Source organism: Citrobacter sp. Cb031 (assembly GCF_030336725.1).
GTDB classification, from domain to species: domain Bacteria; phylum Pseudomonadota; class Gammaproteobacteria; order Enterobacterales; family Enterobacteriaceae; genus Citrobacter; species Citrobacter braakii.
In genome coordinates this window covers 444,017-501,687 of record NZ_JAOWDA010000033.1, presented here as the reverse complement: position 1 = coordinate 501,687, position 57,671 = coordinate 444,017, and the positions used below count along the sequence as shown (strand labels likewise).

General features: G+C 54.1%; 51 protein-coding genes (1 of these 51 cut by a window edge). 28 read left to right on the top strand and 23 right to left on the bottom strand.

The genetic code is table 11. The annotated features are described in order from the left end of the window. On the top strand, positions 1-265 hold the 3' portion of the coding sequence (locus tag OGV93_RS16035; protein WP_200084364.1) for a 6-phosphogluconolactonase. 425 nt of this gene lie to the left of the window's left edge; the window shows 265 of its 690 coding nt (coding positions 426-690); its start codon lies off the left edge, out of view; the stop codon is at positions 263-265. A 6-nt stretch (positions 266-271) separates the two neighbouring features. Then, positions 272-1,588: a PTS sugar transporter subunit IIC gene (locus OGV93_RS16030; RefSeq protein ID WP_200084366.1), complete on the top strand. Its 1,317-nt coding sequence runs from the start codon at positions 272-274 to the stop codon at positions 1,586-1,588. Between the two features lie 63 nt (positions 1,589-1,651). Here OGV93_RS16030 and yjgA read toward each other — a convergent pair whose 3' ends face one another. Then, positions 1,652-2,203: a ribosome biogenesis factor YjgA gene (gene yjgA / locus OGV93_RS16025; RefSeq protein ID WP_016151465.1), complete on the bottom strand. Its 552-nt coding sequence runs from the start codon at positions 2,201-2,203 to the stop codon at positions 1,652-1,654. Positions 2,204-2,298: 95 nt separating this feature from the next. On the opposite strand from yjgA, the gene pmbA reads away from it, so the two are divergent. The 11 genes from pmbA (at position 2,299) to OGV93_RS15970 (ending at position 11,820) form a co-directional block, all read left to right on the top strand. Continuing rightward, a complete protein-coding gene (pmbA, locus tag OGV93_RS16020; protein WP_047358563.1) occupies positions 2,299-3,651 on the top strand; it encodes a metalloprotease PmbA in 1,353 nt (450 codons plus the stop codon). 47 nt (positions 3,652-3,698) lie between these two features. Continuing rightward, positions 3,699-4,085: a cytochrome b562 gene (cybC, locus tag OGV93_RS16015; RefSeq protein ID WP_047358562.1), complete on the top strand. Its 387-nt coding sequence runs from the start codon at positions 3,699-3,701 to the stop codon at positions 4,083-4,085. 330 nt (positions 4,086-4,415) lie between these two features. Continuing rightward, positions 4,416-4,724 (top strand): PRD domain-containing protein, encoded by a 309-nt coding sequence (locus OGV93_RS16010; protein WP_016151467.1) that lies wholly within the window; start codon positions 4,416-4,418, stop codon positions 4,722-4,724. Positions 4,725-4,734: 10 nt separating this feature from the next. Then, positions 4,735-5,097: an SFCGS family glycine-rich protein gene (locus OGV93_RS16005; RefSeq protein WP_003830384.1), complete on the top strand. Its 363-nt coding sequence runs from the start codon at positions 4,735-4,737 to the stop codon at positions 5,095-5,097. A 2-nt stretch (positions 5,098-5,099) separates the two neighbouring features. Beyond that, on the top strand, positions 5,100-5,399 hold the full coding sequence (locus OGV93_RS16000; protein WP_016151468.1) for a DUF4312 family protein: 300 nt from the start codon (positions 5,100-5,102) through the stop codon (positions 5,397-5,399). A gap of 22 nt (positions 5,400-5,421) precedes the next feature. Continuing rightward, positions 5,422-6,198 carry a DUF4311 domain-containing protein gene (locus tag OGV93_RS15995; protein ID WP_005134210.1) on the top strand — a complete coding sequence of 259 codons (777 nt, stop codon included), beginning with the start codon at positions 5,422-5,424 and terminating at the stop codon, positions 6,196-6,198. A gap of 11 nt (positions 6,199-6,209) precedes the next feature. Continuing rightward, positions 6,210-6,854, top strand: coding sequence for a DUF4310 family protein (locus tag OGV93_RS15990; protein ID WP_003830379.1), 645 nt, complete (start codon positions 6,210-6,212; stop codon positions 6,852-6,854). A 58-nt stretch (positions 6,855-6,912) separates the two neighbouring features. Further along, positions 6,913-8,046: an amidohydrolase/deacetylase family metallohydrolase gene (locus OGV93_RS15985; RefSeq protein WP_200010215.1), complete on the top strand. Its 1,134-nt coding sequence runs from the start codon at positions 6,913-6,915 to the stop codon at positions 8,044-8,046. Next, positions 8,030-9,148: a DgaE family pyridoxal phosphate-dependent ammonia lyase gene (locus OGV93_RS15980; RefSeq protein ID WP_016155541.1), complete on the top strand. Its 1,119-nt coding sequence runs from the start codon at positions 8,030-8,032 to the stop codon at positions 9,146-9,148. Before OGV93_RS15985 ends, OGV93_RS15980 begins: the two co-directional genes overlap by 17 nt. Beyond that, positions 9,145-9,885: a 2-dehydro-3-deoxy-phosphogluconate aldolase gene (dagF, locus tag OGV93_RS15975; RefSeq protein ID WP_287109761.1), complete on the top strand. Its 741-nt coding sequence runs from the start codon at positions 9,145-9,147 to the stop codon at positions 9,883-9,885. Before OGV93_RS15980 ends, dagF begins: the two co-directional genes overlap by 4 nt. 21 nt (positions 9,886-9,906) lie before the next feature. Further along, entirely contained in the window at positions 9,907-11,820 is a 1,914-nt protein-coding gene (locus OGV93_RS15970; protein WP_200010217.1) for a BglG family transcription antiterminator, read from the top strand. 66 nt (positions 11,821-11,886) lie between these two features. On the opposite strand, the gene OGV93_RS15965 is transcribed toward OGV93_RS15970, so the two are convergent. Genes OGV93_RS15965 through OGV93_RS15940 form a run of 6 tightly spaced genes read right to left on the bottom strand, consistent with a single transcriptional unit; the run spans position 11,887 to position 19,182 of the window. Then, entirely contained in the window at positions 11,887-12,279 is a 393-nt protein-coding gene (locus OGV93_RS15965) for a DUF4280 domain-containing protein (RefSeq protein ID WP_016155543.1), read from the bottom strand. After that, on the bottom strand, positions 12,276-13,199 hold the full coding sequence (locus OGV93_RS15960; protein ID WP_233628849.1) for a type VI secretion system protein TssA: 924 nt from the start codon (positions 13,197-13,199) through the stop codon (positions 12,276-12,278). Before OGV93_RS15960 ends, OGV93_RS15965 begins: the two co-directional genes overlap by 4 nt. Beyond that, positions 13,196-16,735 carry a type VI secretion system protein gene (locus OGV93_RS15955; protein ID WP_287109759.1) on the bottom strand — a complete coding sequence of 1,180 codons (3,540 nt, stop codon included), beginning with the start codon at positions 16,733-16,735 and terminating at the stop codon, positions 13,196-13,198. The genes OGV93_RS15960 and OGV93_RS15955 overlap by 4 nt, the downstream gene beginning before the upstream one ends. After that, positions 16,732-17,481, bottom strand: coding sequence for a DotU family type IV/VI secretion system protein (locus OGV93_RS15950; RefSeq protein WP_019078236.1), 750 nt, complete (start codon positions 17,479-17,481; stop codon positions 16,732-16,734). Before OGV93_RS15950 ends, OGV93_RS15955 begins: the two co-directional genes overlap by 4 nt. After that, on the bottom strand, positions 17,462-18,799 hold the full coding sequence (tssK, locus tag OGV93_RS15945) for a type VI secretion system baseplate subunit TssK (RefSeq protein WP_200084368.1): 1,338 nt from the start codon (positions 18,797-18,799) through the stop codon (positions 17,462-17,464). Before tssK ends, OGV93_RS15950 begins: the two co-directional genes overlap by 20 nt. 14 nt (positions 18,800-18,813) lie before the next feature. Further along, a complete protein-coding gene (locus OGV93_RS15940; protein ID WP_287109757.1) occupies positions 18,814-19,182 on the bottom strand; it encodes a T6SS protein Cts2N in 369 nt (122 codons plus the stop codon). Between the two features lie 466 nt (positions 19,183-19,648). On the opposite strand from OGV93_RS15940, the gene tssB reads away from it, so the two are divergent. The 10 genes from tssB to OGV93_RS15890 all read left to right on the top strand — a co-directional run bounded on the left by tssB (position 19,649) and on the right by OGV93_RS15890 (position 30,914). Beyond that, positions 19,649-20,161, top strand: coding sequence for a type VI secretion system contractile sheath small subunit (gene tssB / locus OGV93_RS15935; protein ID WP_016155549.1), 513 nt, complete (start codon positions 19,649-19,651; stop codon positions 20,159-20,161). Between the two features lie 19 nt (positions 20,162-20,180). Continuing rightward, entirely contained in the window at positions 20,181-21,662 is a 1,482-nt protein-coding gene (gene tssC, locus OGV93_RS15930) for a type VI secretion system contractile sheath large subunit (protein ID WP_016155550.1), read from the top strand. 18 nt (positions 21,663-21,680) lie between these two features. Further along, positions 21,681-22,166 carry an Hcp family type VI secretion system effector gene (locus OGV93_RS15925; protein WP_016155551.1) on the top strand — a complete coding sequence of 162 codons (486 nt, stop codon included), beginning with the start codon at positions 21,681-21,683 and terminating at the stop codon, positions 22,164-22,166. Next, complete coding sequence (locus OGV93_RS15920) at positions 22,166-22,546, top strand: GPW/gp25 family protein (protein ID WP_019078239.1); 381 nt, start codon at positions 22,166-22,168, stop codon at positions 22,544-22,546. The genes OGV93_RS15925 and OGV93_RS15920 overlap by 1 nt, the downstream gene beginning before the upstream one ends. Before the next feature lie 19 nt (positions 22,547-22,565). Continuing rightward, the gene (gene tssF / locus OGV93_RS15915) at positions 22,566-24,287 is read left to right on the top strand and encodes a type VI secretion system baseplate subunit TssF (RefSeq protein WP_287109755.1); all 1,722 of its coding nucleotides are present in this window, start codon (positions 22,566-22,568) and stop codon (positions 24,285-24,287) included. Then, positions 24,251-25,198 carry a type VI secretion system baseplate subunit TssG gene (gene tssG / locus OGV93_RS15910; protein WP_200084370.1) on the top strand — a complete coding sequence of 316 codons (948 nt, stop codon included), beginning with the start codon at positions 24,251-24,253 and terminating at the stop codon, positions 25,196-25,198. The genes tssF and tssG overlap by 37 nt, the downstream gene beginning before the upstream one ends. Next, positions 25,189-27,696 carry a type VI secretion system ATPase TssH gene (gene tssH, locus OGV93_RS15905; protein WP_287109754.1) on the top strand — a complete coding sequence of 836 codons (2,508 nt, stop codon included), beginning with the start codon at positions 25,189-25,191 and terminating at the stop codon, positions 27,694-27,696. The genes tssG and tssH overlap by 10 nt, the downstream gene beginning before the upstream one ends. A gap of 16 nt (positions 27,697-27,712) precedes the next feature. Further along, positions 27,713-28,348 (top strand): hypothetical protein, encoded by a 636-nt coding sequence (locus tag OGV93_RS15900; RefSeq protein WP_153646587.1) that lies wholly within the window; start codon positions 27,713-27,715, stop codon positions 28,346-28,348. 80 nt (positions 28,349-28,428) lie between these two features. Beyond that, the gene (locus tag OGV93_RS15895) at positions 28,429-30,393 is read left to right on the top strand and encodes a type VI secretion system Vgr family protein (RefSeq protein ID WP_287109752.1); all 1,965 of its coding nucleotides are present in this window, start codon (positions 28,429-28,431) and stop codon (positions 30,391-30,393) included. After that, positions 30,393-30,914, top strand: coding sequence for a toxin-antitoxin system YwqK family antitoxin (locus OGV93_RS15890; protein WP_200084374.1), 522 nt, complete (start codon positions 30,393-30,395; stop codon positions 30,912-30,914). The genes OGV93_RS15895 and OGV93_RS15890 overlap by 1 nt, the downstream gene beginning before the upstream one ends. 21 nt (positions 30,915-30,935) lie before the next feature. On the opposite strand, the gene nrdG is transcribed toward OGV93_RS15890, so the two are convergent. The 5 genes from nrdG to treR form a co-directional block, all read right to left on the bottom strand. After that, entirely contained in the window at positions 30,936-31,400 is a 465-nt protein-coding gene (nrdG, locus tag OGV93_RS15885) for an anaerobic ribonucleoside-triphosphate reductase-activating protein (protein WP_016151476.1), read from the bottom strand. 175 nt (positions 31,401-31,575) lie between these two features. Beyond that, a complete protein-coding gene (gene nrdD, locus OGV93_RS15880) occupies positions 31,576-33,714 on the bottom strand; it encodes an anaerobic ribonucleoside-triphosphate reductase (RefSeq protein ID WP_016151477.1) in 2,139 nt (712 codons plus the stop codon). 409 nt (positions 33,715-34,123) lie between these two features. Then, the gene (gene treC, locus OGV93_RS15875; protein ID WP_287109750.1) at positions 34,124-35,776 is read right to left on the bottom strand and encodes an alpha,alpha-phosphotrehalase; all 1,653 of its coding nucleotides are present in this window, start codon (positions 35,774-35,776) and stop codon (positions 34,124-34,126) included. A 49-nt stretch (positions 35,777-35,825) separates the two neighbouring features. Further along, complete coding sequence (gene treB / locus OGV93_RS15870; RefSeq protein ID WP_016155564.1) at positions 35,826-37,244, bottom strand: PTS trehalose transporter subunit IIBC; 1,419 nt, start codon at positions 37,242-37,244, stop codon at positions 35,826-35,828. Positions 37,245-37,401: 157 nt separating this feature from the next. Then, complete coding sequence (gene treR / locus OGV93_RS15865) at positions 37,402-38,349, bottom strand: trehalose operon repressor TreR (protein ID WP_016155565.1); 948 nt, start codon at positions 38,347-38,349, stop codon at positions 37,402-37,404. 191 nt (positions 38,350-38,540) lie between these two features. Here treR and mgtL point away from each other — a divergent pair, with 191 nt between their 5' ends. The 3 genes from mgtL (at position 38,541) to OGV93_RS15855 (ending at position 47,891) form a co-directional block, all read left to right on the top strand. Beyond that, positions 38,541-38,594, top strand: coding sequence for a mgtA regulatory leader peptide MgtL (mgtL, locus tag OGV93_RS23860; RefSeq protein WP_223870169.1), 54 nt, complete (start codon positions 38,541-38,543; stop codon positions 38,592-38,594). Positions 38,595-38,738: 144 nt separating this feature from the next. Beyond that, the gene (mgtA, locus tag OGV93_RS15860; protein WP_019078248.1) at positions 38,739-41,447 is read left to right on the top strand and encodes a magnesium-translocating P-type ATPase; all 2,709 of its coding nucleotides are present in this window, start codon (positions 38,739-38,741) and stop codon (positions 41,445-41,447) included. Positions 41,448-42,005: 558 nt separating this feature from the next. Further along, on the top strand, positions 42,006-47,891 hold the full coding sequence (locus tag OGV93_RS15855) for a pectate lyase-fold domain-containing protein (RefSeq protein ID WP_287109748.1): 5,886 nt from the start codon (positions 42,006-42,008) through the stop codon (positions 47,889-47,891). 60 nt (positions 47,892-47,951) lie between these two features. Here OGV93_RS15855 and ridA read toward each other — a convergent pair whose 3' ends face one another. From ridA to pyrL, 4 genes are all read right to left on the bottom strand, one after another. Beyond that, on the bottom strand, positions 47,952-48,338 hold the full coding sequence (ridA, locus tag OGV93_RS15850; RefSeq protein ID WP_016151491.1) for a 2-iminobutanoate/2-iminopropanoate deaminase: 387 nt from the start codon (positions 48,336-48,338) through the stop codon (positions 47,952-47,954). Between the two features lie 76 nt (positions 48,339-48,414). After that, positions 48,415-48,876: an aspartate carbamoyltransferase regulatory subunit gene (gene pyrI / locus OGV93_RS15845; RefSeq protein WP_016151492.1), complete on the bottom strand. Its 462-nt coding sequence runs from the start codon at positions 48,874-48,876 to the stop codon at positions 48,415-48,417. Positions 48,877-48,889: 13 nt separating this feature from the next. Further along, positions 48,890-49,825 carry an aspartate carbamoyltransferase gene (gene pyrB, locus OGV93_RS15840; RefSeq protein ID WP_016151493.1) on the bottom strand — a complete coding sequence of 312 codons (936 nt, stop codon included), beginning with the start codon at positions 49,823-49,825 and terminating at the stop codon, positions 48,890-48,892. Positions 49,826-49,861: 36 nt separating this feature from the next. Beyond that, a complete protein-coding gene (gene pyrL / locus OGV93_RS15835; protein WP_003025819.1) occupies positions 49,862-49,963 on the bottom strand; it encodes a pyr operon leader peptide in 102 nt (33 codons plus the stop codon). Here pyrL and OGV93_RS15830 point away from each other — a divergent pair. After that, positions 49,943-50,065 (top strand): hypothetical protein, encoded by a 123-nt coding sequence (locus tag OGV93_RS15830; protein ID WP_085951096.1) that lies wholly within the window; start codon positions 49,943-49,945, stop codon positions 50,063-50,065. The two genes, pyrL and OGV93_RS15830, sit on opposite strands and share 21 nt — an antisense overlap. On the opposite strand, the gene OGV93_RS15825 is transcribed toward OGV93_RS15830, so the two are convergent. From OGV93_RS15825 to arcA, 5 genes are all read right to left on the bottom strand, one after another. After that, positions 50,062-50,541, bottom strand: a complete 480-nt coding sequence (locus OGV93_RS15825; protein ID WP_047499901.1) for an arginine repressor — start codon at positions 50,539-50,541, stop codon at positions 50,062-50,064. The two genes, OGV93_RS15830 and OGV93_RS15825, sit on opposite strands and share 4 nt — an antisense overlap. 144 nt (positions 50,542-50,685) lie before the next feature. Continuing rightward, the gene (locus OGV93_RS15820; RefSeq protein ID WP_047499900.1) at positions 50,686-52,089 is read right to left on the bottom strand and encodes a YfcC family protein; all 1,404 of its coding nucleotides are present in this window, start codon (positions 52,087-52,089) and stop codon (positions 50,686-50,688) included. A gap of 55 nt (positions 52,090-52,144) precedes the next feature. Next, the gene (gene argF, locus OGV93_RS15815; protein WP_053388739.1) at positions 52,145-53,149 is read right to left on the bottom strand and encodes an ornithine carbamoyltransferase; all 1,005 of its coding nucleotides are present in this window, start codon (positions 53,147-53,149) and stop codon (positions 52,145-52,147) included. Between the two features lie 55 nt (positions 53,150-53,204). Then, the gene (gene arcC, locus OGV93_RS15810) at positions 53,205-54,137 is read right to left on the bottom strand and encodes a carbamate kinase (RefSeq protein WP_016151496.1); all 933 of its coding nucleotides are present in this window, start codon (positions 54,135-54,137) and stop codon (positions 53,205-53,207) included. Positions 54,138-54,146: 9 nt separating this feature from the next. Continuing rightward, complete coding sequence (gene arcA / locus OGV93_RS15805) at positions 54,147-55,367, bottom strand: arginine deiminase (RefSeq protein WP_016151497.1); 1,221 nt, start codon at positions 55,365-55,367, stop codon at positions 54,147-54,149. Positions 55,368-56,040: 673 nt separating this feature from the next. Between arcA and OGV93_RS15800 the strand changes: the two genes are divergently transcribed. Further along, positions 56,041-56,493 (top strand): YhcH/YjgK/YiaL family protein, encoded by a 453-nt coding sequence (locus OGV93_RS15800; RefSeq protein WP_016151499.1) that lies wholly within the window; start codon positions 56,041-56,043, stop codon positions 56,491-56,493. Between the two features lie 99 nt (positions 56,494-56,592). Here the strand turns inward: OGV93_RS15800 and argF (OGV93_RS15795) are convergent, their stop codons facing one another. Both argF (OGV93_RS15795) and argL read right to left on the bottom strand, forming a co-directional pair. Continuing rightward, positions 56,593-57,600, bottom strand: coding sequence for an ornithine carbamoyltransferase (argF, locus tag OGV93_RS15795; RefSeq protein ID WP_016155574.1), 1,008 nt, complete (start codon positions 57,598-57,600; stop codon positions 56,593-56,595). Further along, positions 57,570-57,665: a putative translational regulatory protein ArgL gene (argL, locus tag OGV93_RS23930; RefSeq protein ID WP_370916541.1), complete on the bottom strand. Its 96-nt coding sequence runs from the start codon at positions 57,663-57,665 to the stop codon at positions 57,570-57,572. The genes argF (OGV93_RS15795) and argL overlap by 31 nt, the downstream gene beginning before the upstream one ends. Positions 57,666-57,671 lie beyond the last annotated feature (6 nt).

The following is a 57,671-nucleotide window of genomic DNA, read 5'->3' as shown; positions in this document are numbered from 1 at the left end:
ACAAACTGAACTGGATGACGTAACAATTAACGTCGCCAGCCATAAATACTTCTCCGGAGATGTCACCCTCACCGAGGGTATTACCGTTGGGCTGAATAAAATCATCAAGGCTGGAAAGGTGATTGTCATCATCAACCACGATGCGAAAAAAGATATTTATCAGGAGATTGTTAACGGCGATGCGCACCACACTCAGGTTCCTGCCATCTATATCAAGCAGTTCCCGCAGGTTAATTATTACGTGACAAAAAACCTTATAGGGTAAGCGGGCATGAGCATAACCTCTTTACTCGAACAAAAGATGTTGCCACTGGCCGAGAAAATCTCGTCAAACATCTACCTGACCGCACTAAAAAATGCGTTTATTGCCCTGATTCCCTTTTTGATTGTCGGTTCATTTTTCGTATTGTTAACCAACTTTCCAGTTAACGGCTATCACGAGTTTATGAGTTCGCTGTTAGGGGAAGGCGTGCTGGATAAGCTCAATTACGGGATTAACGCCAGCTACGGATTAATGACGCTGCTGGTGATTATCACCTTCTCAAAGGAGTTAGTTGAAAAGCTTAATCTCAGCCAAAGTTCCGCTATTTTACCGGTGGCGATCTTCTTCTTAATGTCGCCTGGTCATATTACGACAGGATCGGGAGAAATCGTCGCCGATGCTTACGCGCTGATCGACTTTAGCTCTGAATCGATGTTCTTAGGGATTATCGTCACTGTGGTCACCATCAAGGTGGTTCAGTTTCTGGAAAACAGGGCTTTCACCATCAAGATGCCTGCGAGTGTCCCGCCAGAGATTGCCAGGTCGTTTAAATCGCTGGTACCTATCTTCTTAGTGCTACTGTTCTGGATTATCGTCAAGGTGCTGTTTGAGAACACGCCTTTTGGTACGCCGGGGAAATTTATCAGCGTCATGTTGCAACAGCCGTTGCTGTATCTGGGGAATTCCCTCTTATCGCAACTGATTGCTGAGATGATGATCAGTTTCTTCTGGTTCTTTGGGATCCATGGCGACTCTATCATGACATCCGTAATGGGGCCTATCTGGCAAACGCTCAGTGCGCAGAACCTGGCGCAAACTCAGGCCGGGCTGGTAGCGACCAACATCATTACTCAGCAGTTCAGGGATGTCTATTTGATTGCCGGCGGTACGGGTTTTACCGGGGCACTGTTGATTAGCATCTTTATGGTTGCCAAAAGTACGCGATTAAAGCAGCTCTCACGGCTGGCGGCACCGGCGGCAATTTTTAACATTAATGAGCCGGTTATTTTTGGTTTGCCAATCGTGCTTAATCCGCTGATGCTTATCCCGTTTATCATTACCCCAATGGTGCTGTGTACGGTTACTTATGTGGTTATCGCATTCGGCTGGGTTCCCCCCACCTCTGGTATCTCCATTCCCTGGACAACGCCGATCTTTATTTCTGGTTTCCTCACCACCGGGATTTCAGGCATTGTTTTACAGGCCGTGAATCTGGTTATCGCCACCACGATTTATACACCGTTCGTGAAGATTTTAGATAAGCAGTATCTGCATGAAGAGAGCCTGTCAGAGAACGCTATGGGCGAAATGCAGCCCCAGCAGTAAGAGCACAGAATCCAGGCCGGATGAAGTATTTACATCATCCGGCACTTTCTGCAGACGAAGAGATTAGATTTCGTTTTCCGCCAGTTCACGCAGATACTGGAAAATCTGACGTGCTGATTTCGGCGGCTTGTTGCCTTCTTGCTCTTTCTTCGCATTGCGAACCAGAGAACGAAGCTGCTGGCGATCGGCGTTTGGCCACAGATTCAGCACTTCCGCTACCGCATCATCACCTTCGGCGATCAGGCGATCGCGCAGTTGCTCAAGCTTGTGAAACAGTACAACCTGTTGGTTGTGACGGTTTTTCAGCTTGTCCAGCGCCTGACGGATAGGATCAACATCGCGCTGGCGCAACATTTTGCCAATCAGCTGCAGCTGGCGGCGGCGACCTTCCATCTTAATACGCTGGGCCAACTCAATCGCGGCACGTAAATCCGCGTCGAGCGGGATTTTATCCAGCGCGTTTTTCCCCAGTTTTACCAGTTCCACACCCAGGTGTTTTAACTCCTCGGCGTCACGTTTTATTTCACTTTTACTGACCCAGATAATTTCATCGTCTTCGTCTTCGATGTCATCACCGGGAACGTCGTCGAGCCAGTCTTCGGGCTGCTTAGTCATGTCAGGCTCCTTAAAAAAAGAGGCTAATGTTACCAGTTAAGATGCGCACTGAAAAACGGTTCTCTGTTAGACTTCAGAGAAACTCTCTCTACATTATGGCATTTGCGATGAAAGTAATCTCACAAGTTGAAGCGCAGCGTAAGATTCTGGAAGAAGCGGTCTCGACGGCACTGGAATTAGCGTCAGGTAAGTCGGATGGCGCGGAAGTCGCTGTGAGCAAGACCACGGGTATTAGCGTCAGCACCCGTTATGGTGAAGTGGAGAACGTAGAATTCAATAGCGATGGCGCGCTGGGGATTACGGTTTATCACCAAAACCGTAAGGGCAGCGCATCGTCCACTGATTTAAGCCCGCAGGCGATTGCACGTACCGTGCAGGCCGCGCTGGATATTGCACGTTACACCTCACCGGACCCGTGCGCGGGCGTGGCAGATAAAGAACTGCTGGCCTTTGATGCGCCCGATTTGGATCTGTTCCACCCGGCGGAAGTTTCCCCTGACGAAGCTATCGAACTGGCAGCCCGCGCTGAACAGGCGGCGCTACAGGCCGATAAGCGTATCACCAATACCGAAGGCGGCAGTTTTAACAGCCACTACGGCATCAAAGTGTTTGGTAACAGTCACGGGATGCTGCAGGGCTACTGCTCCACGCGTCATTCTCTTTCCAGCTGCGTCATCGCGGAAGAAAATGGCGATATGGAGCGTGATTACGCCTACACCATTGGCCGGGCGATGGGCGATCTGCAAACGCCGGAATGGGTGGGGGCAGACTGTGCTCGCCGCACCTTATCTCGCCTCTCTCCGCGTAAACTTTCCACCATGAAAGCGCCGGTGATTTTTGCCAACGAAGTGGCGACTGGGCTGTTCGGACATCTGGTCGGCGCGATTGCCGGTGGTTCGGTGTACCGTAAATCCACCTTCCTGCTCGACTCGCTGGGCAAACAAATTCTGCCGGAATGGCTGACTATTGAAGAACATCCGCACCTGCTGAAAGGGCTGGCATCGTCGCCGTTCGACAGCGAAGGCGTACGGACCGAACGCCGTGACATTGTTAAAGACGGTGTGCTGACCCAATGGCTGCTGACCAACTATTCCGCACGTAAGCTGGGACTGAAGAGCACCGGTCATGCGGGTGGGATCCACAACTGGCGAATTCCAGGACAGGGTCTAAGCTTCGAGCAGTTGCTCAAAGAGATGGGCACAGGTCTTGTGGTTACCGAGCTGATGGGGCAGGGCGTTAGCGGCATTACCGGCGATTACTCTCGCGGCGCGGCGGGTTTTTGGGTCGAAAACGGCGAAATTCAGTATCCGGTGAGTGAAATTACCATCGCCGGGAACTTAAAAGAGATGTGGCGCAATATTGTGACCGTAGGCAACGATATTGAAACGCGCAGTAATATTCAGTGTGGTTCGGTATTGTTACCGGAGATGAAAATCGCCGGGCAATGATACTCGTTAAGGCGTTAATTTTTTAATAATAAAAAAGGAAGTGAGCAATGCGTAAACACCTGTTAGCGATCGTCGCGGCTTCAACGCTGGTTCTTGGTTCTTCTGCGTTTGCAGCCGATCTCGAAGATGACATGGGGATCCTCAACGACAACCTGAAGGTCGTCGAAAAAACGGACAATGCGACTGAACTGAAAGACGCGTTGACCAAAATGCGTGCAGCCGCGCTGGATGCTCAAAAGGGAACGCCGCCGAAGCTGGAGAGCAAATCCCCGGACAGTGCGGAGATGAAAGATTTCCGCCACGGCTTTGACACGCTGATCGGTCAGATTGACGGCGCGCTTAAACTGGCGAACGAAGGTAAAGTCAAAGAGGCGAAAGCCGTTGCGGAAGACCTGAAAAAAACGCGCAACGAAAACCACAAGAAGTTCCGCTAATCTACTCTATCCGGCCTGCATAACCGTAGGCCGGATAAGACGCTGCGCCCCTGCATCCCATAAGTAAACGCTATCCCCATCACATTTTTTCATTTTTATCGTCCATTCATTGTTCGCATTTCCTTCCATTTTGCTGCTCACTCTTGCGATCTCAATCACATTCTTCCAGTGATTAATCGTGGTCCCGGCCCTTTTTGCGGCACAGATCACTATCGCTGCGCCCCTTTCCACTTCGAAGTGGAAAACAACTCGCTACAAACTTTTAACCCCCACCGCTAAGTTAACCTCAGAGCCACTAGTGGGGTAAGACGAGTGAATAACGGAGCTGTAATGAATGACATGGGGGAATCGGTGGAACTGGCCGACCGCATGCTGGCGCAGGTGTATGCCTTGCTGCGTGAACGCCACATTATTCCCAACGCTGTACAGGAACAGATGCTGACGTCGCATGTTCGCGCCATGGCGCACCGCTCGGTAACGGGTGAACCCTTACCAGAAGTCGATGCCAGCTTGTTTGATGAAATTTCTGCCGAATCAATGGCGCTTGCCCGTGACGTGGTCGCTGAGTTTGGCAATCTTCCTGAGGAAGAGGCCTGGCTGCTGTCGGTGCACTTCGAAGTCGCGAAAGACAACCTTTAAGGAGCAAAAGATGGAACAGATTACCGTAGTGATTGGCGATCGTCTGGGTAAAGGCCAGAAAGTGGCGGCAGGCGTTGAGAAAGCGGGCGGCCGTGCGGTTGTGGTGCCGGGCGTTGCGGCAGATATGAAGCTGGGTGACGTGATGAAAGCGGAAAACGCCACCTTTGGCATCTCGTTTTGCGGCAGTGGCGGCGCGGGTGCGATTACCGCGCAGACCAAATACGGCTACAAGGCGAAATACGGCATGCGCTCGGTTGATGAAGGGGTCACGGCCATCAACGAAGGTTGCAACGTGCTGGGGTTCGGTTTTATGGACAAAGAAGAACTCGGTGAGCGCCTGGTACAGGCGTGGCAAAAGAAACACGGCGCTTAAGCATGAAAGAACAATTCACCACCACGGTGAGAGTCACTGGCAAGGGCGAGGCCAAAGCGCGCGCCTTTGCCGATGCCCTGAACCACGTTCAGGCAGCGGTGATGAAAGCGTCGCCGCATATCTTACTGCGTATTGAGCCACAGGATGTGCAGGTTGTTCAAGCGCGTGAATCGGTGCGCAAAGAGGCATTTTTATTCCTCTTTTTGCGCCGGGAAAGACGCACCTTCAGCGTGGAGCTGGACGTGACCGTCAACGTGACTGCCATCAATCTCGACAAGGTGGATTTCGTTACGCAACGCTGATTCTTTATTAAAAGGCATAATTATGTTCCTGATAATATTAATAAAATCGCTCATCATCGGCGGCCTGGTTGGCGTCGGTGTCGGCGCTGGGGCTGCACGCATGTTTCATGCGCCTACCACTCAAGGGATGGGCGCGTTTCGTACTCTGGGAGAACTGAATTCCTGCGAAGGGGATCCGGCTTCTCACTTCTCGTTCGGCCTGGGCTTCTTCTTTAACGCCTGGGCTTCCTCTGTTGCGGCGGGGGCGTTCACTCAGGACGTCGACCATCGCATCATCCCCAACTGGGGCGCTGCTGCGCTGATGGTTAAAAACCGCAACGTCGGTGAAACGCTGCACGATCCCAAGCGCATGGCGATTGCCTGCGGCGTTATCGGGATGATCGTCGTGACCTTCCTGAATCTTACGGCGTCATCCGTACCGGAAGCGTTGCAGGTGACTGCCGTCAAGGTGCTGGTTCCTGCGGCTAACCTGCTGGTTAACACCGTGATGCCAGTAATCTTCTGGCTGGCGGCGATCGATGCCGGTAAAAAATCAGGCTTCTGGGCCACCGTCTTTGGCGGTGCGGCGCAGCTGATTATGGGCAACGCCGTTCCGGGTCTGGTCCTTGGCATTCTGATCGGTAAAGGCGTGGAAGAGAGCGGCTGGAACCACGTCACTAAAGTGATGATGGTGGCTATCGTCGCGCTGTTTGTCCTGAGCGGCTTCTTCCGCGGCTTCGACATGAAGATGATCGAATCCTTCCATCTGACCGTGCCTAACTGGCTCGAACTTATCCACAACTCGCTCAGCGGCAAATAACGGAGGCCATCATGGAACAGAATAAAGGTTTTTGGTTCGCTGACTGGTCGTTCCCGATCTTCGTTGGCCTGCTCTCCTCTGGCGTATTTGCCGGAACGCACATGTACTACCTGTACGGTATTGGCGCATTTAACGAAGTCGCTTTTGTGGCGATGCTGAAGGCGGGAATGGACACCGGCTCCTACGGGGCGGTGGCGGCATTTGGTGCAAGCTTCCTGTTTGCCCGCATCATTGAAGGTTCGCTGGTGGGGATTCTGGATATTGGCGGGGCGATTCAGACCGGGGTCGGGTTAGGTGTTCCGGCGCTGCTGTTGGGCGCAGGTATTATCTTCCCGGTTGCCAACTTCGCAGCGTCGCTGGTCACCGGTCTGGTGATTGGTCTGGCGATTGGCTACATCATTATTCTGGCGCGTAAGTTCACCATCAATCAGAGCGACTCGACCTACGGTGCGGATGTCATGATGGGGGCCGGTAACGCCTCCGGCCGCTTCCTCGGACCATTGATTATCCTCAGCGCGATGACGGCGTCTATCCCTATCGGCATCGGTTCACTGGCGGGCGCACTGCTGTTTTACCTGTGGCAGAAACCGATCACCGGCGGGGCGATCCTTGGGGCGATGATCCTCGGGTCCATCTTCCCGATTGCCATTAGCTAACTGTTGATTTGTAAGCCGGATGAGGCGATTGCGCCGCCATCCGGCAAAGGAGAGAGCGATGTTTGATTTACTCCTGCGCCGTGCGCGCCTCGTTGACGATACGGTGAGCGATATTGCGCTCAAAGACGGCAAAATTGCGGCGTTGGGCGACGTTGATGGCCCGGCGCTGAAAACCATCGAACTGGGCGGCGAGTACTACATCAGCGCAGGTTGGATTGATTCCCACGTTCACTGCTACCCGAAATCCCCGATTTATCACGACCAGCCGGACAGCGTCGGTATAGCTACCGGCGTTACCACGGTGGTGGATGCGGGCAGTACCGGGGCGGATGATATCGATGATTTTTATACCCTGACCCGGGAAGCGGCCACCGAAGTGTATGCGCTGCTGAATATCTCCCGCGTTGGGCTTATCGCCCAGAACGAGCTGGCTAATATGGCCAACATTGACGCCGATGCGGTGCGACAGGCGGTGAAGCGCCATCCTGATTTTATCGTCGGCCTGAAGGCGCGCATGAGCAGCAGCGTGGTCGGTGAAAACGGCATTACGCCGCTGGAGCGCGCCAAAGCGATGCAAGCGCAGAACGGCGACCTGCCGCTGATGGTGCACATCGGCAACAATCCGCCGGATCTGGATGAGATCGCCGAACGCCTGACCGCGGGCGACATCATTACCCACTGCTACAACGGTAAGCCGAATCGCATTCTGACGCCGCAAGGCGAGCTGCGGGCGTCAGTGACGCGGGCGATTTCACGCGGTGTGCGTCTGGACGTTGGGCATGGCACCGCCAGCCTGAGCTTTGCGGTGGCAAAACGCGCTATCGGTCTGGGCATTTTGCCGCACACCATCAGCTCCGATATTTATTGTCGCAACCGTATCAGCGGCCCGGTGTATTCCCTGGCGAATGTGATGTCGAAATTTCTCGCCATTGGGATGTCGCTCCCGCAGGTCATTGAGTGCGTTACTGCCAATGCCGCCGATGGTCTGCGCCTGAAACAGAAAGGGCGGCTGCAGGTTGGTCTGGATGCCGATTTAACCCTCTTTACGCTTAAGCGCCAGCCAACTGTGCTGGTAGATGCAGAAAACGACAGCCTGCAGGCTGAACAACTGCTGGTGCCGCTTGCCGCAATACGTGCGGGCAAGGGCTATATGACCGAACAAGGGAGCGCGGAACATGCCTTCGATTTTTGAGAAATACAATTTAAAACAGGTGATTAACACCTCAGGCCGCATGACGGCGCTCGGCGTTTCTACGCCACGACCAGAAGTGGTTGAGGCCGCAATGGCGGGGATGAATCAATATTTTGAGATGAAAGACCTGGTCAATAAGACCGGTGACTACATTGCGAAATTGCTGGAGGTGGAAGGGGCAACCGTCGTCTCCTGCGCTTCGGCCGGAATCGCCCTGTCAGTGGCTGGAGTGCTGGTTAAGGACAGCGACTGGCTGCTGGAGAACCTGCACGTCGCGCCGATCGAGAACAACGAAATCGTGCTGCCCAAAGGCCACAACGTCAACTTTGGCGCTCCGGTTGGCACCATGGTGGCGCTCGGCGGCGGCAAGCTAGTGGAAGCGGGTTATGCCAACGAATGTTCCGCCGCTCAGCTGGCGGCGGCCATTACGCCACGCACGGCGGCCATTCTGTATATCAAATCTCACCACTGCGTCCAGAAAAGTATGCTCAGCGTGGAACAGGCTGCGGTGGTGGCGCGTACGCATAATCTGCCGCTAATCGTGGATGCGGCAGCGGAAGAGGATTTGCAGTGCTACTACCGGGTTGGTGCGGATCTGGTGATTTATAGCGGTGCGAAGGCGATTGAAGGGCCAACCAGCGGCCTGGTGATTGGCAAAACCCAATACGTTGAGTGGGTGAAGCGCCAGACCGCGGGGATTGGCCGGGCGATGAAGGTGGGTAAAGAGGGAATTCTTGGCCTGACCTGCGCCATCGAACTGTATCTGAACGCGCAGAAAGAGAGCGGCGCGGAGATGGTCGAGAAAATGACGCCGTTCATTAATGCGTTAAACCAGCTTCACGGCGTAAGCGCCCGCGTGGTGTGGGACAGCGCAGGGCGCGACATCGCGCGCACGGAAATTAAGTTTGACGAAGCGGCAACTGGCATCGCCACAGGTGAACTGGTCGACGCGCTCAAGCAGGGAGAGTACGCGATTTACTTCCGTGGTTACAAAGCTAACGAAGGCATTATCGAAGCCGATGTGCGCAGCGTGGATCGCGCGCAACTGGAGATTGTGGCCCGTCGAATTGGTGAAGTGATTTCGCAGGAGAAAAAAGCATGAAACTGACCCCTAACTTTTATCGCGACCGCGTCTGCCTGAACGTGCTGGCGGGCTCCAAAGAAAATGCCCGGGATATTTACACGGCGGCGGAAGGACACGTGCTGGTCGGTGTGTTGTCAAAAAATTACCCGGATGTCGCAAGCGCGGTCGCGGATATGCGTGAATACGCAGCGCTTATCGACAATGCCCTCTCCGTGGGGCTGGGGGCGGGCGATCCAAACCAGTCGGCGATGGTCAGTGAAATCTCCCGTCAGGTGCAGCCACAGCATGTTAATCAGGTCTTTACCGGCGTGGCGACCAGCCGCGCGCTGCTGGGTCAGCAGGAGACGGTGGTCAACGGTCTGGTCTCGCCAACTGGCACACCGGGCAGGGTGAAAATCTCCACCGGTCCGCTGAGCAGCCAGACGCCGGACGGCATTGTGCCGGTAGAAACCGCGATTGCGTTGCTCAAAGACATGGGGGGGAGCTCGATTAAATACTTCCCAATGGGTGGCCTGAAGTGCCGTGAGGAATACATTGCAGTTGCCCAGGCCTGCGCCCGCCATGACTTCTGGCTGGAGCCAACTGGCGGTATCGATCTGGATAATTTCACTGAAATTTTGCAGATCGCCCTGGATGCCGGAGTGAGCAAAATCATTCCTCACATCTATAGTTCGATTATTGATAAGGTGAGTGGTAACACCCGCCCGGACGACGTGCGCCAGCTGATGGCGATGACCCGGGCCTGCGTAGGCTAACTGACTGATGAGGAAACTGACGTGCGATTCCCCAACCAACGTTTAGCGCAGCTGTTTGGCATGCTGCAAAACGAAGCGCTTCCACAGGACGAGCTGGCGCAGCGGTTGTCGGTTTCCACACGCACCGTACGGGCGGATATCACTGCGCTAAACGCGCTGCTCACCCAGTACGGCGCGCAGTTTGTCCTCAGCCGGGGTAACGGTTATCAACTCAAAATTGACGACCCGGCACGTTATCATGCCCTGCAAACGCAGCGGCCCGACGCGTTGCTACGCATCCCTCGCACCAGCCAGGAGCGGGTGCACTGGCTGGTGGTTCGTTTTCTGACGTCGGCCTTTTCGCTGAAGCTGGAGGATTTGGCTGATGAATGGTTTATCAGCCGCGCGACGCTGCAAAACGATATGGCTGAGGTGCGCGAGCATCTGCAACGTTATCATCTGACGCTGGAAACGCGCCCCCGTCACGGTATGAAGCTGTTTGGCAGCGAGATGGCGATCCGCGCCTGTTTGACCGATCTGCTATGGACGCTGGCACAGCAGGATCCACAGCACCCGCTAGTGACGCAAGAGGCACTAAATGCCGGGATCCCTGAACAGCTACAACCTGTTTTGCAGGATATTTTTGCCCGTTTTCACATTCGCCTGACCGATGAGGGTGAGCTGTTTTTGCGGTTGTACTGCGCGGTGGCGGTACGGCGGATTAGCGAAGGGTATCCCCTCCCGGAGTTTGCCGCAGAAGAAGCCGAGCAATCGGTGTGCCTGGCCACGCGGGAAATCGCAGCGGTATTACACCGACTGGCGGATAAACCGCTTACCGTTTCCGAAGAGAACTGGCTGCAGGTGCATATCGCCGCCCGCCAGGTACAAGAGATCGCCCCCAGCGCCATCAATGCGGATGATGACGAAGCGCTGGTCAATTACATCCTGCGGTTTATCAACAGCCAGTACAACTACAACCTGTTGAATGACAAACAGTTACATGCTGACCTTCTGACGCATATTAAGACGATGATCACCCGGGTGCGTTACCAGATAATGATCCCCAATCCGCTACTGGAAAATATTAAACAGCACTACCCGATGGCGTGGGACATGACGCTGGCCGCCGTCTCGGGATGGGGAAAATATACGCCGTACACCATCAGTGAAAATGAGATTGGCTTCCTTGTGCTGCATATTGGCGTCGGGCTGGAGCGTAGTTACAACATCGGTTACCAGAGGCAGCCGAAAGTTCTGCTGGTATGCGATGCTGGAAATGCGATGGCGCGGATGATTGAAGCGGTGCTGGCGCGTAAGTATCCGCAGATAGAAATCGTCGATACTGTGACGCTACGCGACTACGAACAGCGGGAAAGCATCAGCGAAGATTTCGTAATCTCTACCGCGCGGATTGGTGAAAAAGATAAGCCTGTGGTGATGATTGCACCGTTCCCTACCGATTATCAACTGGAGCAAATTGGCAAACTGGTGCTGGTCGACAGAACCCGTCCGTGGATGTTGAACAAATTCTTCGATGCCGCCCATTTTCGTGTGATCGACGAGCCAATGGATCAACAAACGTTGTTCAACGTTTTATGTCGCCAGTTGCAGGATGAAGGCTTTGTCGATGCGGAGTTTCTTGATTCGGTGGTTGAACGTGAGGCCATCGTCAGCACCATGCTGGGTGACAGCATTGCCCTGCCGCACGCCCTCGGTCTGCTGGCAAAGAAAACGGTGGTCTACACCATCCTCGCCCCGCGGGGTATCGCCTGGGGGGATGAAACGGCGCATGTGATCTTCCTGCTCGCCATCAGCAAAAGCGAATACGAAGAAGCGATGGCGATCTACGATATTTTCGTCACCTTCCTGCGCGAGCGCGCGATGACGCGACTCTGCGCATGCCGAAATTTCAGCGAGTTCAAAACGGTTGCAATGGAGTGTGTGAGCCGTTTTTAACGACGCTGCAACTATCTTGCTGCGTCGTCTCCTGCAACTGTTACCCTTAATTTCAAGAGGATAACATCACGCGACGACGGTCGTTAACTGCCCGGGAAAGCTAATTTGAATCAACCCACCCCAGGCGCACATTAACTGCGATTGCGCAGTAAGAGCCGGCGCATTGCCGACTATTATCGTCGGTGAACCGGGCATCCATGGCGCAATGGTGGCAGGAATGCACGGCATTGGCGTCAGCACGCCGAGCGCCGCGGCGGTTGCGGCAGCAACGGTCGGGTTGGCGATGCTGTTGCACATCCCGAACGGCAGAATGTTTACAAATGGTTTGTTATCCATAATATTCGCCATCGGCAGGCTGTTGACGATAGTTCGGCTGGTGGGCAACACGTTCAGTGTGGCGGGCGCTATGCCAAACGAGCAGTGCAGCATTGCGCCTGTACATACGGCAGGACAACTCATGGCAGTACCCCCAATTGTCTCCACAGTCGGCGAGCGGACTCATCACCAGTAATCAGTTCATTGAGCAGTTCTGGTAGTGGCGTATGTCCCCAGATATAGGCCCGCTGCAGTAGATACGGTACCGGACTGTGGGGCTCGGTACGCGCCAGATAGTCTGCCACCTGTTTAATCATCTGATACGCCTCTTCGCGGTGAAGAAACGTGGCGCCGTTGCTGACCGTTGATGCGGCTTCTTGCCCGACAGGTGGCGACTGTTCCGGCAAGGTGTTGCCCAACGCCTGCAGACAGGTCTTGATTTTTTGCTCAAGTGCCTTAAATGAAGGTGCCGATTCGGTAGGCCAACTCTGACAGACGTTGTTGAGCCGTTGGAGCCACTCCATGCTGGATGTCAGGGATAATATGGTGGCCTCGTCCGCGCCAGGCAGCGGAACGTCAGCTAATTTTCCCTGCTGCCACTGGATCAGGGAGATGTTTTCCCCATGAGCTATAAACAGCGGGGCTTCAGCGACCAGCGTGGCGTAATGTTGCGCTATCCAGCATAGTGGCGCGGCGCGATAGTCATAGTCACCTTCTTTAATTTTAGGATGTAATTGCTCCGGGTATTGCTCCAGCGCCAGGGTCACTAATTCCAGCGCATTGGGCAGGGCTGCTAAGCCGTGAACTCTAATCCATGCCTCACCCAACCAGCTCATAATGACCAGATCCTTACTGAGCGTTTTCGTCAGCACAGTGGCGATTTTGGCGACTTCATCCCAGTCGGCGCGGCGCGGCGTACTTTGCCAGACGCCGGTGGGCAGCGTTTCGTCATCCTGCTGGCGGGCGGTGACCAACTGGTCGAACTCTGGTGAATAACGGATAGAGTCCCCGCACGGATTATCCGCCTGAATGGGGGCCAGTAATGCCTCAATATGTTCCATCATTTTCCTCCTGATAATCCCTGCTCGGTAAGCGGTATCCATGGTAGCGGCGCTTTGCTTTGTGCATCTAACAACGTGACCTGCCAAAATACGGTTGACTGCAATTGCTTCTGACCATCGCCCACGGGGAGCGAAAAACGCAGCGGCAGCGGTTGCGTCGGCGCGCCACCGACGCGCTGTTGTTCAATCATCCTGAGCAGTGCCCACGCTCCCTGCCAGCGCCAACGACCAGTATCACCGCTTACCGTTACGCCTGTCTGTGACAGGCCTGGCATTGGACGCCATGCGGAATTGGCTGCCCAACGCAGACTAAAGTTCAGACTATCGCTGCTGCGCCAGTGCAGGTCAGTTGTGCCGCCGGGGTAGCTAATCGATTGTTGATTACCGACAAGCCGCCAGTCGGCAATCTGATCCGCGCCAGCCTCATGGTTGCGTGAGGTCCGCCAGATAACCCGTAACGTCACGCCTTCAGGGCTGACCAACGCCGACAGTAACGGCTGTGCCGCTGCCAGTTGTTGAATGAGTGGCGGCTGTTCGGATAGCGTTTCGGCGGGGAGTTGCGCCAGCAAAAGAGTCAGTTCACGTACCCGATCGACATCAGCATCCGGTGCGTGTGCCGCGGCGGTAAACGGGAAGCGCCCTGCAAGCCAGGTGTTGTACAGATTGAAGATCTTCTGTACCGCACCAATGCTGGCCTGTTGGCGTAACTGCTGACATTTTTGCAATGATGCGTCTGCCAGCGCGTTCAGCGACTGACCGTAAAAATCGTTACTGCTGGCGGTGCGAAACTGCGTCAGTTCACTCTGGCAGTTCTGCGCAGAGAGCGTCGGCAGCGCGGCAGCAAGGGCCGCCATCTGCATCGGCGAACTGGCAGGATCCTGTTGTTGCAGCCGCTTCATGGTCGCCAGTGAATTGCTCCAGCGAGCGATAAGCTGGTTATCCGTCGCGCTTAGCCATGGGCGCTGTTTGTCGAGCCAGTCAATATCCTGCTGATAGCGGGTTAATGCGCCAGAGATTTGTTCTGCCTGGGCGCTAGCCCATCCGATAATTTTCTGTCCGCTGGCCTGCGCCTGTTCTGTCGTCGCGTAATTGACCGCCGGAGGGGTAATCGGCGGAAGTAACGCGCCGCCGTCCTGACGCACCCGTGCAATCACCTGGGCCGCCGTTTGTTGGCGCAATGCGATGGCAAGCTGAGGACGATTAAGCTGGTTGAAGGCTTCAATGATGTAATCCGCGCTGGCGGTGCTGACATTGCTGTTATCCGGGGTTCCGGTGGCCCCTGTGTATAGCGTCTGACCTATGGCGTTTTCCACCGCCTGTCGCGCCAGCATGGTGATTTTAGGTCGCCAGATGCTGTCTGGAAACTGCTGCATAAATCGTTCAAATCCGCCATACAGCGCCAGCGCCTGCTGAAGTTGCAGGTTGCCAGGATAACCGACGGAGAGCTCGGTAGGCTGGCTTGCCCCTTGCTGCCAGAAGGGTTGGTTAAGTAAATCACGCAAGCTTTTTTGTAATGCCAGAAGATCCGGCGATACGCTGAATTGTCCTTCCGGGGATTGCTCGGTTAATGAGGAGAAGTGCAGCCTGGAGCCATCAACCTGCGCCAGAAAGCGTTGGCGCAGTAGGGTTTCGTGGCGGAGCAGTTCCTGAACCACGCTGTTGTCGATAAGCTTAAGGGTTCGTGCCTGCGTGAGCAGCTCATCCAGTGGCAGTCTGATTGGCGAATTTGTTGCGTCACGACTCAGGTTATTAATGGTCGTCAGTGTTGCTTGTAAGCGGCTGACCTGGCGGACCAGCGAGCGGACGAATAAGGGGGTAACCCCGGTGCCATTGCCAAACAGCGCCAACAGTTGTTCGAGCTGCTCTTCGTTGTTATCCAGGCTGGTATTGCCATAGTTTTGCTCCAGCCAGCGCATGGTTTCGTGAGAAAAAAGTACGCTGTTGCGCTGAGTCAGCTCGCTAGCGTCGGGTAATTTCAGACGCGAGAGATTGAGAGTGGCAAACATCTCGTTGAGCTTTTCCTGGGAGGGTAAAGAGTTGGTGTCAACGGTCACGCCCCAAACGCTGGCGCTGACGTTTGCCAACGTCTGCACAGTCGGTTGCTTCATCTGCATTAATTGTAGCAACGGCAAATAGCGCGACTCCATTTGTTTTGCCTGAGTGAGCAAGTTCTGAATTTGCCGGTAACGCTCTTCGGGTAGCAAATCGTCCTGCTCAAAGCCCCTTTCATTGTGATTTTGCAGGCAGATACTGTTGGTGGCTGGTACCAGCAGGCTAGCCAGGGTGACGTTGTTAAACGTCTCGCGCAATTTTGTATCGGTGCGGCTGAACAGCGAGCCGGGCCAGACGATGGAACGAAACTGCCACTGTGGAATGCCATTGAGAACGCGCCAGTACAGCGCGGTGGAACGCTCACCAGTGATATCGGCCCGGACGGCTGTGGCGAGGACCTGCAGACGATCGTGCAATAGTACGGCATGGGTGTGCTGGTATTGCCAACTCCAGGTCATCGCGACAAGCCAAAGAACGCAAAGGCAGCTATAGCACGCGAGAGTGATGAAATGGCGGCGTAAATTCACGCGCAGCAAACGGCGCACCGGAAGCGCGAGACCGCGCTCAGCGGTAATTTTGCTGCTCAGTAGCGACTGACAAAACTGCATCTGTGGTTTGTCATGGTCCAGCGTACGGGCAACAAACCAGATCCCGCGCAGCTGCGGTGGCTCATCGCGGGCATGACTGTTAAACAGGGCGTCAAAAGCGTCATGCAATGGTGCGGCAAGCGGCGGGAAGCTTTCTGGCAAGCGGAATAATTCCTCCGGCGTGTTGCCTCGCAGCGCGCCAAGCTCGGTGATGAACAGCCGCAGCGAAGTCCGGGTATTGTCCAGCGCATTGTCGATCCACTGCGGTTTCCAAATGGCTTCTCTGGCGACCGGAATCGTGCTGCCAATCGGACTGCGGCGAGCATCTTCCGGCAATAGCTCCAGCAGATCGGCTGTACCTTCCAGTGATTCCATGCCGCTGATGATCAGGTAAATTGGCAGACTCAGTCCGCACACCTGCTGCAACTGCTGACAGTTATGCAATAAGCTGGCGCGGACGGTATCATCGTCATGCAGCGTCTCTAATGAAAGGGTGATAATCAGTGCATCCAGTGGTCGCTGGGGGCGGCTTTTCACCAACGCAGACAGCATCTTCTGCCAGTCATTCTGACGGATTAGCCGCTTCTTCCCAACGGTTTGTAGCGTTTGCGGCAGGCACAGAAGGCTGCACTGAGGATTAAACCACCATTGCCCGAACCAGTATTCCTGGCCGTCGGTAAGTGACCAACTGCGGCACAGCAGACGGTTATCCTCTTCGTCGCCAAGCATCAGGATTCGCACGCTGTCGTAAGGATCCTGACTGGTACAGGCTCGCTGGATCTCCTTTTGCGCACGGTTGAACGTATCGTTTCGGTATTCCCATTGCCACCAGACGCACCAGAGAGTCATCGCCAACAGCACCAGGAGAATAATCAGTAGCGTAAGCCAGGGTTGCGTCACTTATCATCTCCCTGGCAGGACTGGGTTAACGGGAAATCTGGCAGCGAATTTACGCCGATGGCATCTTCAATACTTAGCCACAGTCGCTGACTCAACAGCAATAACGCTAAAAGTATAACGAGGGCGATGAGATGCAGGCGCGAATTGTCTGGCAGGCGGCGATGCGCCGGAAGGTGTAAAGGCGTCCCCAGCGCGGCCGATTCCATGCGTTCGGCAATATCGCTGAGCTGAGCGTCATGCTGAAAGGCAAAATGCCACAGCAGGCGGCAGGTTTCCTGATGATTCTGCAGGTTAAAATCGCCACGTCGGGAACCAAACCTCAGCGTCAGGCAGCGCAAATACAGCGCGGCTAAATCCCGCTTTCCTGGGTTACGCTCATTGAGCAGAGCAGTGATCTGGCGGGGGATCTGGTCCCCAGCGCTATGGGTTTGCCACAAATGATACTCCAGCGGGCAGGACTGCCACAGGGAGAGCGCGGGCCAGTCACCATAGAGTACGGACTCATCAATCAGCGCGACCAGGGCATAAACGGACGCGTCAATCTGCTGCTGAAACGGCGAACCCAGTTCGCGGGTCAGGCGTCGGTTATACTCTTCTACCACCTGACTGGCGTATACAAGGGCCTGATTATGCAACTCATCTGGCGGTAGCGGAGTGCGTTTCCAGCGTTCGAACTGCGCCAGCCAGCGGGTGTAAATCTCATCAAACAGACGGCTGGCAGGCATATCAGGATTGGCGATTGTCATGGCGATCCTCCTGACGGTAGAGCATGATCTGCTGCGGCATATCCTCTGTTTCATGCAATGGGGCAATAACCAACGGCGTCCCTTTTTCAAACCACTGGATGGTAAGGGTCAGGGTAAACAGGGCCACCTTGCCGTCGATTTCCCAGTCACTGCGCTGCTCTGCAGCCAGCGGCGTGAAAGTCATCCCGTGCATCCGCTGACGACGCAGAACAGGTACAAAGGGTTGGCTGGTGATAAGACTCATTTGTAACCACTTTTCAGCTTTGGAGGCGTTGTCTCCGGGCATCAGCAGGCCTATCACCACCTGCTCTCCCGCGTGGATATCTGTAGGGAGTTGCAGTGAAAAAGAGTTATCCAGCTTGCTGAAATTCAGCCGCTGATAGCGGCGATGAATATGCGCCAACTGGTTTTTCAGTACGGTGAAAAGAGAGGCAAATGCGGGCAGCATGTTCTGATAATCAAAGGTTGGCAGCAGGGGCAGCGTTTTATCCTGAGTCAGTATTGCCGTTTGTCCGATAAAGAGACACAGCGCGCGGTAAAGATCCTGTGGATGTGGCCGCCCGCTGCTGAGCAAGCTTTCCACCAGCGGCAACGCCCCATGGATACTATGCAGTGACAGCGTAAGCCATAGCCAGTCGTTGGTGCGTTGTCCGTGTTGCGCCAACTGCATTTCACGGCTCAGAAACAGAATTTTTTCTCTTGCCTGCAGGCAGAGTTGTCGGGTTTGGCGTGCCAGATAACTCTCTTCGTTGAAGGCGGGAGAGGGGGGAAACCACTCGCTCTGACGAAATCCACCTTCGCTATACACAACCTGCAGCAGCGGCAGACAGACGAAATCAGCGCGATCGTGCTGGCAAACCAGACGCGGTACGGGCTGCCATTGCGAAATGCTCTCGGGGAATTCACCGCTACTCAGGTCAGGTAGCGGGGCGCTGTTGACTGAGCGATAGCGGCTATTCATCAACTGCCACTGTCCGGCACGGTTTAGCGGCGGCAGCGCCAGCCAAAGGATATGTTCACTGTCTGGTACGGCAGGCAGCAAGCGGGCGCAGTCAAACTCCAGCGATAAATCGTCGCTAATGTCATAATTGACCGGCGTGCCATCGGGCATCATCGCCTCCAGGCGCAAAATACGCAGCGTTCCTGCACACAGCGCAGCCTCGTCAATCTGGAGCCGGTTGACGCCCCAGAACCACGGATTAGCGCACCCGGTGAGCGCGGCACAAAGTGTTTCATTACGCAATGCCTGCAACTGGAAATGTTGAGGTAGCATTGCCATCCCTTCATACCAGCAAACCATTGCCGGAATTGTGCTCATAGTCCCTTCCTTGTTCATGGTGCCAGGACGGCTTCATCCGTCATTAGTAACAGATGCAGTGAATCTGCTTTTTCCAGTGTTAATCGGTGTTCTCCTGCGCTGCTGTAGCGGGCAAACAGCAGAATTGCCTCTGCCTTAACGCCGTGCAGAGGGGAGCTTTTGGTCACAAAACGCGAATCCGGCACCAGCTCCAGCGACCAGACATGCAACCCGTCAGGGCTATCGCGCAGGAGTTGTGATTTGGCGTTAAACCACTGTGTCGCACTCAGCGAGTGTACGGTTGGCAGTAACGCATTATCGGCAATCGCGACAATATCCACGGCGACTGGCGTGTTATCGTTTGCATCTGCTGCGGTTTCAATGACCACATCATTAAATGCCACACGGTTTTGCCATAATGAACAACCGCTACTCAGTAAAATTAAAATACTGATTAATATTATATTGGCTGGATGGCATAGGCCGTTTGTCATATAAAGTCCTTTTATATTGTCATTAATAAGGTAATTAATGGTGGGGGTTGTTTTTTTGACTTAAATCATCATTGGATGAATCTTAAGTAATAAATTTTTTTAACATTTAAATATTCACTAAATTTATATTTTCAGTGCAAAGTATTATTTTATAATCAATTTTAATTGCAACATGTTGATTTTTATTGGTTAATTTTTTGTTAATTGATTTTTATCAAACAATTTATTTTTTTGTGTGAAAAGTAAAAAATTAAGTTGATATTTATTGGGTGTTGTGTTTTTTATATTACGGCTAGTTATTCATGAATATGACTTTTCGAATAATGGTGCGGTAAATGTCGTGCCAGGGATACTATTGCAATAAAAAGGATTAAATATGGCCGAGAGCATTCAGCATAAACTCAACCGTATTAGGCCGCCGCGCGTGCAAATAACGTATGATGTGGAAACAGGTGGCGCGATTGAGAAGAAAGAGCTTCCCTTAGTTGTTGGTATTTTAGCTGATTTATCCGGACATCCCGCATGCCCACCCGCTAAATTACGTGAGCGGCGATTTGTCGAAATTGACCGTGATAATTTTGACGATGTGCTTTCCTCCCTCTCACCTCGTCTGGCGATACAGGTTGAAAATCGTCTGGCTAATGATGGCAGCAAATTGAACGTTGAGCTGTGCTTTAACGAGTTCGATGATTTTTCTCCACTCAATATTATCAATCAGGTTAAACCCCTTCAGCGACTGTTTCTTGCCCGGCAGCGTCTGCGCGATCTGCTCACCAAACTGGATGGTAACGACGATTTGGATGCGCTGCTACAGCAGGTGGTAAACGATAACGCCGAGCTTCAGGCTTTGAGACCCATCGTTGAAGAAAAACCGGCTGAAAACGCGTAACTGAATCAGGAGAAGAACAATGGAAAATGTTCAGGAACAAGCTGAAAACGGCGGACAGACGGTCACGCTGAGCGTGCTGGATCGCATTATCCAGGAAGGGCGGATGGCGCGCGATGAGCTACAACAGACCTACGCGCGTGACATGCTGGAAGAACTGGCGACGCAAATTCTTGATGAAGGGATGGCGATAGGAAGCGATACGGTGGCGATGATCAACCATCGCATCGCGCAGATCGACGAGCTTATCAGCGGCCAGTTGAATGAGGTATTGCATCACCCGGATATGCAGAAACTGGAAGCCTCCTGGCGCGGTCTGCATCAGTTTGTGATGAATACGGAGACCAGCACCCGACTGAAATTACGTCTGCTAAACGTTTCGCGCAAAGAACTGCAGGACGATCTGGAAAAAGCGGTTGAGTTCGATCAGAGCACGTTGTTTAAGAAATTGTATGAGGATGAATACGGTACTTTTGGGGGGAATCCCTATAGCGTGCTGGTCGGTGATTTCGAGTTTGGCCGTCATCCGCAGGATGTGGCGCTACTGGAAAAACTTTCCCAGGTCGCGGCGGCCGCGCATGCGCCGTTTATCGCCGCTGCCAGTCCTCGTTTGTTTGATATGGGATCGTTTCTCGAGTTAGGTGTCCCTCGCGATCTGGCGAAGATCTTCGAAAGCACCGAGCTGATTAAATGGCGGGCATTCCGCGAAAGCGACGACTCCCGCTATGTCTCATTAGTGCTGCCGCACGTGTTGCAGCGCCTGCCTTACGGCCCGGATACGGTGCCGGTGGAAGGCGTGAACTTTATCGAGGACGTCGACGGCCTTGATGCCAGCAAATATCTGTGGGGCAATGCCGCCTGGATGCTGGCCAGTCGTATTACCGAAGCTTTTGCCTTATACGGCTGGTGTGCGGCGATCCGCGGTGCGGAAGGCGGCGGCCTGGTATCCGATCTCCCGGCGCATACGTTCTCCACGCCATCCGGCGATATCAGCCTGCGCTGCCCGACGGAAATAGCCATTACCGACAGGCGTGAGAAGGAGCTTAACGATCTGGGATTCATCGTGCTGTGTCATAAGAAGAATACCAACACCGCCGCGTTCTTTGGCGGACAGACCACCAATCAGGCAAGGATCTACAACACCCCGGAGGCCAATGCCAACGCGAGGATCTCCGCAATGCTGCCTTACATCCTCGCCGCTTCCCGTTTTGCGCATTACCTGAAGGTGATTATGCGCGACAAGGTCGGCAGCTTTATGAGCCGCGATGATGTTGAGAGTTACCTCAATAACTGGATTGCTGACTATGTGTTGCTGCGCGACAGCGCGCCACAGGAGATTAAAGCGCGTTATCCGCTGCGTGAAGCACGGGTGGACGTGAGTGATGTTCCCGGCAAACCGGGCGTTTATCGCGCCGTTGTATTCCTGCGTCCGCACTTCCAGTTAGAAGAGTTGACCACCTCAATTCGTCTGGTGGCTGAACTGCCGCCGCCAGCTGCCGCTTGATTACTAAGGAGATAGACCATGGATGCGATTTTTTTAAAGCTTGACGATATCAAAGGCGAAAGCCAGGCCGATGGCTTCAAAGATCAGATAGAGATCATGTCCTACAGCCATAACGTGGCGATGCAGGTCACTAACGACGTCAGTAATACCGAACGTACTTCCGGGCGGGCGCACGTGGGTGAAATGTCGCTGACCAAGTTTGTCGATCTCGCCACGCCGGTGCTCAATGAGTATTGCTGTAGCGGGAAGGTGATCAAAGAAGCGAAGTTGACGCTCTGTCGTAACGACAATAGCGCGATGCTGCCGTTTATTGTCTATACCCTGAGTAACGTGGTGATCTCGCACCTGAGCGTCAGCGGCGGGTCCGGCGGTAAGCCGGTAGAGACGATGTCGCTGAACTTCACCAAAATCAAATGGGAAATCACCGCCCAGAAATCGGAAGGCACCCAGCAGGGCACCAGTTCATCCGTCTGGGATATGGCGCTGAATAAGAAAGGCAGCTAATGGTGGAGCCTTTCATCCCGGTTGCGCTATTCGACAGGCTGCTGGATGAGGAGATAAGCCCACGAGAGTCGGTGTGCCGGGAGTTGAATCGATTATTCAACTCCCGAGCCCCTACGGATGATGACGCACTACCGCTGTTGCTTAGCTGGGGTGTCCCGGAATGGCACGGATGTAACGCGGGCGATGAGCGGGTGCTTAACTGGTATTGTCGCCAGCTACGCGCAGCCATTTTACGCAACGAGCCGCGGATTCAGGCGCTAACTGTCAGCGTGAAAGATGCGCATCATCAGACGCTGGCGCTGCATCTCGAGGTGATGTTGTGGCACGACGACGATCCGCTGACGCTGGATCTAACGTATCTGCACGGCAGCTGGCGATGACTATCGCAGGAGAAGATCAATGGACGATCGATTGCTGGAAGACTATTTGCAGGAGTTGAGATGGTTGCGTACCGCCAGCGGCGAGTTCGCCCGGCGGCACCCGCACGTTGCCTCTCGTCTGCGGCTGAGCGAATTTGATTGCCCGGATCCCCACGTTGAAAGGCTTTTAGAAGGTTTCGCCCTGCAAAGCGCCAAATTGCATCAGCGCCTTGATGATGGTTTTGGTGAACTGTGTGAATCGCTGCTGGAGCAGCTCTCACCTCATTCGATACGCCCTTTCCCTTCCACAGCTACCGCCAGTTTTACTGCGGATCCGCTGGCAGGTGATTTGAGTCAGGGTTACGCCCTTCCTGCCGGAACGCCGCTTTACGCGTTAACGCAAAGCGGTGAAACGATCTGGTGGCGTACCGCGCTGGCGCAAACGCTGTGGCCTATTGAGATTGACGATGTTACCTGGTGCGATGCGGCGCAGGCCCGGCAATTAACCGGGCTGACGCGGGCGCGCGGCGCATTGCGTATTCAGCTACGTTGTCTGCCGCCACATCAGTTTTCGACGTTGGCGGTTACACAGTTACGCATTCATCTCAGCGGTTCGCCGCAAATCAACGCCACGCTATTTGATTTGTTGTACGCCCATGTCATTGGGCCGCTGCGCCCACATCCCATTGGCCTGCTGAATGCCGAAAAGATTTTGCCCTGCGAACCGGGCGTAGAGTCCAGCGTGCTGGCGCTCAGTGCCTGGATGAACAGCCCGCAGGCGCTGATGTATTTCGATTTGCCGCTGCCGCCTTCGGGGGAGGGCGACGGCATGATCTTGTGCATTCCTTTCGATCGCGCTCCGCCGGGGGCGCAGCATATTCACTCGGGTGATATTCGTTTGGGGTGTGTGCCAATCGTTAACCTGTTCACCCGGACCTCTGAGCCGCTGATCGCCGGGCATATTCGCAGCGAGCATCGGCTGGTGGCCGATCATCATGATCAACATGTACAGATCTACCGTGTACAGACGCTGTGGATGAGCCGCCGTGAAGAAGCCTGGCGCGTGCCTGCATATTATTCCGCTCACGGGCATAGCGAGTCCCGCTGGTTCTGGCATGCACGACGCAACCGCCAGCAGGGCAATGCGTTGTGGTTAACGCTGGTGGACAGCCGTTTCGACCCGTTTGCGCCGGATGAAGAAGCGAGCCTGACGGCGACGCTCTGGTGCAGCAACGGTGAGCAGGCCGCACTGCTTTGTACGGGAACGCCACTAACCTTTGAAGTACCCGGCCCGGTTGCGCAGGTGCATTTACTGGGAACGCCGACCACGCCTTCAGCGCCTGCGTTGCAGCGAGATGCACGCTGGAAACTGCTCTCAACGCTTGCGCTCAACCATCTCTTATTGAACGAAGGTCAGAGCGCGCTGGACTCGCTAAAAGAACTGCTGGCCCTGTATGCCCCTTCCTCTGCGTCACCCGCTGTCTGGCAGCAGATCAATGGCATCCTCGAGATGTGTTGCCAACGGGTGAGTGAGCATCGGGGGCGGGATGCCTGGCGCGGCTGGCATAACGGTATCAAGGTGACGCTGGAACTCGATCCACAAGCCTTTACTGGAAGCAGCCGACTGCTGTTTGCGGGCGTTATTGCCCGTTTCCTGGCGCGTAATGCCACCGCAAACTGCTTTATCCACACGATATTGCAAGACGAAGGAGAGGAGCTGTCGCTATGGACAGACGTCGAACAGACCACGCTGATAGCGTAATCGCCCAGCTTAAGGCCGAGCCGTGGCGCTTCTCGCTGGAGCAGTGTGTCCGCATCCTGGAAGCGGCGGGTGAGACGCCCGAACTGCGGGGCGATCTGGGGCTGGCATTTAGCCCAGCGGAAGTCAGTTCGCTGAACGAAGACGTTGTGCAGGTGCGTAGCCTCGGGCCAGGGGGGGCGGATGGCGTATTGCCCTACGGCTGGCTGGAATGGCTACAGCAGGCGACGCAGGATAAAAACAGCGCACTGCAGGATTTTATATTTATGTTTCAACAGCGTTTTCTTCAACATCACTACCGTAGCCTGAGCCTGCATCGGCTGGCTATGCCTTACGCCAGGCGAGAAGATGCGCCAGGGCTTTCTGTAATGCGTGCGCTGTGTGGTTTCAGGCTCGACGCCATGGAAAAGTATGAATCTGCGCAGGTACAGAGTCTGCTGATGCAATGCGGCAACCTGCCTAATCGCAGGCGTTCTACGGCTGGATTTGTGGCGCTGGTCGAGGCCGTACTGAACGTCACCGTGCATGTCGAAGAGTTTGTCGGCCGCTGGCAGCCTTTGCCACAGGCATCAATAAGCCGGACGGGATGTCGGCTGGGGCGCAATAGCGTCGCCGGTCGGCGAATATGGAACCAGCATGCGGCGCTACGGGTGCATCTGCGTGCTAAAAACGCTACGCAGTGGCGCGAATTTTTACCCGGCAGTCAGGGTTTTCTCCAGCTCAGTAAGTTAGCGGAAATCTGGTTTGGCGCGGGAATAACGCTGGAATTGATGATGCGCGCAACCCTGACGCTGGATCATCGCTTAACCCGCGCTGCGCCGCCGCGTCTGGGGTATACCGCGCAACTGGCAGGGCGCAAGCCCGCCATGTTCCATTGCCAACAGCATCTTGAGGAGAACAGTAAATGGATTTGAAAGCGCTGGTAAAACGACTGAACCCCATTTGTTTTCGTGCGCTGGAACAGGCCGCCGAACGCAGCCGGGCGCAGGGACACTGGTTCGTTGAGCCGGAGCATATGCTGCTGGCTTTACTGGATGATGAACACTGTGATTTAGCGTATTGCCTGAGCAACGCGGCTATCTCCACCGATACGTTACGTGAAGAGATCCAGCGTGCTCAGGCGCAGTTCAAAGCGGGCTGTACGCGGATGCCGGTGTTTTCCGTACAACTGATAGAGCTACTGGAAGGGGCGATTTTGCAGGCGACATTCCAGCGTATTCCTCTGGTTCGTTCGGCCTTATTGCTCCTGACCTTACTCACCCGAGAACGGCTGCGTACCCAGTTGGCGCAGGGAATGCCACTGTTGTTACAGCTTCCGGCTGCGGAGCTGGAAAGCCAGTGGCAGACCTGGTGTCGCAACTCCGTTGAGGAGGCTGCAGACCCTGACAAGGGAGAATCCCCGAAGCGTGAAGGCGGGGTACTGGATCAATACACGCACGATCTGACTCGTGACGCGCGGGAAGGGCGGATCGATCCGATCATCGGGCGCGACGCGGAGATCCGCCAGTGTATCGACATCCTGCTGCGTCGCAGGCAAAACAACCCGATTCTGGTGGGTGCGCCAGGTGTGGGCAAAACCGCCGTTGCCGAAGGGCTGGCGCGACGCATTGCCGAAGCCAGCGTGCCGCCGCCGTTGCGTGATGTCGCTCTGCTGGCTCTCGATCTTGGCTTGTTGCAGGCGGGAGCGGGCGTGAAAGGCGAGTTTGAACAGCGTTTGCGCGGCGTAATCGACGCGGTAAAAAAATCCCCGCAGCCGATCGTTTTATTTATCGACGAAGCCCACACGCTGATAGGCGCGGGCGGCGCCGAGGGCGGCAGCGACGCCGCCAACCTGCTGAAACCGGCGCTGGCGCGTGGGGAACTGCGCACCATCGCCGCCACCACATGGCAGGAGTACAAAAAATATTTCGAGAAGGATCCGGCGCTGGACCGACGTTTTCAGCGTATCCAGATTGAAGAGCCGGACGAGAACAGCGCGGTGGTGATGCTGCGGGCGGTGGCCGACAAGCTCGAGGCACACCACGGCGTGCAGATCCTCGATACCGCCATCCGCGAGGCGGTGCGTCTGTCGCAGCGCTACATCTCCGGGCGCCAACTGCCGGACAAAGCCATCAGCGTGCTTGATACTGCCTGCGCCAGAGTGGCGCTGGCGCAGCATGACGTGCCGCCCCAGCTTGAGGGGATCCGTCAGCAGCAGGCGGCCATCGAAGAAGAGAGTGAACGCCTCAACCGCGAGTTGCTGGTGGGCGTCGATCATCACGACAGGCTTTGTGAACTGGAGGCGCTGGCGGAGAAACTGCACATTCAGGCGCGGGAAGTGGAAGGACGTTGGCAGGATGAGCGTCAGCGGGTCGGTGAACTGCTGGCCGCTCGTCAACGGATGTTGGATCTCAGTGCGCGGCTGGACGATGATGAGGAACTGGAGCAAGAGCTGGTGGAGTGCGCGGCGCTGATCGGCAAACTGGAAACCGCCGCTGCCCAACTGCGAGATGAGGTGCCGCTGGTGCCGGACTGCGTGGATACCGCCACGGTAGCGGCGGTGATTGGCGGCTGGACCGGTATCCCTATCGGGCAGATGCTCACCGACGAAGCCCACGCCCTGCGTACGCTGGTTGAACGGATGAGCGAGCGGGTGATGGGGCAGCAGGCGGCGCTGGAGACCATCGCCCAACGGCTGCGTGCCTATCGCAGCGGCCTGACCGATCCGCAAAAGCCGGTCGGCGTGTTCCTGCTGGTGGGGCCAACCGGTGTGGGCAAAACCGAAACCGCCTATGCGCTGGCGGATGCCCTGTACGGCGGCGAACGTAATCTGATCACCATTAATCTGTCTGAATATCAGGAGGCGCACACCGTCAGCCAGCTGAAAGGCGCGCCGCCGGGCTACGTCGGTTATGGCAGCGGCGGGGCATTAACCGAAGCGGTGCGCCGTCGACCTTATTCGGTGGTACTGCTCGACGAAATCGAAAAGGCGCACCCGGACGTGCTGGAGGCGTTCTATAACGTCTTCGACAAAGGCGTAATGGAAGACGGCACCGGGCTGATTGTTGATTTCAAAAACACGGTGATGCTGGCGACCAGTAACGTCGGCGCGGAGCTGATTCTCGACACGCCTGCGGCTGAATTAAACAGCGAGCGGTTTAACGAAGATTTGCGAGCAGAATTATTAACCCATTTTCGTCCGGCGTTTTTAGCGCGGATGACCACGGTGGCCTATCGGGCACTGGATGAAGAAATATTGAAGGGAATTGTGTTGGCTAAATTGGAAAAGTTATCACAGAGATATTTTGTGGCGACGGGGGATAAATTAAATATGGAGGATGGATTGGTGGAAAGAGTGATGGAGAAATGTAAGGGCGTGGGGGCCAGAGATGTTGAGAATCTGGTGGTTGGGGAAGTGGAGTTAATTTTGTGATTTTATGGGGGGTATTATGATTGGTCTGATTCCTTCAGTTAATAATTTTCAAGCCATTTATAGGCGCTCTGTCGCTTATCTTTGTAACTCACCATTTGCTGCAGAAGTAATTTCTAGTTTAGATGAGTCGCCTTTGCACTTGGGTATTCTAATAACAGAACAAGGAGGATGCGAATATGTTCCTCCTTATGATAGAAGATGCCCTAGATATTTAGATGGAGGGATTATTTATTGGAATATAAATAAGACAGTAGAAACAATGGATTTTGCTTATAATGACCCAAGATTGGGGCTCAACGAAGCTCGAAGAGAGAATGTACCATGGAATCGTGAAATATCTTTTCCTGGTCGAGTAATGGAAGTATTTTTTGGTCCTAGGACGAGATTGGGATTATTGACTCCATCAATGTGTCTTATGCATGAAATGGGGCATGCATTACAATATTTTTCTGATTCAAACGCATTTTTGCAATTGCATAATAATAATTATATGGAATTGGAAAATATCAACGTCAGAGCCATTGAAGCAACTGTGGTTCAGGAGTTACGAAATTTAGGTTATGGTGAAACAGCAAGATGGGATTATGCTCATATAAATCATTATCCAGGAGGTCGAGCTTGGCCTAATTGGTTAAGATGGTTTTATGGGTAGGTAGTTTTAGATGGCATTTGAATATTTAGCTCAATGAAAGTTTAGTCGGATATATTCAATAAATATAAAAGGACTCTCCCATGCCCGACACCACCATCCTCAAATTCACCGCCCCAACCCTAACCGGTTTTACCGCCGCCGCCGCGCAAACCGAATCCCGGCTTAACGGTTTAACCACTGCTACCGTGGCAGGAACCACCTCGGCGCCGTTAACCCTCGACACCGCGCTGGCGACCCATCTGACCGCCACCATCAACAGCGCCGACTACGACGGATTGATTGCCGAGGCGCACCAGCTTCCGGCGACCGGTAACGCCGATCGCTACCAGTTTGTGCTGCGTCCGTGGCTGTGGTGGCTGACGCTTGCCAGCAATAACCGCGTGTTTCAGAACCTCAGCGCGCAGGAGATCGTCGAGAAGGTGTTTAAGGACGCCGGATTTACCGATTATCAGTTCAAACTCAAAACTAAATCAGAAAAGCGCGAATACTGCCTGCAATACAACGAAAGCGATTTTAATTTTGTCTCGCGGCTGCTGGAGCAGGAGGGGATCTTCTGGTTCTTTACCCATAAGGAAGGCAAGCACACGCTGGTGCTGGCGGATGACAACAGCGCCTTCCCGCCGATTACTGGTGATAAAAAGGTCAAGTATCAGGCGGCACAGAGCGGCGCGCGGGAAACCGGCATGATTCGTTCGGCGCAGCTAAGTTTGCAGGCCACCGCGCAGGGCTTCCAGAACAGCGACTATAACTACGAGCAGCCGAAAGCGGCGCTGTTCGCGCAGGCTGGTGAGAAGAAGGGTGGTATGCAGTATCAGCATCCGGGGCGTTTTAGCGTTAAAGCCGAAGGCGACGCGCTGGCGGCGTGGAAAGTTAACGCCCTGAAGGCGCAGGCGAAACAGCTGGTTGGCGAAAGCGACTGCGCGGCGCTGACCGCCGGGCACTGGTTTACTTTGACCGATCACGATGACAAAGCATTGAACATCGACTGGCTGGTCATCGCCGTCAGCCACGAATACGACGGCGAGCGCTATCGCAACCGCTTTACCGCCATCCCGAAGGCCACGCCGTACCGTCCGCTCGCCGTGACGCCGCAGCCTTTTATGCATACGCAAACAGCGGTGGTGGTGGGTAAAAGCGGAGAAGAAATCTGGACTGATAAGCTTGGTCGGGTGAAGGTGCAGTTCCCGTGGGACAGAGAGGGCAAAAACGACGAAACCAGCTCCTGCTGGCTGCGGGTCGCCACCGCCTGGAGCGGCAACGGCTTCGGCGCGCAGTTTATCCCGCGCATCGGCCAGGAAGTGGTGGTGAGCTTTATCGATGGCGACCCGGATAAGCCGCTCATTACCGGCTGTGTGTACAACGGCGCGAATGCACTGCCGTACGCACTTCCGGCGAATCAAACCCAGTCGGGCATTAAGACCAAAAGTGAAAAAGGTTTTAACGAACTGCGCTTCGACGACAAAAAAGATGCCGAGCTGCTGGCGATGCAGGCGCAGAAAGACTTCCAACTTACGGTGCTCAACGACAGCAAAACGACTATCAGCCATGACGATATTCAGAACGTCAAAAACGACCGCACACGTACCGTTGAAGAGGGCAACGAAACCGTCACCCTGAAAAAGGGTAACCGCACGGTCAAGATTGAGAAGGGCAGCGACACCCTGGAGGTGAAAGACAAACGCAGCGTGACGGTGAAGGGCGATCAGGAACTGGCAGTGGACGGCAACGAGACGCACAAGGTGAAAGGGGATTATACGCTTAATGTCGACGGCAATCTGACGATTAAGGTCAGCGGTTCGCTTACCCTGGAGAGCGGCAAAACCCTGAAAGTGAAAAGCGGGGCGGATCTCAGCGCCAGCGCCGTATCGGGTCTGAAACTGGACGCCACCAACATCGCCAGCGAAGCCAAAGCCTCGCTGACGCAAAAAGCCGCGACGATAACCCACGAAGCAAAAGCCACCCTCACCAGCAAGGCCAGCGCCACCCAGACCGTGGACGGCGGCGGGATGCTGACCATCAAAGGCGGGATGGTGAAAATTAACTGATGCGCGAGATGATGGAACATCAGCAGGATAGCGTCCGGCTACAGGCCGAACTTAACGGCGGTCAGCTTAACGGCGAGACGCGGATTGAAGAGTACGGACGCCTGCTGGCGGTGCTGCGCTATCGGCAGGGCGTGCTGCACGGCGTGATGGAGCGCTGGTACCCTAACGGGCAGCTTGCCATGCAGCAGGCGTACTGTGAGGGCAGGCCGGACGGTGTGGCCCGCTACTTCTCGCAAGAAGGGACGCTCTTACGTGAAGAACAGTGGCTTGATGGTCAACTGCACGGTGAATGCCGCAGCTTTTATCCTTCCGGCCAGTTGCAGATGCGCGAACAGTGGCGGCACGGGTTGCGTCACTCGCTCAGCGAGCAGTTTTACCCGGACGGCGCGCCAGCCCAGCGGCAATCTTATGAACAGGGAAAACAGAAGGGAGAAGTGGAGCGCTGGCTACCGGATGGGCGTGCCATTGATGCCCGTGGTAAAGCGCAATCGCGAATGAGTAAATGGACGGAGAGGCTGTGAAAAGCCTCTCCAGAGCGCGTGTTAACGTAAATGATGTACAACCTGATTACTGCTGCCGCGCCAGATTAGCGCCGGGTCTTTAAGATCCTGCACGTATTTGCCATCGACCAGCACGTTGATGAGATCGACAACCTGCATTTGCGCGGCATCGAGTTCATCGAGCTTGTAGCCGGTCCACACCCAGATGTCTTTTCCCGGACACTCAGCGCGAATGCGCTGCACCAGTTGCAGAATATCCGGCACGTTTTGTGGATGCAGCGGATCGCCGCCGGAGAGCGAGATCCCCTGACGGTGAATACGCGTGTCGTTCAGATCGGCAATGATCTTGTCTTCCATCTCTTTGCTAAACGGCTGGCCGGAATTGAGCCGCCAGGTGCTTTTGTTATAGCAACCGGGGCATTCATGCACGCATCCTGAAACAAACAGGGTACAGCGAGTGCCGGGACCGTTAACGATGTCGACAGGGTAATACTGATGGTAATTCATTTTCGCTTCTCATCCGTTTATCAATTCGCGCCATAGCTGCGTTCGGGCGCCCGAGTCACTTACTTATGTAAGCTCCCCGGGACTTACTCATTTGCTGCCTTGCTATGACGTGAATTGCGTTGCGGAAATAATGGCCCGAAAAGCGTCGCATCGCCGGGCAATAAAATCGTCTAAATTAACCGATCTGCCCGTTCCCTAAATGCTTAACGCGGCGCTTCACTTCTTCCTGCTTACCGGCGTTAAACGGACGTGCGTCCGGGCTGCCTAAGTAACCGCAGACGCGGCGGGTGACCGATACGCGCGCGGCGTCGTGGTTACCACATTTCGGGCAGGTAAAGCCTTTGCTGGTGCACTCAAATTCACCGGTAAAGCCGCACTCGTAGCATTCATCGATTGGCGTGTTGGTCCCGTAATAGGGCACGTGCTGATAGCTGTAATCCCAGACGTCTTCCAGCGCTTTCAGGTTGTGCTGAATATTCGGGTATTCGCCGTAGCAAATGAAGCCCCCGCTTGCCAGCGGCGGGTACGGCGCTTCGAAATCGATCTTGTCGTACGGGTTAACCTTCTTCTCCACGTCGAGGTGGAAGCTGTTGGTGTAGTAGCCTTTGTCGGTCACGCCCGGGACCACGCCAAATTCGGCGGTATCCAGACGGCAGAAACGGTCGCACAGGTTTTCACTTGGCGTGCTGTACAGGCTAAAGCCGTAGCCAGTCTCGTCTTTCCACTGATCGACCGCCTGACGCAGGCGTTCCACAATGGCGATACCTTTGGCGCGCAGCTGCTCGCTGTCATACACATGCTTGTCGCCAAACAGCGCATTGATGGTTTCGTGAATACCGATGTAGCCCAGAGAGATGGATGCACGACCATTTTTAAAGATTTCTGACACATCATCGTCCGCTTTCAGACGCACGCCGCAGGCCCCTTCCATATACAGAATGGGCGCCACGCGGGCCTTCACGCCTTCCAGGCGTGCAATGCGGGTCATCAGCGCTTTACGCGCCAGTACCAGACGATCGTCGAGCAGTTTCCAGAAGGTGGCTTCATCGCCATGCGCTTCCAGGGCGATACGCGGCAGGTTGAGGCTGATAACGCCGAGGTTGTTACGTCCGTCGTGAATCTGTTCGCCGTTCTCGTTTTCCCACACGCCGAGGAAGCTGCGACAGCCCATTGGCGTTTTGAACGAGCCGGTCACTTTGACCACCTGATCGTAGTTCAGGATGTCCGGATACATACGCTTGCTCGCGCACTCCAGTGCCAGCTGTTTGATGTCGTAGTTCGGATCGCCAAACTTGTGGTTCAGACCGTCACGAATCGCGAACACCAGTTTCGGGAACACCGCGGTTTTACGGTTTTTACCCAGGCCGGCAATACGGTTACGCAGAATGGACTGCTGGATCAAACGCGATTCCCAGCTGGTTCCCAGGCCAAAACCAAAGGTCACGAACGGCGTCTGACCGTTGGCGGTATGCAGGGTGTTCACTTCATACTCGAGAGACTGGAATGCGTCGTAGCACTCTTTCTCGGTACGGGAATGGGCATAACCGTCGGCGTCCGGGATCTGCCACTCTTCAGCGGTTTTACGATGTTTATTAAAGCTCTCGGTAACGAACGGCGCGAGAACTTCATCAATACGGTTAATGGTGGTGCCGCCATAAATATGGCTGGCGACCTGCGCGATAATTTGCGCGGTGACGGCGGTCGCGGTAGAGATGGATTTTGGCGGTTCAATCTCCGCGTTACCCATCTTAAAGCCCTGCGTCAGCATGCCTTTCAGGTCGATCAGCATGCAGTTAAACATTGGGAAGAACGGAGAGTAGTCGAGATCGTGATAGTGAATATCACCACGCTCGTGCGCCTGGACGACATCACGCGGCAGCAGGTGCTGACGCGCATAGTGTTTGGCAACGATACCGGCCAGCAGGTCGCGCTGGGTTGGGATCACTTTGCTGTCTTTGTTGGCATTTTCATTCAGCAGAGCAGAGTTGGTTTGCTCAACCAGACCACGAATTTCCTGGTTCAGACGGCCACGTTTTTCACGCTGGATATCACGGTCGTGGCGATATTCGATGTACGCACGGGCGAGTTGTTTGTACGGGCCAGACATTAGCTGGTTTTCTACCGCTGTCTGGATCTCGTTGATATCGACCTTGCTGCGCTCATTCATCTGGCTACTAACGACTTCTGCGACGGTGGCACAGTAATCTGCGTCATCGACTCCCGCTGCTTTAGCTGCACGCAGAATGGCTTCTTTGATGCGCTCTGATTTAAACGGCACTTTACAGCCATCTCGTTTCATCACATGCGGTGTCATGATCACTCCATATTTATAAGAACAGGTTATCCACAGAGGTTGGGGAGGCCATCAGGGCTTTATTCATCTCTATTGCCAATGACTTCCCGCAATCCTGACCCACTTTATCCACAATTCCACCGTGAAGCGGTGCACTGTAGTTGTAGCAATTGTAGTCGATTAATACAACATATTGGGTCGGCGTGCATTTTAAGTTCTATATGTAGTGATTTGCATCAAGGATGTTTACGATTTATTTGATGTAGCGCAAAGTAAAAATCGGAGCGTACAGATGACGGGCACTACAGCCGATTGTAAATTGTGGGCAGAAAATTCTGATTAATTATTCAACAAAAACAGAAAGGTAAGCTGAGCGTAGGCATCAAAGCCCGGCAGCGTTATGCGTACCGGGCCTGAACATAATTGCAAGCTATTTTTGCAACCACCAGACGGCTTCAAAAGGACGCAGCGTCATGTCTGCGGGTTGGCTGGCGACCTCGGCATAGTTGTGCATCAGCACCTGCCAGTTGCCGTCGGTCTGGGTCGGCTGCCAGCTCTGGAAGGTATCGCTCAGATTAGCAATGACCAGCAACCGCTGTCCTTGCCATTCACGTTGATAGCACCACAGATGCGGGCTGCCCGGTAGCAGATCCTGATAGTCGCCCCAGGTGATAACCGGCTCTGCTTTACGCAATGCGATCAGCTTCTGATAGGTATAGAACACCGAGTCGGTATCGCGCAGCGCTGCCGCCACGTTGATATCCGCTGCGTTGTCGCACAGATTGATCCACGGCTCACCCTGGGTGAAGCCCGCGTGTTTGCTGGCATCCCACTGCATCGGCGTGCGGCTGTTATCGCGCGATTTACTGGCGAGGATCGCCAGCAGCTCTTGCGCATCGCGCCCCTGGCCGTTCTGGGCGGCAAACATGTTATGGCTTTCCACATCGCGGTAATCGGTAATCTGGCGGAAGTGCGGATTGGTCATGCCGATCTCTTCACCCTGGTAGATGTAGGGCGTGCCCTGCATACCGTGCAGCACCATCGCCAGCATTTTTGCGGCCGGAACGCGGTATTTACCTTCATCGCCAAAACGCGACACGATGCGTGGCTGGTCGTGGTTACACCAGAACAGCGCGTTCCAGGCCTGATTGTGCATGCCTTGCTGCCAGTGGCGGAATAGGGTTTTGAGCGCCACATAGTCGGGTTTGGCTAACGTCCACTTCTCACCGTTGGGGTAATCCACTTTCAGGTGGTGGAAGTTGAAGGTCATCGACAGTTCGCTGCCATCGAGTGCGGCGTACTGCTGGCAGTTTTCCAGCGTGGTGGAGGACATTTCTCCGACCGTCATCAGGCCGCGGGGCGTGAAGACGTCGCGATTCATTTTACGTAAAAACGCATGCGCGCGCGGGCCGTCGGTATAAAAACGCCGCCCATCGCCGTCGGGATCGCTCGGGAAGTCCTGATCTTTAGAGATAAGATTCACCACGTCGAGACGCAGTCCGTCCACGCCGCGATCGGCCCAGAACTCGCACACTTTTTTTAGCTCGGCGCGGACCGCCGGGTTCTCCCAGTTCAGGTCTGCCTGCTCCGGAGCAAAGAGGTGCAGATAGTACTGCTCGCTTTCGGCGTGCCAGCCCCAGGCGCTGCCGCCAAATTTGGAGCGCCAGTTATTCGGGAGACTGTCTGGCGTACCGTCGCGCCAGAGGTAAAACTGACGATACGGGCTGTCTTTATCCAGCGCCTCGCGAAACCAGGGGTGCTGGGTTGAAGTGTGGTTAAACACCATATCGAGAATAATACGGATACCGCGCGCTTTCGCCTGCGCCACCAGTTCGTCAAAGTCTGCAAGCGTTCCGTAGGCCGGATCGACAGACATGTAATCCGCGACGTCGTAGCCGTTATCAACCTGCGGCGAAATATAGAACGGCGTTAGCCAGATGGCATCAACCCCCAGCGTTTGCAGATAGTCGAGGCGCTGCGTCACGCCGCGTAAATCGCCGGTGCCGCTGCCGGTGGTGTCCTGAAAACTCTTGGGGTAAACCTGATAGATGACGCCGTTTTGCCACCAGTGGGGAATATTCATGGTTGTTTCCTGGAAATACGATGGGGCGCAACTGCGCCCCGAAGAAAAGTTAGACAATTTGTAGTGTGCCCATACGGTGTTTACGCTGATAAACGAATGAGGTCAGTACCATGGGGATAACAATCGCAATGACCATTGCCATGCCAAATACCTGCCAGTAAGTCGGCTGGATGGAGAGGATGCCTGGCAAACCGCCGACGCCAATTCCGTTCGCCAGCACACCGTTCAGGCCGCACAGCAGTCCGGCGAGACCGGAACCGATCATCGCGCACAGCATCGGGAAGCGGTATTTCAGGTTGATCCCGTACATGGCCGGTTCAGTGACCCCGAGATAGGCGGAAATCGCGGCAGGAACGGAGATTTCACGTTCATTGTGTTTGCGACTGGAGATGATGATCCCGACTACCGCAGAAGCCTGAGCGATATTCGACAGTGCGATCAGCGGCCATACCGGCGTACCGCCCATGCTCTGAATCATCTGCATGTCGATAGCCAGCGTGGTCTGATGCACGCCGGTTATCACCAGCGGGGCATACAGGAAGCCGAACAGCGCCGCGCCAATCGGGGCAAAGCTGCCGGTCAGCAGGTGACGGACCGCAAACGCGACACCGTCGCCGATCATGCGGCCAAACGGACCAATAAAGGCGTGCGCGAGGAATACCGCGAGGATCAACGAGCACACCGGGACGATCACCAGATACAGATAATCCGGGACGATGCGTTTCATGCGTGTTTCAATAAACCCGAGCGCCAGACCGGCCAGCAGTGCCGGAATAACCTGTGCCTGATAGCCCACTTTCTCAATGCTGAACAGGCCGAAGTTCCACACTTCCGGTACCTGTTGACCGAGTAGATAGGCGTTCATTAGCTGCGGTGAAACCAGGGTCACACCCAGCACAATACCGAGGATCGGCGTTCCGCCCATTTTCTTCACTGCTGACCAGCAGATCCCGACCGGCAGATAGAAGAAGATCGCTTCGCCAATTAGCCACAGGAAGTCGTAAAGGGTTTTCAGCGAAGGGTGCATCTGCGCCAGCGTCTGCCCGTTGCTCATGGGCAGATCGCCAATCACATTACGGAACCCCAAGATCAAGCCGCCGCTAATCAGCGCTGGCAGCAGCGGGAAGAAGATCTCCGCAAAATGAGAAATCAGCTGTTCGTGCCATTTCATATTCTGCCGCGCGGCTTTTTTCGCCTGCTCTTTATCGGCGCTGGCCTGGCCGGTTGTCGCCAGCAGCGCTTTGTAGTAATCGCCTACTTCGGTACCAATCACCACCTGAAACTGCCCGGCGTTGGTGAAGCAGCCTTTGACCATCGGCAACTGTTCGATCTCTTTTGGCCTGGCATTCGCAGGCTGATTCAGCACAAAACGCAGGCGAGTAATGCAGTGACTTACCGTGGCGATATTGTCGCGCCCGCCTACCAGCTCAATCAGCCGGTCGATGTCTGCTTGTTTTATTTTGCTCATGATGATGTGTGTTCCCCGTAGGCCGGATAAGACGTTTTAGCATCGCCATCTGGCAACTCTCTCGTTGCTGTGGCCAGAGTATATCGTCGATGATTTTTTAAAAATGGGAACGTTCCCGAAACGCAGCGAAGATCACAAATTAACGCTCAGAAAGCGATCAGGAGAGGGTGGAAGGAATAACGATTTGTCGTAGTTCGCTACGGCCGTTGATCTGCTCGATCAGCTGCGAGGCCGCTTGTCGTCCGGCTTCGGCATATCCTGGATCGACGGTGATAATTTCCGGATGGAGGAATTTCATCAGCGGCGTACTGCCCACGCTCGCCAGCTGTAGATTCTCAATTCGCTGCTCTTGCAGATATTTGCTGACACCAAGGGCGAGGGTGTCCGTCGCGCAGACTAAGGCAGTGGTTTCCGGGGTGATGACGTTGGCGGCCTGCTCATAACCCTGCTTCATGGCAAGACCCGGTAGCGCGGCTACAGGATGCAGTTTGTGTTTCTTACAGAACGCCAGGTAGGCTTCATGGCGGCGCTTACCGGTGGTCACGTCGCTATGGGGAACGCCAAGAAAGCTGATATGGCGATGCTCGCGATCGTATAAACGCTGCATCAGGGTGCGAATGGCGCCTTCATCGTCATAGCAGACGGAGGCAAAGCCTTTGGCATCTCTTGCCAGCAGCACCAGCGAATCCTGCCAGGAGGCGAGCATGGATTCACTTATGCCGGTAAAACCAAACAGCACCACGCCGTCAATATTGCGGCGTCTGAGCATGCCGAGATGCTCTTCAACCAGCTCGGGCGAGAACTGGCTTTCCATCATGATCGGGTCGTAACCCTGCTCATAAAAGGCGGGCAGCATGGTTTGTACGGCGAGATTTTCCGAAAGCGAGTCCAGACGCGTGACGATGATCGCCACCACCTTGTCACTTTGTCCGCGCATGGCGCGTGCGGAGCGGGAAGGGGAAAAACCGTGCTGATTCATCACCGCTTCAACGCGTTCGCGGGTGCGTTCGCTCACGCCGCTTTCATTGTTAAGCACACGGGAAACGGTTGATTTTCCCACACCGCTTAAGCGGGCGATGTCTTTAATTGTCAGCCGGTTTTGCATCCTGTTTTCCCGTGTTGCGTGTGAAGTTATGCCAAATAGAGAATAACTTTACTCAAGCGCAGCGCAATGGGCAAAGTCTGGTATACGTTTGGTTTAGTTTCCATGGTTTATCATACTGCCATAATTGCCACAAACCTTATGGTTTTCTGCGTATAATCCGCAGCGCAAATCATTCACTTACCGGAGGCTATATGGATCCCGATCCCACCCCTCTCCCGAGATGGAGAAACTCCCCTTTCCGGTAAGCCTGTCTTTCACTGTCTTACCGGAGCAGTAAGACAGTGACGTTCTGACGTCCCTGTTGTGATTTTAATATTGCCATCAGGTAAGGCTTTGCCACGCCTGAAGGATTTACTGCGCCTGTTGAGACTGGCGCAGAGGGACTGCCTATGTTCAAAAATATTACTCGCCAGCTATTTGCCCGGCTAAACCGCCATTTACCACACCGTCTGGTGCATCGCGATCCGTTGCCTAATGCCCAGACCGTTGCCAGCACGCCGATCCCGCCATCGCTGAGCGAACATTGTCTGAAAATGGCGCTGATGGACGAAGCCGCGCTGTGGAAAACGTTTGGCGCGCACCCGGAAGGATTAAACGCCGCAGAAGTGGAAAATGCTCGCGAATTACATGGTGAGAACCAACTGCCGGCGCAGAAGCCGTCGCCGTGGTGGGTGCATCTGTGGGTCTGCTACCGTAACCCGTTTAATATTTTGTTGACCATCCTCGGTGCGATTTCCTATGCCACCGAAGATCTGTTTGCCGCTGGCGTCATTGCTCTGATGGTCGTCATCTCTACGTTACTGAATTTTGTGCAGGAGGCGCGTTCCACCAAAGCGGCAGATGCGCTGAAAGCCATGGTCAGTAACACCGCTACGGTGCTGCGCGTTATCAACGAGAAAGGAGAGAACGGCTGGGTTGAACTGCCGATCGACCAGTTAGTTCCCGGCGATATCATTAAGCTGGCGGCAGGGGATATGATCCCGGCCGATCTGCGTGTGGTGCAGGCTCGTGACCTGTTCGTGGCCCAGGCTTCGCTGACCGGTGAATCGCTGCCGGTGGAGAAAGTCGCAACCAGCCGCGACCCGCAGCAAAGCAACCCGCTCGAATGCGATACCCTGTGCTTTATGGGCACCAACGTGGTGAGCGGCACGGCGCAGGCCATCGTGATTGCGACCGGAGCCAATACCTGGTTCGGGCAACTGGCGGGCCGCGTCAGCGAGCAGGAAAGCGAGCAGAATGCTTTCCAGAAAGGGATCAGTCGCGTCAGCATGCTGCTGATCCGTTTTATGCTGGTGATGGCGCCGATTGTGCTCATCATCAACGGCTATACCAAAGGCGACTGGTGGGAAGCGGCGCTGTTTGCCCTGTCTGTCGCGGTGGGGCTGACCCCGGAAATGCTGCCGATGATCGTCACCTCGACGCTGGCGCGTGGGGCGGTGAAGCTGTCAAAACAAAAGGTCATCGTCAAACACCTCGACGCCATTCAGAACTTTGGCGCGATGGATATCCTGTGTACCGATAAAACGGGCACCCTGACACAAGACAAAATTGTACTTGAGAATCATACAGATATATCTGGTAAGCCCAGCGAGCACGTCCTGCATTCTGCGTGGCTGAACAGCCATTACCAGACCGGGTTGAAGAATCTGCTGGATACGGCAGTGCTGGAAGGTGTGGACGAAGAATCAGCCCGCCAGCTCTCTACCCGCTGGCAGAAAATTGATGAGATCCCGTTTGACTTCGAACGCCGCCGCATGTCGGTGGTGGTCGCTGAAGAAACCGATGTGCATCAGCTGGTGTGCAAAGGCGCGCTGCAGGAGATCCTCAGCGTCTGCACCCAGGTGCGCTACAGCGGTGAGGTTGTCCCGTTAGATGACAACATGCTGCGTCGGGTGAAGCGCGTCACGGATACGCTGAATCGCCAGGGGCTGCGCGTGGTAGCAGTGGCGACGAAATACCTGCCAGCGCGTGAGGGCGATTACCAGCGTATTGATGAATCAGATCTGATCCTCGAAGGCTATATTGCGTTCCTCGATCCGCCGAAAGAGACCACCGCGCCAGCGCTCAAAGCCCTGAAAGCCAGCGGTATTACGGTGAAAATCCTGACTGGCGATAGCGAGCTGGTGGCGGCGAAAGTGTGTCACGAAGTGGGGCTGGATGCGGGCGATGTGGTTATCGGTAGCAACATTGAAGGGTTAAGCGACGATGAGCTGGCAACGCTGGCCCAGCGCACCACGCTGTTTGCTCGTCTGACACCGATGCACAAAGAGCGCATTGTCACGCTGCTCAAGCGCGAAGGTCATGTGGTTGGCTTTATGGGGGATGGCATTAACGATGCCCCGGCGCTGCGCGCGGCGGACATTGGTATCTCCGTTGACGGCGCGGTTGATATTGCGCGTGAAGCCGCTGATATCATCCTGCTGGAAAAGAGCCTGATGGTGCTGGAAGAAGGGGTGATCGAAGGACGCCGTACTTTTTCTAACATGCTGAAGTATATCAAAATGACGGCCAGTTCTAACTTCGGTAATGTGTTTAGCGTGCTGGTGGCGAGCGCCTTCTTACCGTTCCTGCCCATGTTGCCGCTGCACTTACTGATTCAGAACCTGCTGTACGATGTATCCCAGGTGGCGATTCCGTTTGATAACGTCGACGAAGAGCAGATCAAAAAGCCGCAGCGCTGGAATCCCAGCGAGTTGGGGCGCTTTATGATCTTCTTTGGACCGATCAGCTCGATCTTCGACATTCTGACATTTTGCCTGATGTGGTTCGTCTTCCATGCGAATACGCCAGAACATCAGACGTTGTTCCAGTCTGGCTGGTTCGTGGTAGGCCTGCTGTCGCAAACGCTGATTGTGCATATGATCCGTACCCGCCGCGTGCCGTTCATCCAAAGCCGCGCCGCATGGCCGTTGATGCTGATGACGCTGGTGGTCATGGTGGTAGGCATTGCATTACCGTTCTCGCCGCTGGCCAACTATCTGCAATTGCAGGCGCTGCCGCTGAGCTACTTCCCGTGGCTGATTGCGATTCTGGCGGGCTACATGACGTTAACCCAGCTCGTGAAAGGTTTTTATAGCCGCCGCTACGGCTGGCAATAAGCACAAGATATCGGCTGCGTTGGTCCCTTAAAAAGCCAACGCAGCTGTAACCTGGCGCAGGAAGAATATCGGTATCGCCCGATGATTCGCGCCGCATAAAATTCATGCGCATTATTATTTCTGTTAAAAGATAATTAATTCGATAAATGTGAATGATAAGTGAATAAATTCACGTAGAATATTGTTTTTTAATATTCATACATTAAAAATTATAATTTATAAGATATGCCTTAGCACTCCCCCTCTATTCATTCCGTAAAATATCGATAATTAAAAAATTTACATAAAAATCTATGGTTGCAACATGCTGTATTTTATGTTTTTTTTAATGATTCCTTTATTCTTATTTTTGTTAATCCCAATAAAAACAATGCGTTGAGATATATATTCATGGCGGTGATTCGTTGTTATGAAATATGTCTTTGGATATACTCGCTTCTATATAAATTTATTTATATGGTGCCGCTGTTGCACAGGTTCGGAGAATCTGTGGCGGCGTGTTTCGTCGCTATGTCGTTTTATCTATATCATTTCGCTCACATCAGAGAGAGTCACATTATGCAAAGGAAAGCTATTTCATTTTGTATTGCCCTGGCATTAAGCGGTAATACATTTGCCGCCGATCTTAACAACAACGAAGACAAAAAAAAGCAGTGTCCCGAAAATATCAGCAGCCTTTCTCAGGCTGAGCTGGCCAAACTGTCGCCGGAGTGCCAGAAAGCCACGGAAAGCGTTTTAGAGCAGGGCTGGGCATGGGCGGTGGGCGGTATCGCTGCTGTGGCCGCCACGGTGGGTATCGCGGCGAGCGGCGGCGGCGGCAGCAGCCATTCGTCCTCCGGGTTGCCTGTTGATCCAGTAACGCCTGTGGACCCGGTAACACCTGTCGATCCGGTGGACCCCGTTACACCTGATACCCCCCCCTCTGTTTATGACAATGGCGTTACCCTTGACCGGGGCGCGAAAACCCTGACCTTTGCCTCGCTGGTGGTGAACGGCGTCACTTATACCAATACCACCTTCGCCATTACCAAGCAGGGCGACGGCTACCTGCTGACCGCGCCGGACGGCAAAACCCTGACCGTGACCAGCCTGAATGTGATGGGCAATGCGCTGGTGATGCAGGGAACGTACGGCAGTAACAACCTGTTCTGGTCGTACAACCGCGCAGGAAAGCTTACCCTTGCGGGGCCAGACACCACGGTTATTGACGGCGACGGGCAGCAGAAAACAGTTGATGGTGGCTCCACCGCAGGCGGCCCGGGCGATACCGGGACGATTATCAACGGCGATGGTAACGATATTAATGTGAATGGTGATACCGGCGCTACTGGCGGCGGCACCGGCACCGACGTGAACGGCAACGACAACACCATCAACAACGGCGGCAAAAATACCGCAGACGGTGAAGGCTCCGCCGGTACAGACGTGACCGGCGACGGCAACGACATCAACAACACCGGTGATAACAGTGGCACCAACGGCGGCACGGGCACCGACGTGACCGGTGACAACAACGACATCAATAACAACGGTAATAACTCAGCGCAGGGTGAAGGCTCTACCGGTACCCAGGCTGACGGTAACGGTAACACCATCGACAACAAAGGTAACAACACGGCTGATGGTGCAGGCGCTACGGGGACAGACGTAAGTGGTGACGGCAACAAAATCAATAACGAAGGTGATACTGGTGCCACTAATGGTGGTACAGGCACGGACGTAACCGGTGACGACAACACCATCGACAATAAGGGTAAAAATACCGCAGACGGCGAAGGCTCCACCGGTACAAAAGCTGACGGTAACGGCAACACCATCAATAACGGTGGCGAGAACAGCGGTGCCAACGGCGGTACCGGCACGGACGTAAACGGTGACAACAACACCATCGACAATAAGGGTAAAAATACCGCAGACGGCGAAGGCTCCACCGGTACAAAAGCTGACGGTAACGGCAACACCATCAATAACGAAGGTGATACTGGCGCCACCAATGGTGGTACCGGCACGGACGTTGACGGCAACAACAACACCATCGACAACAAGGGTAAAACCACTGCAGATGGCGCTGGCTCAACGGGTACCGACGTAACCGGCGACGGCAACAAAATCAACAACGAAGGTGATACCAGCGCAACTGCTGGCGGCACCGGCACCAGCGTGGACGGTGGCGGCAACACCATTGACAACAAAGGCACCACCACCGCAGAAGGGGAAGGCTCGACCGGTACTGATGTCGCGGGTAATAACAACACCATTAATAACGATGGCGCCAGCAAAGTCATTGACGGTGCGACGGGGGCAAAAGTCAGCGGTGACGGCAACACCCTGAACAACGCAGGGGAAATGACCGCAGGCAGTACCGACAGTACCAAACCGAGCACCGGGGTGGATGTTGCCGGTAATAACAACACCATTAACCAGAGCGGTAAAATGGTGGTGGGAGATTTCTCCACCGGTCTGAACGTGACGGGTAAATCAAACACCATTAATCTCGCGTCTGAAGAGATGAGCATCACCGGCCAGCAGGCGACCGGGGTGAATGTCTCCGGCGAAGCCAACACGGTGACGCTGACCGGCAATATGGTGGTGGATAAAGACCAGACCTCTCCGCTGGCGGCAGATAATTTCTATAAGGCGTCCACCGGGATTAATGTTAACGGTAGCGGTAATACCGTGGTGCTGGACGGGCATTTGCAGGTGGTTGCGGATACTGAAGTTGCTGGACAAGGATATGCTAACTCCCCAGGATCCCAGGAAAATATTCAGGGGCTGGTGGTAACCGGGGATAATAACCGGGTTGATTTGCTGGGCGGGGTAACACTGACCGGTGAGAGTGACCAGATTGCAGACACCGCTGCCGGAGACGCCCTTGCTAATCAGCGCAAAGATGCTCATACAACATCCCTGATTAAAGTCGATGGGAATTCGAAGGTGTATGTAAGCGGTAACTCTAAAGTGGAGGGTGAGTTCGGGACAGGGATCGCCCCATTATTCTCCTTATCTGGTAGTGCTTACCTGGAACTGACCGAAGGGGCGACCTTTGAAAACAAAAATTCCGTTGTAAACGACTATAATTTCACGATGGAGCCTTCTCATCTGATTGATGTGACATCGGGGGCTTCCTTCGCCAATAAAGGGACGATTTCTGTCAACGACATCTCTCTGATACAGGTGATGGGGACAGGGTCTTCTGCCATCAATGAAAAAACCATTGAGCTCAACAGAACCAGTGCTGCAGGTACAGCACAAAGCGGTGCTTTCCATGCCATGGATGCGCGTAAGGGAGCCAGCGTGACCAACAATGGCACCATTACCGGTAAAATCCTTAATCAGGACAGTATCATCAACATGTATGATTTGACTATGGCTGATGATTTTACCGCGAACAACAGTTTCATATCCCAGGATTTAATGGCTGCATTTGATGCAAATTCCCGTGCCACGAACAGTGCCTTGGGCGAACTTGAGGTCTACGGACGCGGGACGGCGATGCTTGCGGGTAAGTCAGGAAACGTAGATAACTTTGGGAAAATAACGACAGATGGGCTGTGGAAAGATGCGGGAGATACGACTGCTGGGAGGTCTTCATCTTCCGCCAGGGATTATGCCGTTGGTATGACAGCTGGGCTGGATAATTATGATGGACCAGGTACAAATGCCACCGCCAGCAACCACCAGGGCGCCACGATTACCGTGTATAACGCCGGTGCCGGTATGGTGGCCAGGGGGGCGAACAACCAGGTGATTAACCAGGGCACGATCAATCTCGAGAAAAATGAGAATTATACTGGCAATGAACCGCTGTTTGGTATGGCGGTGTATAGCGGTGGTACAGCCATTAACGACACCACCGGCGTGATTAATATCAATGCTGAAAACGGGAAGGCGTTTTATTCCGATGGTAATGCCAACAACCGTATTATCAACCGCGGACAGATTATTCTGGGGGCGAATGCGTCAGCCGATGCGGATAACAGCGCTGACCTTGTGATGCCTGAATTTGCTGATGGCACCATTCTTGAGAACACCACCACTCTGGATAAAAATACGGGTATTGCACCCGGCAGTACGGTCAGCAATACCGGCACGGTTGATGGCACCTCAACGTTGACAGTCGAGGGCATCTATAACAACCAGACCGGTGCGGTGACCAGCGCGCCGGTGACCGTCAACGCCAGCGGCTTGGTGAATAACAGCGGTACGGTAAACAGCGTCACCACCGTCAGCGGTTCCGGGAAAGTCGTCAACACCGGCAGCATGACCAAAGGCGTGAAGCTGAATACCAGTGCTAAAGTCACCAACAGCGGCACCGTCGCGCTGGGCAGCAGCAGCGATGCCAACAACGCCAGCATCCTGGAGCTGAAAAACAACAGCGTGTTTGAAAACGCTGCCGGTGGCATCGTGACGCTCGATAACACGAAAAACGCCATCCACCTGAACCACAACGGCACCCTGAAGAACGACAAGGGCGCGACCATGAACTTTACCGCCGCCAGCAACAATTCCACGGCGGTGAATATCTGGAATAATACGGCGGACTTTATCAACGACGGTACGGTAAACGCCACCGGCGTGACGGCGGTGGGGTCTGCTGGTAACGCGGCCGCCGATAAGGCCTTCTTCTGGAACCAGGATGACGGGGTAGTGAACTTTGCCGCTTCCAAATCCGGTCAGAGCGCGGTCAGCCTGACCCACAGCAACTATGCGGGTATTAACGACGGCACCATGAATATCAGCGGCAGCGGCGCCATTGGTATGAAAGGCAGCCAGAATGCCCAACTGGTCAACAACGGCAGTATCAATCTGGGGACAGCCGGTACGGATGAAACCGGCATGATTGCCATGCAGCTGGATGCAAACGCCACGGCGGACGCGGTGATTGAGAACAACGGCGCAATCAATATCTACGCCAAAGACTCTTACGCTTTCAGCCGTCTGGGAGCTAACGGTCGCATCATCAACAACGGCACGGTACTGCTGGAAGGCACCGGCAGCGGGCTGGTGAAAGAGTCTGGCGTGACGGTGGAAGGTAGCGGCACCGGTGGTAACGGCACGGAAACCCATGCGGCTTCCTATACCCTGCCGACCGACCCGACTGTGGCCCCTGTGCAGAGTAAAGGCCTGCGCTCCAGCGTCAGCCAGTACACCATCGGCACCAGCGCCAGCGGCACCGCCGGTACGCTGACCGCCGATTATGTTGACCTGGGCGACGTGGATGTGGATACCGGCTTCACCGCAGGTACGGCTGCCACGACTCAGACCTTCAACGACGTGTTTGTCGGCGAAGATATCCAGGGTGAGCAGAACATCAAATCTGCCAGCGTGGTATGGACGGCGGAAGGTGAGAAAGACACGAACGGCAACGTTGACGTCACCATGACCAAAAACGCCTACACCGACGTGGTGACCGACAGCAGCGTCAGCGGTGTTGCTGGCGCGCTGGATGCCGCCTACACCAACAACGAGCTGTTCAGCAGCCTGAACCTGAAGACCTCTGCCGACGTGACGAAGGCGATGAAGCAAATCAGCGGCAACAAGGCTGTGAACGTCTCCCGCGACGCCCGCAGACTCAGCAACCGCTTCGATATGCTGGCGGATGCCGCGCCGGAACTGGGTAATGGTCTGTCGTTTAACCTGGTGGCGAAAGGTGACCAGCGTGCCGAACTGGGTAAAGACACTCAGTACGACATGATGGCCCTGCGTCAGAAACTGGGCTTTGGCGATAATCAGTCGCTGACCATGGAGTACGGTATTGCCCGTCTGGACGGTAAAGGCAATGTCTCTTCCGGCAGCGACGGTATCACCGGCGGTTACAGCCAGTTCCTGGGTCTGGAGCACGCCATGCCGCTCGGCGAGGAAGGTCTCTCCTGGAACAACGCCCTGCGTTACGACGTACATCAGCTCGACAGCAAACGCGGCATTAACTACGGCGATGTCAACAAACAGGCGCTGGCGGACAGCCGTCAGCAGTACCTGGAGCTGCGTACCGAGGGTCGTAAAACCTTCGCCGTCAGCGAAGGGCTGGATGTTGTGCCATATGCCGGTCTGAAACTGCGTCACACCATGGAAGACGGTTATCAGGAGCGCGGTGCTGGCGACTTTAACCTGAACATGAACAGCAGCACGGAAACGGCGGTTGATTCAGTGGTAGGTATGAAGCTGAGCTATGCCGGTAAGGATGGCTGGGCAGCAACGGCGACGCTGGAAGGCGGCCCGAACCTGAGCTACGTCAGTACTGGCAAAAAAGCGTCCCTGCAGGGGGCGGCAGGTCAGAGCTTCAACGTTGACGACGGTCAGAAAGGTGGCAGCATCAACAGCATGGCACAGGTGGGTGTGAAGTATAACGCCGGTAACACCAGCGCCGGGCTGGACGCTTTCCACTGGAAAGAGGACAACATCAGCGACAAGGGCTTTATGCTGAATATTAAACACAATTTCTGATAACAGCCTGAGTGAGTAAAAACGGAACCGCCGGAGTGATTTCCGGCGGTTTTTTTACGCTTAGCGACGAACGGCGATCGCTTCAATCTCGATTTTCACGTCTTTCGGCAGACGGGCAACTTCCACGCAAGAACGCGCCGGGAAGGTGGCGTTGTGCTCGGTGAAGAATGCTTCGTAGGTCGCGTTTACGGTTGCGAAATCGTTCAGGTCTTTAACGAAGACGGTAGTTTTTACGATGTCGCCCACTTTCAGGCCTGCTGCTTCAACGATAGCTTGTACGTTTTCCAGCGACTGACGCGCCTGAGCGGACACGTCTTCCGATACGGCACCGGTTTTCGGATCGACCGGGATCTGACCGGAAGTGATTACCATGCTACCCAGGTCAACGCCCTGAACGTATGGGCCGATTGCTGCTGGTGCATTTTCCGTCGCGATAGTCTTGCTCATGATTTCTCCTGAATTACAGCGGTAATAGAATGTTCCCGGCCATTATAGGGAGCCGGGAAATCATTACCAACACCAATTAGTTGGCCAGCACCACATAATGCGAAAACTCTTTTTCACAGTATTTGCATTTGAGTGCGATGTCGTCAGCGCGCTTTTTCACTGAAAAACTGGACGATACTGGTTCAGCATGGCTGATGCAGTTGCTGTTCGGGCAAACCAGCACGTTATCGATACGTTCAGGCAGGCTCGGACGTGATTTACCCACCACGTCATAATCGTCAATGCGGTTTACCGTTGCCTGCGGAGCGTACAGGGAGAGCTGGTTTACCTGCTCGTCGGTCAGGAACGTATTTTCGATTTTAATCAGGTCTTTACGGCCCATCTCGCCAGACGGCAGGTTCAGGCCGATGGTGATACGCTGGTCGGTTTCAGTCAGTTTGAACAACGTCAGCAGCTTAAAACCAACCTGTGCGGGAATATGGTCAATTACGGTGCCACGTTTGATGGCTTCAACCTGCAGTTTGTTATCGTGTGTCATCTCTTTTTCTCCCTTACAGTGCCAGTTCGCTATTCAGTACCAGTGCCAGTAACGCCTGGCGGGCGAAGATGCCGTTGCCAGCCTGCTGGAAATACCAGGCGTGCGGCGTCTTGTCGACGTCGGTGGTGATTTCATCAATGCGCGGCAGCGGATGCAGCACCTTCATGTTCGCTCTGGCACCGTTTAGATCGCTGGCACGCAGAACAAACTGTGCTTTCACGTTGGCGTATTCGGACGGGTCCAGACGCTCTTTTTGTACGCGGGTCATGTAGAGGATATCGACCTCCGCCATTACCTCTTCGATAGTGCCATGCAGGCTCCAGGCGATACCTTTTTCATTCAGCATATCCAAAATGTATTGCGGCATGGCCAGCGCGTCCGGAGCGATGAAGTAGAAGCGGTTACCTTCGAACTTTGCCAGCGCCTGGGTCAGGGAGTGGACGGTGCGGCCATATTTCAGGTCACCCACCATGGCGATTTGCAGATTGTCCAGGCGACCCTGCGTTTCCTGAATGGTAAACAGATCCAGCAGCGTTTGGGTGGGATGCTGGTTGGAACCGTCGCCGGCGTTCAGTACCGGCACGTTACCGGAGAACTCGGTTGCCAGACGCGCGGCGCCTTCCTGCGGATGGCGCATCACGATGGCGTCGACATAGGTGCTGATGACGGAAATGGTGTCGGCCAGAGTTTCGCCTTTTTTGCCAAGCGACGTGTTGCTGCTGTCAGAGAAACCCACCACGCTGGCGCCCAGACGGTGCATGGAGGTTTCAAAAGATAAACGGGTGCGGGTTGACGCTTCAAAGAAGCAACTGGCGATGACCTTATGTTTTAACAGCTCTGGCTGCGGGTTAGCTTTTAATTTCGCCGCCGTCGCGAGGACCAGATTAAGGTCATCGCGGCTGAGGTCGTTTATGGAAATGATGTGTTTTTGATAGAGCGGGTTAGCCATGTTTATCTCCTGACGCCTGGGCAAAAAAAAAGCCCCTCAATTGAGGGGCTCGGAATGGGTGATCAACGGAAAGAAAAACGGCAGGCCAGCGTCCTTTTTCAGACGCGGTAAGACAAAATGTCGTACACACTGAACCATACATCCTCCCGGCAAATTGTCCGCGATTATACTCAGCTCCGTTATGGGATCAAGCGGAAAATGCACTATTTATTCATCGCAAACGGTTCTTATGAATTTTAATTCATTTTGAATAGATAATTAATCTGCTTGTGGATCAGGCCCGTTCGCTGTACCACCCGCGGCGCGACCCAGACAATACTGCTACCAGCAATGACGCCGAGAATTTCTGGCAACGCGTGATAATCGAGGATTCTGGCTACGGCGCGACCATAGCCAGCCGCCGTGTGGATGAGGATAAACTCGCTATTGTGTTCCACGCTGACCACCATTTCAGCAATCGATCGGGCAGCATCAGGCGCGGGTCGTGATTGCGGATTTACAGAATAAATTTTTTGCCCTTTTGTATTTCTTATTTTTATAGCACCGAGCAGTTTCAGCAGACGAGATACCGTTGACTGGCTTATCCCGGTGAAACCATGGTGTTGTAGATCGCGGCGAAGCGCTTCCTGAGACAGGTAGCTTTTTTCGCTAATCAGGCGCTGACAAATCGCCAACTGTTTCTGCTCTTTGGTCGAGTAATCATCGAATTCCTTCATAAAAACACCCTAAATTTATCATTTGTATCAATGCGATGGCGAAATTCACCACATTTGCAGTATCAATAACGGCTCAAACGGGCGGTTGTGCAGAAAAACGAGAGCGCGCTCAAAAAAGCCGTCGGGATCCGACGGCCAACAGGACTACAGCATCGCGCCGATACTCAGAACAACCATGTTCAGCACCGTCAGAATTAGCAGCAGTGGTGCGACCCATTTCAGGTAGCGCACATAAGGAACACGAGCGATGGCCAACCCACCCATTACAACCGCTGAGGTGGGGGTAATCAGATTCACAATGCCGGAAGCGGATTGATACGCGGTGACGACCAGATCCCTTTGCACATGGGCGAAGTCAGCCAGCGGGGCCATAATGGGCATCGTGAGTACCGCCAGGCCAGACGAGGAAGGGACCAGGAAGGAGAGCAAGACTTCCAGCCAGTAAGTCACATTGATGAAAATGGTGGTGGACAGACCGGAGACTAAATTTTCGGCGCTGTGCAAAATAGTGTGGGTGATCATGCCGTTGTCCATCACCACGACGATACCGCGCGCAATGCCGATAATCAGCGCCACGCCGAGCAGATCCCGTGCCCCGTCAATGAAGGTACTGGTGAATGCTTCTTCACTCATGCGGGCAATCACGCCGACGATAATCGCAGATGCCAGAAAAACCCCAGATATTTCAGCCATCCACCAGCCGAGCACCGCGACGCCATAAATCATCACTGCAAAGGCGGCGGCGAATATCAGCAGGATCCACTTACGCGTAGCCGTGAATTCAAGATTGGTATTGGCGCGACTACCGAGAAAATGGGCACGGTTTTCCTCCATTTTATCGGCCACGATGGAAAGCTCAGGATGGCTGCGAACTTTCCGTGCATAGCGCATGACCCATACCACACAGATTACATAGCCGACGACCAGCAGCAGAATGCGCATCAGCATTCCCTGGGTGAAGGGGATCCCGGCGGCGTTAGCGGCGATAACTGTTGCGAAAGGGTTGATTGTTGAACCGAGGGTGCCGATGCCTGCGCCAAGCAAAACGGTTGCAGCAGCAACCAGTGGATCAAAGCGCGCAGCCATCATGACCGGAACCAATAAGGTGTAGAAAGGAAGTGATTCTTCCGCCATGCCGTAAATCGTACCTCCGGCGGCGAAAAGTCCCATCAGGATGGGGATCATCCACTCTTCTTTGCCATTCAGCCTGACCGTCACGCGTTCGATTCCGGCGTCGATGGCGCCCGTTTTGTTTACCACGCCGAGAAACCCGCCAATAATCAGGACAAACAACGCCACATCAATCGCGCCTGCGGTGTAGGTTTCGTGGTTATAAAGCCCGTCAATCGGAGCCAGCAGTACAGCCGTTAAACCTTGTGGATGCGCCTCTGTTGGGGCATAGGTACCGGCAACCGGCACTTCTTTGCCCAGGGTAGCATTCATCGCCATCTGGTATTTCCCGGCAGGGACAATCCAGGTCATAACGGCGACGAGCGCAATAAGAATAAACAGGATGGTATACGCGCTGGGAAATTTGAATTTGCCCATGATGTTCTCCGGATAGCTTGGGCATATGCCGCCAGGCGACACATGCCCGCTGGGGTTAGTCGCCGAGTGTCGCTACCATGACCGCTTTAATGGTATGCATCCGGTTTTCTGCTTCGTCGAAGACGATGGAATGCGCTGACTCAAATACCTCCTCCGTGACTTCAAGCCCTTTCAGGCCGTAAGCCGCTTCGATTTCACGGCCCACTTTGGTGTGCTCGTTATGGAAGGCGGGCAGGCAGTGCATGAATTTCACATTGGGATTGCCGGTCGCATCGATGACCTGCTGGTTAATTTGATAAGGCGTCATCAGGCTGACGCGTTCTGCCCACGCCTCTTTGGGTTCTCCCATCGAAACCCAGACATCGGTGTAGAGAAAGTTCACGTCGTAAACGCCTTCCTCAACATCCTCTGTGAGCGTAATGCGCGCGCCCGTCACGCTGGCGATTTCACGGCATTCGGCAACCAGCGCCTCGTCCGGCCAGAAGGATTTCGGTGCGACCAGACGAATATCCATCCCCATTTTCGCCGCGCCGACCATCAGCGAATTGCCCATGTTATTGCGGGCGTCACCAAGGTAAGCGAAGCTCAGTTCGGGTAAGGTTTTACCCGGGGCGTGTTCCAGCATGGTCATCAGATCCGCGAGGATCTGCGTAGGGTGGAATTCATTCGTCAGCCCGTTCCAGACCGGCACACCAGCGAACTGCCCCAGTTCTTCCACGATCTCCTGGCCGTAGCCGCGGTATTCAATACCGTCATACATGCGACCTAACACGCGGGCGGTATCTTTCATCGACTCTTTATGACCAATCTGCGAGCCGCTTGGGCCAAGGTAGGTCACCTGTGCGCCCTGATCGAAAGCGCCGACTTCAAAGGCGCAGCGGGTGCGAGTTGACGTTTTTTCGAAGATTAGCGCGATATTTTTACCGACCAGCGTTTGCCTTTCGCGTCCGGCTTTTTTTGCCGTTTTTAACTCGATAGCCAGATCGATCAGGTACTGGATTTCCGTTGGGGTGTAGTCCAGCAATTTGAGAAAATTGCGATTTTTCAGGTTAACAGTCATGAAAATATCCTTATGTAGGCTGGATAAGGCTTCGCTTTACCCAGCAAAAAAAGCCTTAAGCGTTAACATCAGTGGCTTCGCGCCGAATTAGCGTGCCTTTGTCACCAGCGAGAATGGCCGAACCGTCAGCCAACGAGCCGATGCCAGCAATCCCGTGACAGTGAGAGACAAATTCCGCGCAGGCGGTGACTTTGGGGCCCATTGAACCGGCGTCGAATTGCATTTCGCCGAGCCGTTCCGGCGTAACCTGGGCCAGCGGGCGCTGGGTAGGTTTGCCCCAGTCGAGATACACCGCATCGGCATCGGTCAGGATCAGCAGCGCATCGGCGTGGATTTGTTTGGCGAGCAGGGCGGCGGAGAGATCTTTGTCGATCACCGCTTCAATACCGTGGTAGCCATCGGCTTTTTCCACCACCGGTACGCCGCCACCGCCGTTGCAGATAACCAGATGATCGCGGGCGATCAGTGTGCGAATGGCGTCACTTTCCACGATTCGTTTGGGTTGTGGAGAGGGCACAACACGGCGGAACGCTTTACCATCGGCTTTGAAAACCCAGCCTTTTTCCGCCTGTAACGCGTGGGCCTGGGGTTCGTCATAAATCGGCCCGATATATTTGGTGGGATTGCTGAAGGCCGGATCGTGGGCATCGACTTCAACCTGAGTCAGCAGGACACTAATTTCACGCTGTGGGAGCTGGTTTTTCAGGGCCTGTTGCAGCATATAGCCAATCATTCCCTGACTTTCTGCGCCGAGAATATCGAGCGGATAGGGGGTGACGTTGGCATAAGCACTGTTTTGTAACGCCAAAAGTCCAACCTGCGGGCCATTGCCGTGTACCAGAATTACGCGCCACTGCTGCGTGAGTTGAGCGAGAGTTCTTGCCGCCAGCTCAATATTCTTGCGTTGGATGTCGGCTTCCAGTGGTTCGCCACGTTTGAGTAGTGCATTGCCGCCCAGCGCCACAACCAGGGTAGGTTTGTTTTCCATAACGTCTCCTTAAATACCGTCGCGTTCCAGTGGGCAACTCATGCAGCGCGCACCGCCGCGCCCACGTCCCAGTTCGTCGCCAGGAATGGGTAAAACAGTGATGCCAGCTTTGTCGTATTTCTCGTTGGTCCAGATGTTGCGTTCGTAGCCCACCACAACCCCGGGGCGCAGCGTCAGAACATTGTTCGCGTCATTCCACTGTTCGCGTTCAGCTTCGAAGGCGTCGCCACCGGTGGTGATCAGATTGATCTGGTCGAGGCCAAGTGCTTTTTCGAGGGCATGTACCAGCGTACTTTCCTGGGTGCGTTTCAGGCCGCCGCGCCCGTCTGGTGTCAGGGTCCAGCACTGGACATCCGGGCGCACCACTTCCGGGTAGACGGAGAAGGTATCGATATCGATGTGGGTCATGACGGTATCGAGGTGCATACAGGAGCGATGTTTCGGCAGTTCGACTGCGATAACGCGTTCTGCCTGGCGATGCTTAAATAGCGACTGGGCAAGGAACTCAATGCCCTGCGGCGTGGTACGTTCCGACATACCGATGAGAACTGCGCCGCGACCAATGACCAGCACATCTCCACCTTCTAATGTGGCGTGGTCGTAATTAATATTTTCATCGCCGAAATATTTAATAAAATCACCATCGGCAAATTGTGGATGCCAACGGTAAATCGCCCGCAAGTTATTAGTTTCTCGTTGACGTGCAGTTTTTGCCATCGGATTAATGGATACGCCGTTATATATCCAGCATGAGGTGTCGCGGGTAAATAAGTGGTTTGGTAATGGCTTCATAATAAAGTCATTAATATCGTGAGTATCGACCACCATATTTTTGATTGAGGCAGGAATTTCTCCGTATGTCAGCCCACCGCTTAAATGTCGGGCGAGCTCCCGGTGCTGCATATCTGCAAGCCAGGCGCGAATATCCGTGGCGAAAGCGGGGCCAAGCCGATAATCAGAAATTTGTGTATCCAGTAGCCAGCTTTTGGCATCGGGGATATCCAGAGTTTGTGTCAATAAATCAGTGAGTAACAGAACCTCAATTCCCTGTTGACGTAACGTGTTGGCGAAAATGTCATGCTCTTCTCCTGCACGTTCTACCGAAAGAACATCATCAAAAAGCAGTTCCTGGCAATTTGACGGCGTCAGCCTTTTTAGGCTGAGGTTAGGGCGATGTAGCATTACGCTACGTAATTGACCGATTTCAGACCCGACATAATGCTTTTCCATCATTATTCCTTTAATACGATTTTAAAAAATAAAGACGAGATGCCTGCAAATAATGTTTATTGCAGTCATGATTTTTCAGCTGATTTCAGAATCTATATTTAGATCTTATCTGATATAGAAACGTGATTCATTTCACAGTCAGGTCGATGTTTGGCATTTGTTGTTTAATTTATGAGATGGCTCTGAGAATTTAAAAAATAAAAAAATGAATAATTGAATTACTACGCAGGAATATGTCTTGTTATTTAACTGTGTTAATTTTATGTACATATCTAAATATTTAATAAATTAAATAGTGCGTTGATTTTTATATGTTTTTCTATATTTAATGAATTTTTATGCGAATCTATTATTTTATTATTTGTGCTGTAAGGTTTATTTCAAAATAAATATGACGATGAAGAAAGATAACGAAGGAGACGTAAACTGTGATCGATAGCTGGTTTTTCTAACAAAGCTTTCTATAACAGTGAGTTAGTGACTGAGTTGAAAAGTATGAGACGAAAGTTATGCAGAGTTTATGCATAACCTGTTGCTGGCTATTAGCAATTATTTAACATCATCAGCGATAAACATGCGTTGACGCAAAATATCGGTAAATAGCAGTGGTATGGCAGACCGTTTTTTCGTATAACAACCAAAATGAAACGATGTTTTAATTAAGGGGTTTGAAATGATTGTCGGCAATATTCACAACCTGGATGCCTGGCTGCCGGAAGAGCTGCGTCAGGCGATTGAGCACATTAAAGCGCACGTGACGGATGCGACGGAAAAGGGTAAGCACGACATCGACGGCGAACGTCTGTTCTATCTGATTGCTGAAGATATGACGGAGCCGTTTGCGCAGCGCCGCGCCGAATATCACGCTCGCTATCTGGATATTCAGATCCTGCTCAAAGGTCAGGAAGGCATGACTTTCAGCACGCAGCCTGCGGGCGCACCGGAAACTGACTGGCTGGCGGATAAAGATATCGCCTTCCTGCCGGAAGGCGAACAGGAGAAAACGGTGGTGCTGAACGAAGGTGACTTCGTCGTCTTTTATCCGGGTGAAGTGCATAAACCGCTGTGCGCGGTCGGCGCTCCGGCGCTGGTACGCAAAGCCGTGGTGAAAATGCGGGTAGCATAAACCGGTTTGCCGGGTGCGACTTACCCGGCCTAAGGAAGTACGATGGTAGGCCGGATAGGGTGCGTCAGCATCGCCATCCGGCAATTCAATCGCGCAACGCTATGATTTGGAAAGCGTCGCGACCATCACCGCTTTGATGGTGTGCATTCGGTTTTCCGCCTGATCAAATACGATACTGGCGGGTGACTCAAACACCTCGTCGGTCACTTCCATGCCGCCGTGCAGACCATATTCCTGCGCCATTTGTTTGCCAAGCGTGGTTTGATCGTCATGGAACGCAGGCAGGCAGTGCAGGAATTTCACCTGCGGATTGCCGGTCAACGCCATCATCGCGCTATTAACCTGGTACTTACGCAACTGCGCAATACGTTCGGCCCATTTCTCTTTCGCTTCGCCCATCGATACCCAGACGTCGGTATAGATGAAGTCCGCGCCTTTCACGCCCGTGGCGACATCTTCGGTTAGCGTTATATTGCCGCCGTTTTTCTGTGCCAGCGCTTTGCACTCTGCAACGAGGCTTTCCTCCGGCCAGCAGGCCTGGGGCGCGACCAGACGCAGATCCAGTCCGGTTAACGCAGCGGCTTCCAGCATGGAATTGCCCATATTGTTGCGGGCATCGCCGGTGTAGACCAGCACCATCTCATTAAACGCTTTACCCGGCAGGTGTTCCTGCATCGTGAGTAAATCCGCCAGCAGCTGGGTAGGGTGAAATTCGTTGGTTAATCCGTTCCAAACCGGAACTCCGGCATATTCCGCCAGCGTCTCGACAATTTCCTGACCGTGGCCCCGATACTGAATACCGTCGTACATACGACCGAGTACGCGGGCGGTGTCTTTGATCGACTCTTTATGACCAATCTGGCTGCCGCTCGGCCCGAGATACGTCACGCGCGCGCCCTGATCGTATGCGGCAACTTCGAAAGAGCAACGGGTGCGGGTTGAGTCTTTTTCGAAGATGAGCGCGATGTTTTTACCGGTGAGTTTAGCGACCTCGGTACCGTTTTTCTTATCCGTTTTGAGCTGCGCGGCGAGCTGGAGCAGTGACGTGAGTTCAGCAGAGGTGAAATCAAGCAGTTTCAAAAAATGTTTCTGATAAAACGCAGACATAGTTCCCTCACATGGCTTAGGCCATTTATTGAATTAAAATTCAATTTATATGGATGTTTATTCATTTGCAA

Excerpts from the sequence above, each read along its gene's own strand:
- treB (WP_016155564.1), bottom strand. The coding sequence starts at position 37,244 with ATGAGCAAAATAAAACAAGCAGACATCGACCGGCTGATTGAGCTGGTA.
- mgtA (WP_019078248.1), top strand. The coding sequence starts at position 38,739 with ATGTTCAAAAATATTACTCGCCAGCTATTTGCCCGGCTAAACCGCCAT.
- nrdD (WP_016151477.1), bottom strand. The coding sequence starts at position 33,714 with ATGACACCGCATGTGATGAAACGAGATGGCTGTAAAGTGCCGTTTAAA.
- arcC (WP_016151496.1), bottom strand. The coding sequence starts at position 54,137 with ATGGAAAACAAACCTACCCTGGTTGTGGCGCTGGGCGGCAATGCACTA.
- OGV93_RS15950 (WP_019078236.1), bottom strand. The coding sequence starts at position 17,481 with ATGACAATCGCCAATCCTGATATGCCTGCCAGCCGTCTGTTTGATGAG.
- OGV93_RS15965 (WP_016155543.1), bottom strand. The coding sequence starts at position 12,279 with ATGAGTTGTCCTGCCGTATGTACAGGCGCAATGCTGCACTGCTCGTTT.
- dagF (WP_287109761.1), top strand. The coding sequence starts at position 9,145 with ATGAAACTGACCCCTAACTTTTATCGCGACCGCGTCTGCCTGAACGTG.
- argL (WP_370916541.1), bottom strand. The coding sequence starts at position 57,665 with ATGAATAAACATCCATATAAATTGAATTTTAATTCAATAAATGGCCTA.
- OGV93_RS15825 (WP_047499901.1), bottom strand. The coding sequence starts at position 50,541 with ATGAAGGAATTCGATGATTACTCGACCAAAGAGCAGAAACAGTTGGCG.
- OGV93_RS15895 (WP_287109752.1), top strand. The coding sequence starts at position 28,429 with ATGCCCGACACCACCATCCTCAAATTCACCGCCCCAACCCTAACCGGT.
- tssG (WP_200084370.1), top strand. The coding sequence starts at position 24,251 with ATGGACAGACGTCGAACAGACCACGCTGATAGCGTAATCGCCCAGCTT.
- cybC (WP_047358562.1), top strand. The coding sequence starts at position 3,699 with ATGCGTAAACACCTGTTAGCGATCGTCGCGGCTTCAACGCTGGTTCTT.
- argF (WP_016155574.1), bottom strand. The coding sequence starts at position 57,600 with ATGTCTGCGTTTTATCAGAAACATTTTTTGAAACTGCTTGATTTCACC.
- pyrI (WP_016151492.1), bottom strand. The coding sequence starts at position 48,876 with ATGACACACGATAACAAACTGCAGGTTGAAGCCATCAAACGTGGCACC.
- argF (WP_053388739.1), bottom strand. The coding sequence starts at position 53,149 with ATGACTGTTAACCTGAAAAATCGCAATTTTCTCAAATTGCTGGACTAC.
- OGV93_RS15830 (WP_085951096.1), top strand. The coding sequence starts at position 49,943 with ATGTCGTACACACTGAACCATACATCCTCCCGGCAAATTGTCCGCGAT.
- OGV93_RS15990 (WP_003830379.1), top strand. The coding sequence starts at position 6,210 with ATGGAACAGAATAAAGGTTTTTGGTTCGCTGACTGGTCGTTCCCGATC.
- tssF (WP_287109755.1), top strand. The coding sequence starts at position 22,566 with ATGGACGATCGATTGCTGGAAGACTATTTGCAGGAGTTGAGATGGTTG.
- OGV93_RS16000 (WP_016151468.1), top strand. The coding sequence starts at position 5,100 with ATGAAAGAACAATTCACCACCACGGTGAGAGTCACTGGCAAGGGCGAG.
- OGV93_RS15995 (WP_005134210.1), top strand. The coding sequence starts at position 5,422 with ATGTTCCTGATAATATTAATAAAATCGCTCATCATCGGCGGCCTGGTT.
- OGV93_RS15985 (WP_200010215.1), top strand. The coding sequence starts at position 6,913 with ATGTTTGATTTACTCCTGCGCCGTGCGCGCCTCGTTGACGATACGGTG.
- tssB (WP_016155549.1), top strand. The coding sequence starts at position 19,649 with ATGGCCGAGAGCATTCAGCATAAACTCAACCGTATTAGGCCGCCGCGC.
- OGV93_RS16005 (WP_003830384.1), top strand. The coding sequence starts at position 4,735 with ATGGAACAGATTACCGTAGTGATTGGCGATCGTCTGGGTAAAGGCCAG.
- OGV93_RS15980 (WP_016155541.1), top strand. The coding sequence starts at position 8,030 with ATGCCTTCGATTTTTGAGAAATACAATTTAAAACAGGTGATTAACACC.
- arcA (WP_016151497.1), bottom strand. The coding sequence starts at position 55,367 with ATGGAAAAGCATTATGTCGGGTCTGAAATCGGTCAATTACGTAGCGTA.
- OGV93_RS16010 (WP_016151467.1), top strand. The coding sequence starts at position 4,416 with ATGAATGACATGGGGGAATCGGTGGAACTGGCCGACCGCATGCTGGCG.
- OGV93_RS15925 (WP_016155551.1), top strand. The coding sequence starts at position 21,681 with ATGGATGCGATTTTTTTAAAGCTTGACGATATCAAAGGCGAAAGCCAG.
- OGV93_RS15960 (WP_233628849.1), bottom strand. The coding sequence starts at position 13,199 with ATGATGGAACATATTGAGGCATTACTGGCCCCCATTCAGGCGGATAAT.
- treR (WP_016155565.1), bottom strand. The coding sequence starts at position 38,349 with ATGCAAAACCGGCTGACAATTAAAGACATCGCCCGCTTAAGCGGTGTG.
- tssH (WP_287109754.1), top strand. The coding sequence starts at position 25,189 with ATGGATTTGAAAGCGCTGGTAAAACGACTGAACCCCATTTGTTTTCGT.
- OGV93_RS15890 (WP_200084374.1), top strand. The coding sequence starts at position 30,393 with ATGCGCGAGATGATGGAACATCAGCAGGATAGCGTCCGGCTACAGGCC.
- OGV93_RS15820 (WP_047499900.1), bottom strand. The coding sequence starts at position 52,089 with ATGGGCAAATTCAAATTTCCCAGCGCGTATACCATCCTGTTTATTCTT.
- pyrB (WP_016151493.1), bottom strand. The coding sequence starts at position 49,825 with ATGGCTAACCCGCTCTATCAAAAACACATCATTTCCATAAACGACCTC.
- yjgA (WP_016151465.1), bottom strand. The coding sequence starts at position 2,203 with ATGACTAAGCAGCCCGAAGACTGGCTCGACGACGTTCCCGGTGATGAC.
- pmbA (WP_047358563.1), top strand. The coding sequence starts at position 2,299 with ATGGCATTTGCGATGAAAGTAATCTCACAAGTTGAAGCGCAGCGTAAG.
- treC (WP_287109750.1), bottom strand. The coding sequence starts at position 35,776 with ATGAATATTCCCCACTGGTGGCAAAACGGCGTCATCTATCAGGTTTAC.
- nrdG (WP_016151476.1), bottom strand. The coding sequence starts at position 31,400 with ATGAATTACCATCAGTATTACCCTGTCGACATCGTTAACGGTCCCGGC.
- OGV93_RS15900 (WP_153646587.1), top strand. The coding sequence starts at position 27,713 with ATGATTGGTCTGATTCCTTCAGTTAATAATTTTCAAGCCATTTATAGG.
- tssK (WP_200084368.1), bottom strand. The coding sequence starts at position 18,799 with ATGAGCACAATTCCGGCAATGGTTTGCTGGTATGAAGGGATGGCAATG.
- OGV93_RS16030 (WP_200084366.1), top strand. The coding sequence starts at position 272 with ATGAGCATAACCTCTTTACTCGAACAAAAGATGTTGCCACTGGCCGAG.
- OGV93_RS15920 (WP_019078239.1), top strand. The coding sequence starts at position 22,166 with ATGGTGGAGCCTTTCATCCCGGTTGCGCTATTCGACAGGCTGCTGGAT.
- tssC (WP_016155550.1), top strand. The coding sequence starts at position 20,181 with ATGGAAAATGTTCAGGAACAAGCTGAAAACGGCGGACAGACGGTCACG.
- ridA (WP_016151491.1), bottom strand. The coding sequence starts at position 48,338 with ATGAGCAAGACTATCGCGACGGAAAATGCACCAGCAGCAATCGGCCCA.
- OGV93_RS15800 (WP_016151499.1), top strand. The coding sequence starts at position 56,041 with ATGATTGTCGGCAATATTCACAACCTGGATGCCTGGCTGCCGGAAGAG.
- pyrL (WP_003025819.1), bottom strand. The coding sequence starts at position 49,963 with ATGGTTCAGTGTGTACGACATTTTGTCTTACCGCGTCTGAAAAAGGAC.
- OGV93_RS15855 (WP_287109748.1), top strand. The coding sequence starts at position 42,006 with ATGCAAAGGAAAGCTATTTCATTTTGTATTGCCCTGGCATTAAGCGGT.